Below are 57,671 nucleotides of genomic sequence, written 5' to 3'. Positions count from 1 at the left end.
AATGTCCAGCACGGGCTGCCCCTGGGGTCGTACCATCTGGAGACCCTCTGCCTGAGCGCCTTTCCCTGGATGATGCCAAGTGACCCGCTTGCAGCGCTGCAGTCGTGCTTCACGCACATTGCCAGCGCGGTGTACCACACCTGCCCAGACCCGAAGGGATTGGGTCCTGATCTGGACAGTCACCTGTCCTATGCGCAACGACAACGAATCTCGTCGCTGGCGCACAGCGCCGCACAGACACTGCAGCAGGCAGTGGGGGTTGCAGCCTGGAAGAGTCACCAGACGGCCAGCCGACACCTTCAGCAGGTCTTTGGCCCTTTCTTTCCCGTGTGCGACTGAGCGTGGTGCTAATGAATCATGATTCCCTTCCTGTGACCCGCGAGGAGCGGGAGCACGCCAGGCGCGAGGCGTTGTATCGCCAGGCGAAGTTCGAGTTCGGCGTGTCCCTGATCGCCAGAGCCGCGATCGTCCTGTTGATTCCATTTCTGCTCCAGAACACCACCTACACACCTGTGGCCCTGCTCGCGGGTCTGCTGGTGGCAGAGTTCTTCAGCTACCGCTCGGACAGCACCAAAGGGCTGGCGGAGCAGGTGGCACGGGCAATCGATTACCACGACAGCCTGGGATGGCCTCTGAAAGAAAAGCAGCGGTTGAACGCGGCGAGCGGGGTGTCTGAAAGGCTGCTGAACAAAGTCGTCTCGGAGCATCGGGCCAAGAACCGGAGGTACTTCGACACTCCCGTGGAGGTGGGGCCTAACCGGGCTGCAGAGAACGTCAAGCAATCGGCCTGGTACACCGGAGAGCAGGCGAGGGGAATGCAGGCACTGATGTGGTGGATGGTGCTGCTAACCCTGCTTGCGGCGGCCGGATACTTCGTGTACACGACGGCTCAAAGCGTCAGTGTGGGAGGGAACGAGGGACTACAGAACTACGCTGGCGCGCTTAAGACGACCATTGCCCTGATCACGGCCGCCAACTCCCTGGGTCTGGTCAAGCTGGCCATGGGGTACGGCAAGGCCGCGCAGGCGGCCCAACGGCATTACGATCTGGCCGAGGAATATGCCAAGCGCGGCTCCGCACTGTTGGAGAAGGATGCCGTCTTTCTGCTGGCCTCTTACCACACAGCCCGAGGCAGCATGCCATTGATCCCTCAATGGTGGTGGAACAGGCAGGAAAAGACCCTCAATCGGCGGTGGCGCCAGGAAGTGCTGGACAGAACCTGACTGCGCGCCCATGGATGGCCATGTGGTTCTCGTGCGGCTTACCCAGGCGGGCGGGTGGCGCGGGTGGCGCAGGTGGCGGTTCTCCCCTATATATTTTTTTTTCTAGAGTATTACGCGAAAGGACCTTGGGAAGGAATGCCACCACCGCCACCTGCGCCACCCAAAAGGGGGGGCCATAGGCCCCCTGGTCTGCCAAAGGGTCAGGCTCGTTCTCGTACGCCAACCCACTTTCGGGCACCTTTTGCGCCCTTCACGGCCGTGCAGCCCTGCTGCCGCAAGTACCCGTGCAGGTCGGCCAGCTTAACGTTGCGCTTCACCTCGTCTCCCTTTTCGGCCGCCCAGTCCTCGAACAGCGCCTTCAACCGACCGGAAGGAAGTTCGCTGCGTGGGTCAAGGTCCAGCTGTGTGGCCACGAACTGCTCATACGGGTTCTGGCCGTGCCAATAGGCGCCTGTGGCCTGGGTGATGACCTCGGACTCCCCCAGGTCGTACCCGCTGGTCAGCCAGGCGCGGCACCCTTCCAGCGCCCAGTTGAGGAGGGCCGAACGGGCTACCGGATCGGATTCCAGTGTCTTTTTGACCGTTGGGTCAGCGCGCTGAGGTCTCGCCTTAAAAGGCACCACACGCAGACGCCGTTGAAGGCCGCTGTCATCGTGGCTGGCCCCAATGGGGTAGTTCGTGTGGATCCAGAGCTTGAAGACCGGCTTGAAGGTCACCATGGTTGGACTGTGCATGTTACGCGCCGTAATAGGGTCATTGCCAGTCATGCCCTTCACACGGCCCGCGTTGAAGCTTGCCCCCTTCGGGGGTTCGCCGGCGATCACCAGTCGCCGTCCCCGCAAGGCCAGCAGTTCGGGTCTGGGTCCTGCTGCCGACTCGCCGCGTGGGTTGCTGAGGAGCAACTGCACTTCTATGGTGGTGGCGTAGTCACCCAGCATTGCGGTCACGCCCGCCACCAGCGTGCCCTTCCCCGTGCCGCCTTTGCCATCAAGCACGGTCAACACTTCGTTTGGGGCCTCCCCGTAAAGGGCGCTCCCTACGCTGCGCTGCAAGAACCCTTCGCGCCCGTCCGCCCGGAGCAGCGCCAGCAACTGGTCGACGTGGGGATGCCGGGCCTCGGGGTCGTAGTGAGCCCCGGCCCGCCAGGTCAGCAGGGTGTTGGGGTCATGGGGGCGCAGCGCGCCGGTGATCAAGTCAAGCGTCCCGTTGCGACAGTTGAGCAGGTGTGGCTGTGCGTCCCAGTCCTTAAAAGGGGTCAAGAAGGCCTCTTTGCCTGTGGCACCCTGAAGAGCAGATTGAACAGTTCTGTTGCTCCCGACGGAGGCGGCCCAGCGGGTGATGCGGCGCAACTCGACCTCGTCGGCACGCTTCTCAACAGCTTGGTCGTACACTTGCGAGACCACACGCCTCAGAACCTTTCCTGCCTCCTCTGCGGCATGGACGCGCTCGGCGTCAATGACCCAAACACCTCTGTGCTGCTGATAGACCAACCAGCCCAGGCCGATGGTGTAGCGCAGGCGCCCCCCCAGGTTGGCAGCCAGAATCAGCGCATTCGCCTCGTCGGTCGCCTGGTGGGTCCCTTTCGATAACCGGGGCATGATGTAGGCCTGTTCGGCTGCTTTCGGAGCATTCCCGGGCTGTCCAGTGGCAACTGGAGGTGGTGTGTCCTCCCCTCCTGCTTTGGCTCTGGTGCCAATCTCCGTCGCGTCGGCCGGCTTCGCCTTGCCATCGACAATGGCCTTGTTGAGTGTGGTGTCTATCTCACGACCTGCTTTGGCTCTGGTGCCAATCTCCCTCGTGTCGGCCGGCTTCGCCTTCCCAGCAACAATGCCGTTGTTGAAAGTGGTGTCTATCTCACGGCTCGCAAGGCCAGTCTGCTCAGCAGCCTGAGTCAGCCGGGTCCGTGCCTCGTCTTCGTCGAGCAGTCCTGCCCCAACCATCTGCCCAGCACGGTAGGCCACCCAGTTCAGGGTGACGTTCCTCTTTCCGGGTTGGGCAGACAGCATGTCGGCTTCCAGACGTTGCAGGGTCGCCAAGCCGTAATTTCCCCCCTGAGCCGGCTGATCACGCAGTGCCTTGGCCCGCTTCTGGCGGGCCTCTGTGGCACGCTTCTCTTGTTCTTGCGTCTGTTCTGCCGCCAATACGGCGTCTGCAAGTTGGGGCCACACTCGGACGACATCATCGCGCGTGTAATGGGCATTCGGGTTCAGTTCGCGCAGCGTGACCAGGTGCGGCTTCCCTTTGCTATGCCAGTAGCCAGGGAGCCGCATGACGCGGGGCAGGTCGCTGATCGATGGGTCGCCCCCATAAATGGCGGCGAGGGCTTTCTGAAGGGTCGTGAACTCGTTGAGCGGGATGCCATCCACAGCCCAGTACACGTGGAATCTTCCGGGACTGGACTCGACGATGGCTGTGGGCGGCACTGGGAACGTTGCTGGCAGGGGTGCGCCGTCCAGGTCCAGCAGCAGTGCCGCGACGCGGCTGATGTCAGGGGCATTGCGTCTTTTGGCGTCGGCCGGCAAGGCATTGACACAGAAAAACACGCCACAGCGGGCCATATTCTCCAGCAGGTAGGGTCGCTGACGCAGCTCATCGGGGGTCACCCAGCCGGTGCGCTCAGTTCCGCCCGTGGCATAACCGTGTATTCCTGTGCCAAGGGGCTTTGGAACGCCAGTGAGACGCCAGATCTTGCGAGGCTTGCGGCCCTTCACGGCTGCCTCCTCGTAGGCATAGGCGCTGTCTGGCCCATCTGCGAAGATCTGGAGCCACATGCGCTCACCAGGGTGCCGCAGGGCCTCCAGCAGGCGCAGGGCATCGGTGGGGTTGATCTGATCGGCACGGGTTTGGTCAAAGGTGAACTGACCCGGTTCCGGGGAGCAATCGATCCCGTCCTGAATGGGATCCATTTGACTGGCGGGTGTGTTCGCCGTTGCGGGGAGGGAGCCCTCAACGGGTATGATGGCGTCGGCCCGTGCGGGGCCGCGCGGTGGTTCGCGCATGGTTGAACTCCTGTGAGAGGGGGTTCCCAATCGGGGGTCGGAGTGTGGCGCTCCGGCCTTCCCTTTTTGCCTGGGGCGGGCGTATCAATTGGTTAAGTTCAGCCTATCGACCCAGTTGAGGAGTCGCTTGGGCCCCTGGGCCTGACCGCGCGCCCGGTCGATGGAATGCCCGTCGTCGCGCGCGGAGACCTCCGCGGGGGGAAGGGGGCCGGCGAGGGCGATCCGCCTTCACGTCCCCGCCGTGTTGTTGGGCCGCGAACACATCGAGGGCGCTGTGGGGCCGGCCATCGCTCAGCGGGTCGCAGGTCAGCGTTCTTCCGGCCCCCCCTTGAACGTCTGGTCCCCGATATAGGCGATCAGGTCCTGGTGCGCGATGCGCAGGATTTTGGTGCCGATCTGCAGGGCGATCAGGCGGCCGGCGCGGATCTCGCGGTACAGCATCGTCTTGTGGACCTTGAGATGTTCTGCGGCCTCTTCGACCGTGTAGTAGGTCGGCAGCGCGGGGGTGGTACTGGGGGTAGGGAGGTTCAACATGCAGTTCTCCTGTGGGCCGGGAATAGGCCATGAGGACCCGTCGTGCTGCCAGGACAGGCTGAGGCCCGTTCTGCTGTGCAGCAACGTGGGAGTGGCGATGGTGCTGGGGGCGGGTGAGCACGCTCAACGGCCTGGGGCGTGGCGGGCTGTGGACGGAACTTCCGTCTGGGAGGATTGTTCTGGTCTCTTCAAGGCACTTCAGGAGCAGACCGGCTCCGAAGTGACCGCAGCCTAGAGGAGAACAGGACGGTCTACCACCTACTCCCGCAGGGTTTTGCATCAAAGTCAGGCACCGCAAAATTGACAGGCAGAGCCGAGTATGGTAGTGACCACGCAGTAGAGCCAGATGGGGTTCACCGGTTCTGGTGAGGCCAACGGTCATGTGCTCCCTACTGTCGGCGTGAGGGCAGAGTGCGGGGAGGCACAGGACACCCTGGCCATGTGCCACGCTTTTAGCGTTGTCCCTTGATATCGTCCTAGGGTGGCGCTTCGGCGCCCCCCAAGACGGTGGGCGGGTTCGCAGCTGTGACAGCCCCGTGACGAACCCGCCCGTATTCATCTGTCACGTCCATTCTTCCAGGACACCTAAGGCACAGATCCCTAACATAATGGCGATGGAAATCTCCTCTCTAGGACGACGAAAAAGACTATCACATCTCCATAATTCATCTGAGCAACAGAGTCAGGAAGGCCCCCTCCTAAGGGGCAGGCCACTGGTTCGAATCCAGTCGAGTGCACCATGTTCAGAACACAGAAAACCCCCTCAGCTAGGAGGGGGTTTTTGCGAGGCCAGTGTGGTAGACGTTATTTGAGGAGTGCATGCGTGTACTGCGGAGGCGCAGGCAAGGTGCGAGGAAGATCCTCCACCGTCTCGCGCAACCCATCGTCCAGGACATACCAAGAGAACGTGAGGGTCATGGCCAGACTGCCGTGTCCTGATTTTTTTTGCACCTCTTCTGTCGGGGCGCGTCACTGCTGTCGCAGTCAGCGGACCGCGAAATCCTCGACGGCAATCCGAGCAGGCTTGCCGGCAGCTCCAGCGAACAGTCCGACCGCTGCCTCATCTGGCCTGAGCAGTTAGCGTTACTGGCGCAGCGCGTTTTCTCCCTTCCCGCAATTCGGCAGGAGGAAACGTCTTGAGTCTTTTATCTACAGCCGCGTCGGCCCATTGACGGGATCTGTCCGACTAACCTCTACAGGGCCCAGCAAGTTTTGTGCTGCCGTCCCGCGTCCAGGACAACCTTTCCACCGAAGGGGCAAGAGGTGGGGAGAACTGCGTAAGACCCTGAACCCTACTGTTCAGGACATGCAAGTCAAGACCAGGCACGGCGAACCTCACGTCTGCGTATCCTCGGGATTCAGATGACGCAGGCCACGGACCTGCTTGGCCTGCTTAACGCGATCAACGGTGTCGTGTGGCAGGCGGACCCCGTGAGGGAACACACCACGTTTGTTTCCGAGCGTGTGGAAGCCCTCTTTGGGTACACTTCAGCGACCTGGCTCGCCACCCCTGCCTTCTGGGAAGGCCACCTCCACCCAGAGGACCGCGAGCAGACACTTGCCGACTACGAGCGCCTGGTCCAGATGGGGCGGCCCTTCGAACTTGAGTACCGGGTGCGCGCTTTCGATGACCGCGTCGTGTGGGTGCGCGACTACATCACCCCAGTGATTGAAGGGGGCGTCGTGATACGGATGGCCGGACTTACGATCGACATCACGTCACAGAAACAGACGGAAGCCGCCCGCCTGGCGAATGAGGAGTGGTTCCGGGCGTTGGTTCAGCAGAGCAGCGATATTGTCACCGTAGTGAACCGCGGCGGGTACATCAAATATGCCAGTCCATCCCTGCACCGCATTCTCGGCCTGGAGCCGGAAGCCATCAAAGGCACAGACGTCCTCCAGGCCATGCATCCGGACGAGCACGCCGAGATTCGCCAGATGTTCGCCGCCGCCGTGTTCGGCGGAAGCGGCGCGACCAGCAGCCTGACCAGCCGCTTTCGGCACGCCGATGGCAGTTACCGCTGGCTGGAGTGGGTGGCCACGAACCGGCTGGATGATCCCCATGTCCGCGGCATGGTCATGAACTCGCGGGACGTCACCGACCGCCGGGAAGCTGACCTCGCACTCGATCAAAGCCGCCGGACGTTCCAGGTGTTGTTCGACCACTCCCCAGACGGCATCATGCTGGTCGATCTGGATGGGGATATGCCCATTGTGGCCTGCAACGAGGTCGCGGCCAGCATGAACGGCTATACGGTTGAGGAGCTGACAGGACAGAGCACCTACCTGATCACGTCTGGCGGCGAGGCCCTGCGCGCGCAGCCCGGAGCGAACGACGCTTTCAAACAGAGGATCCGTGATGAGGGGCGGGTGCGCATGGAGACCATGCACCGCCGCAAGGACGGCAGTGAATTCCCCGTGGAAATTCATCTGGCCTTCGTCTGGATTCACGGCCGGGAAATGTTGATGAGTCTGGAGCGGGACATCACCGAGCGCCAGGCAGCCACTGACGCGTTGCAGGCCAGTCAGTCACGGTTGTTGGCCAGTGAGAAGCTGGCCAGTCTGGGACGGCTGACCGCAGGTCTGGCCCATGAGATCAACTCTCCTCTGGCAGCAACGATGAATTCTCTGCACGAGGCAGCTCAGCTGGCCAAGGAATACCACGACTCGGTGGGCGCGCCGGGCGTCAACGAGAATGATCACCGTGAGATTGCCACAGAACTGCGCACCATCCTTGCAGAGGGCGTGAGCAGCGCAGGCCGCATTGGGGAGTTCATTCGCACCATCCGTAGCCACACGCGGGACACGGTCACTGGCGTCACCACTTTTAATGCAGTGAAGCTGGCCACCGATACCCTGACCATGATCGCGCATCAGGCCCGGAACGCGAATGTCTCCCTCCTGTTCGAGCAGCCCAAAGATCAGGTGCTGCTTCGTGGGGAGCCGGGGCGCTTTACGCAGATCCTGACGAATCTGGTTGTGAACGGGATTCACGCCTGTGAGTTGCCTGGAGAAAGGCGGGTATCCGTCCGGTTCGTGGAACGCGGTGGTGATCCGGTGCTGGAGGTGGAAGATACGGGCACAGGCATTGCGCCCGAAGTCCTGCCGCGCATTTTTGATCCAATGTTCACCACCAAAGATGTAGGAAAGGGCACCGGGCTGGGCCTGAGCATTCTCCACGACATTGTGACGGGCCATTTTAAGGGCGAGATCGAGGTCAGCACCTCCGTGGGAAAAGGCACCACCTTTGCCGTGCTCTTTCCATCTCAGGCGTAAGTCCAGACACAGCCCGTTGACGGAGCATGGCGTCAGAAACGGCAACAGCTGGGGCTAAGGCCTATAAGACAAGGGCGAGCATTCATACACCGGCAGACCTGGATTGGAAGTCTCCAGCATCTCGTCTGTAATAGTGCTTCCGCAATCGCTAGAACAAGGCATTTCTAAGCGTAGTCACGCCAAGGATGACCTGAGGAATCGCCTCCCCTGGCCTCCATCTGCTGAACGGCAAATTGAGGCCACACAACTCTGTGAATCCATTCAGTCTTTGACAATCGACCACACCCTCGTCCCACACTGCCCCACTCAACACCTCCCGAGCTTGAGCAACAAGCTGGGGTGGCTCAACAAGCCATGCGCAAAATCGACTCAAGTTAAGTCAGGTCTTTGTGAGGGGAGGCGCACTAGCCTGCTGGTCCAGGGAGACGCCTATGGCCAGATTACGCACCACAGCTCAACCTTCCGGGCACACCGTGCTGGTGGTTGACGACGACGACGACCTGCGCAGTACCCTCTGCCGCCTGCTTGAAATCGACGGGCACGAGGTTCTGTCAGCGGCGAGCGGTGAGCAGGCCATTGAGCTTTGCCGTGCGCGCAACGTCCACATCATGCTGCTTGATTACTTCATGCCAGGCATGACCGGAGAAGACGTCGTCAAGGCTGTGCGGACCTTTGACCCCAGGGTCCAGATCGTCTTACAGACCGGCTACGCTTCGGAAAAGCCGCCGCGGCAGATGTTGCGCGAGTTGGATATTCAGGGCTATCACGACAAATCTGAAGGTCCCGACAAGCTGCTGGTCTGGGTGGATGCTGCGTTAAAGACATACCGGCACGTCCGGGCTCTCCACGCCTCGCGCAGCGGCCTAGAATACATTCTGAAAGCCACCCCGGAGTTGCACCGCTTGCAACCCCTGGACGACCTGCTGCATGGCATCTTGCTGCAGATCCAGGGCTTACTCGGGTTTACCAGCGCCATGCTGGCCGTTCTTACGCCTGAACATGCGGCCGCTGCCCCCAGCGGAGCCGTCCTCACGGCAGAGCGGCAGGAGTTTACCCTCCGGATCGGGACCGGACGATTTGATCACACCGCTTGGGAGCTCCTGACGCTTGAGGAGCAGGCCCAGATCCGCAGTGCGGTCGAGAGCGGCCAGGCACACCTGGGTCCAGAGGTCATCTTACCCCTGAAAGCGGGAGAACGCACGCTGGGTGTGGTCATGGTGGACAATCCTGCGCAGAGCAGCGGCGACTTGCATCTGCTGGAACTCTTCGCGGCTCAGGCAGCGGTGGCCGTCGAAAACGCCCGCCTGTACAGTCTGGCGACAGTGGATGATCTGACGGGGTTGATGAACAAACGCGCGTGGTTGGCCCGGTTGCAGGAAACGGTGCAGCTTGCCGCCCGGCATGCGTTCTCGACCAGCGTTCTGCTGCTGGATCTCGATCACTTCAAGGCGATCAATGACACCTATGGTCATCTGGCAGGAGACCATGTCCTGGCGGCCCTGGGGACGTGCGTCCAGCAGCAGTTGCGACGTTCAGATGTGGCGGGACGTTACGGAGGCGAAGAAATGGTGGTCCTGCTGCCCCATACGCCAGCGGCCGGCGCCCTGATCATCGCGGAGAGGCTGAGAGGAGCGATTGAGCAGTTGCAGGTGCGCTGGAATGGCCAGGGGATCAGTGTGACGGTAAGCATCGGCGCGGCCACCTTGCCTCACCCGGTGGCAAAGACCCTAGAAGATCTAGGTGTTGACATTCTCACACGGGCAGACGAGGCCCTGTATGACGCTAAACGTCAGGGGCGCAACCGAGTGGTCCAGCATGTTGCAACGGACCTGGACAGCTCCGTCCAATTCAGTTATGAGGGAGCTGACTAACGCCGAAGGGTCATGAGGGGCTGGCTCAGGCGCTTTATAGGTAGAGGCACAGGCGAACAGGGCAACTGCACGCAAGCAGGTGCAGGAGAACATGGAGTTTCTGATAGCTTGGGTTTGCAAGAGCGGGTATCTTGAGGCCGCGCCGTTGATTCCGGCGGGCTGGCGCAAGGCTAACTGCCAGGGCCACGTGCAGGATGCTTGACCCGGAGCTGGGGAAGAGAAAATGAACGGAATACAACGATGAATGTCGCTACAGGCAAGTTCCTGATCGATCTCCTCACCTTTATGCTTGCGGCCATTCTAGCGTACGTGCTGCGGCTGGCCGATCCGCTGGGGACTGTGGAGACGTCAGTGCCAATCAGTTCGGTGCTGCTCTACATGTTGATCGGACTGCCGATCAAGGTGCTGGCGCTGCGGTACTTCAGGATTTCGCGACACATCTGGCGCTACGTCACCTTCGAGGACCTGACTCAACTGGCATACACGACGGGTGTTGTCACGCTGGTCCTGTTGCTGCTGACGCCGGTGTTGCGGCTATGGCTTTTCGTCCCATGGTCCATTCCCCTGATTGAAGGCGTGCTGGCCCTGGCCATGCTCTCGGGGCTGCGCCTACTGGTCCGCTGGCGACTGGGCCGCCGCCGCCGGCGCCTGTCCACCTCCGCACAGGCGCCCAACCGCGTGCTGATCGCCGGTGCCGGGGACGCAGGCCGACTGATGGCCGCCGAATTGCGACGCTCCCCGGAGAAAGGCATGGAACCGGTAGGGTTCATTGACGACTCGCCGGACAAGGCGGGCATGGTGCTGGTGGGCCTGCCGGTGCTGGGGCCACTGTCGTACCTGGGCCAGGCCGCGCAGGAAACCGGGGCCACCCTGCTGGTGATCGCCATGCCCGCGGCTGGAGGACAGGTGATCCGCGAGTATGTCAACGCGGCGCGGGCAGCAGGCTTGCAGGCACGCACCATTCCCGGACTGTACGAGTTGATGGGCGGGCAGGTCACCACCGAGCAGCTGCGCAAGGTCAGCGTCGAGGACCTGTTGCGGCGGGATCCGGTGGAGGTGGATCAGGGCAACATCTCCGATTACCTGACCGGCCAGACCGTGCTGGTCACGGGCGCGGGCGGCTCGATCGGCTCGGAGCTGGTGCGGCAGCTCGCGCGTTTTGCCCCCGCCCGGCTGGTGCTGGTTGGCCGCGGCGAGAACAGCATCTTCGCCATCGAGCAGGAGATGAAACGCGAGTGGCCCGGCATTCAGATCCATGCCCTGATTGCTGATGTGCGCCACGTCACACGCCTGGAGTTCATTTTCGAGACATACCGGCCTGGCGTGGTCTTTCATGCCGCCGCCCACAAGCACGTGCCATTGATGGAGGCCGCTCCCAGCGAGGCCGTCCACAACAATATCCTGGGCACCCGCAACGTGGCCGAGTTGTGCCTGCAATACGGCGTCACGCGGCTGGTCAACGTCTCCACCGACAAGGCCGTCAATCCGACTTCGGTGATGGGGGCCAGCAAGCGCGTGGCCGAGATGGTGATTGCCGACGCCGCCTTGCGGGCCGCACCGGGCCAGGCCTTCGTCTCGGTACGTTTCGGCAATGTTCTGGGCAGCCGGGGTAGCGTGGTGCCCACCTTCCTGCAACAGATTCGCCTGGGCGGCCCGCTTACCATCACCCATCCGGACATGACGCGCTACTTCATGACCATCCCCGAGGCCAGCCGACTGGTTCTGCAGGCGGGCGGTCTGGCCGACAACGGCAACGTGTATCTGCTGGACATGGGCGAGCCGGTCAAAATCGCCGATCTGGCGAAAGATGTGATCCGCCTGTCCGGAGCGCAAGACATCGAGATCGTATACAGCGGCATGCGCCCCGGTGAGAAGCTGTACGAGGAATTGCTGACCAGCGGCGAGGACGTCATTCCCACCCGCCACAGCGAGATTTTCTCGGCCCAACTGCAACAGGTGCCCGCCGATCAGCTCGCCCGACTGCTCACGGGCTTGAGAGACGCGGCCGGGCACGAGGACGGCCCCAGCATCCGCGCGCTGCTGCACGGCGCAATCCACGAGAGTCAGTTGCAGGTCTGACCCCTTCAAGGGGAACGCTCAGATGACCCTTCCTCGGTCTGCGCCGCTTCCCCCTGCGCGGCCTGGATGGCCGTCAGCGCAATGGTGTACACGATGTCGTCCACCAGCGCCCCGCGGGACAGGTCATTGACCGGCTTCCTCAATCCTTGCAGCATCGGCCCCACGGCCACCACACCTGCTGCGCGCTGCACGGCCTTGTAGGTGGTGTTCCCGGTGTTCAGATCGGGAAAGATAAAGACCGTGGCGCGGCCGGCCACCTGGCTGTTGGGGGCTTTCTGGCGGCCCACGCTCAGCACACTGGCGGCGTCGTATTGCATCGGGCCGTCCACCATCAGGTCCGGGCGGCGTTGCCGCACCAGCCCCGTGGCCACCCGCACCTTCTCCACGTCTTCGCCGCTGCCGCTCTCGCCGGTGCTGTAGGACAGCATGGCGACCCTTGGTGTGATGCCAAAGGCCAGGGCGCTGTCGGCACTCTGAATGGCGATATCGGCCAGCTCCTCAGCATTGGGATTGGGATTGATGGCCGCGTCGCCGTAGACCAGCACCTGCTCAGGCATAAGCATGAAGAACACCGAGGAGATCAGCGACGCACCGGGGGCGGTCTTGATCAGCTGCATCGCCGGACGCACGGTGTTGGCGGTGGTGTGCACAGCGCCCGACACCAGCCCATCCACCTCGCCCTGGGCCAGCATCATGGTGCCCAGCACCACGGCGTCTTCCAGTTGTGCCTCGGCCTGTGGGGCGGTCAGGCCCTTGCTCCTGCGCAGTTCCACCATCGGGCCCACGTACTGCGCGCGGATACTGTTGGGGTCAATGATTTCCAGCTCGGGCGGCAGCACCAGGGCCAGACCGTCGGCCACCTGCCGCACCCTGTCGGGCGAGGCCAGCAGCAACGGGCGGGCAATGCCCTTTTCGACGCAGCGAATGGCCGCGCGGATGGTCCGCGGCTCATCGCCCTCGGGCAGCACGATCCGTTTGTCGGCGGCGCGGGCGCGCTGGATCAGCTCGTAGCGGAAGGCGCTGGGCGGCAGCCTTCGCTCGCCCACCACGTCCGGCGTGCGGATGCGCGTCCGCAGCGCCGCCAGGTCCAGGCGATCGGCGATGAAGTCCAGTGTGCGGTCCATCCGCTCGGTGTCGTCGTGAGGCACGCGGGCGTCCATGCGCGACAGGCGCGAGGCGGTGTTGAAGGAATTGGTCTGCACGCGCATCACTGGCAGCGATGAGGTCAGCGACGCCCGGCACAGCTTCTCGATGCTGTCCTCCGGCGCACTGCCCGAGGTGTACATCAGCCCCGCCAGTGGCACGCCGCTCAGGTGCGCCAGCGCAGCGGCCATGATGACGTCTTCGCGGTCTCCAGGCGTGACTACCAGGGCGCCGGGCACGAACAGGTGGGCCATGCGCGGCACGGTACGGGCGGTGACGACTGTGCTGGTCACGCGCCGCAAGACGGCCTCCCCCTCGTTCAGTACCTCGGCCTCCAGGTAACGGGCCACGTCCAGCGTGCGCGGGGCGGCCAGCGCCGGGGACTGCGCCACCACGCCCAGCAGTGGCAGTTCCCCACCTGCTAGCAACGGACTGCGCGCCCGCAGCTCGGCCATCAGGCCGCCGAAATCCAGGGTAGGCGGCGCAAAATTCAGCACATAACCGGACAGACCGGTGCCATCGCTGCGGCGGTAATTCTGGGCGGCAATCTCCAGTTCGTCGGCCAGCGTGCCTGCCGTCACCCCGGCCAGGCTGGACACCAGCACGGTACTCGCCTCCAGGTTGCGGGCGAGCGCGGCATTCAAGGCGCCCGCGTACACGTTGCGCTCGGTCAGGGCCAGGCCCTCGGCAATCAGCACGTCCGCGCCGCCGCCGTCCGTCGCGGCGCGGGCCAGGGCAATCACGCTCTCCATCAGGTCCTCTTCCGCGCCGTGGCTGAGCTGCTCCTCGGCTTTTGCCAGCGCAATCGGATCGGGGGTCTTGAGGTGCGTCAGCGTGCGGGCGAAATGCACGCTGTCGTCGGTGGCGCTCTCGTGGGTCTGGGCGATGGGCTTGAGAAAGGCGACCTTCAGCCCCTGTCTTTCCAGCGCGCGGGTCAGGCCAAGGGCAGTGCTGGACAGGCCTACAGCGTTACGGGTGGGGGCGATAAAGAGGGTTTTCATGGGCAAGCTCCTTCGGGCGGTCTAGGAGAAAGAGGGGGCGCTCAGCGGGGCCTGAGGGCCAGGATGTCCGCCGTCTCGCGGGCGATCATCCATTCCTCATTGGTGCCCACCACCAGCGCGGAGAGACTGTCCGGGGCACTGATCGGACCGCCCTGACCGCGCACAGCTGCCGCGTTGGCATCCTCATCCAGCCGGAGGCCCAGGAAAGGCAGTCGGGCCAGCGCCCCAGCACGCACCCCAGGGCTGTTTTCGCCGATGCCGCCGGTGAAGACCAGACCGTCCACGCGGCCCAAGGCCACCGCCATGGCGGCCATTCCCTGAGCCAGACGGTAGACGAAGATCTCCACGGCCAGCCTCGCCCCCACATGGCCGCGCGCCGCTGCTTCCTCCAGCTCGCGCATGTCGTTGGTCAGGCCTGACAGGGCCAGAAGACCACTTTCACGGTTCAGGGCCGCCGTGATCTGGGTCAGGGTCAGACCCGAGACGCGCGCCAGGTAGTCGTGCAGTCCCGGATCCACGTTGCCGCTGCGGGTGCCCATCACCAGTCCCTCCAGCGGCGTCATCCCCATGCTGCTGTCCACGCTGCGCCCGCCCGCCACAGCGCTGACGCTGCAGCCGTTGCCCAGGTGGGCGGTGATCAGGTTCAGTTCGCTCAGCGGGCGGCCCAGTAAACGCGCCGCCTCACCGGCCACGAAGGCATGGCTGATGCCGTGGAAGCCGTAACGCCGGACGCCATGCTGCGTGAACCAGGCTTCCGGTACGGCGTAGCGATAGGCGATTTCCGGCAGGGTTTGGTGAAAGGCGGTGTCGAATACCGCCACCTGCGGCAGCCCCGGAAAGGCATTCATGGCCGCCTCGATGCCCGCGATATTTGCCGGATTGTGCAGCGGCGCCAGCGGCACGCACTCGCGGATGGCCTCCAGCACTTCGGGCGTGATGGGCGCGGGGGCGCTGAAGCGGCTGCCTCCATGAACGACGCGGTGGCCCACCGCCCGCACGTCCTGACGCAAGCCCAGCACGTCCAGCTCGGCGAGCAGCAGGGTCATGGCCTCGGCGTAGCTGCCGCCATTCAGGGAGTGGGTCTGCCGCGTTCCGTCCGAATCCAGCCGTATGGACGCGGCCTCCGCACCCAGCCGCTCGGCCAGTCCCGACAGCCGCGTTTCCCCGGAAGCCGGGTCAATCACGGCAAACTTGAGGCTGCTGCTGCCGCTGTTGAGAACCAGAGTCCACATATGGGGTCATTGTCTCAGAAGGGGAGCGAGACACACGGGAGCCGCTAGGTTTTCTTCAGATCGGGAGGAAAAGGCTTAAGGATTGAAGCGGCTCCCCTTCTCGTGGGAGGCCAGGAAGACGTTTCAGCCGCGTTTCCTTAGCCACTCCTCAAGCAACTCTGCCGTTCTGCGCCTGGCCGTTCTGCGCATTCGGCAGCGTCCCTGATCAAGGTGGGAATGTCGTCGCCACTGCGCTCCAGCAAAGCCAGGAAGTCTGGCACCAGCGTCGCATAGGCGGCCACCGCACCCAGCGAGGCATTGTCGGCCCCGCGCGTAAACCAGCCATCGTAACCGGCGTAGCCGCCCCAGCTGGCCTTGAGGACAGCGTAGCGGTCATTGAGGGTCTGAAGAATGGCGGCCTTGCGGGTCTGGACCTCGGCTGCGGGCAACTCCTGGGCGTACAAGGTTTCCAATTCACCCCGGGTCTGGAGCAACAGTTTCTCGAAGGCCGACGCACGTTCCTGGGCCAGCCGATCTGCGTCCGCCAGTTCGGGGGTGCCGTATTTCTTCAACCACCGCGCCATCCCCGCCTCCTCGATGGCGGTGGCAAAGGACTCGTTGAAGACGGTGTCGTCCTTCACGTACAGAGCCGGATGCGCCAGCTCATGGATCACGGTGCGGATCAGCCCCGCGTCGCTGGACGACAGCATGGTGGACAGCACCGGGTCTTTCAGGTAGCCCAGCGTGCTGTAGGCACTGACACCGCCCACGCTCACGTCGTCCCCCGCCGCACGGCGCGTCTCGGCGTAGGCGCGGGCATCGGCCTCATGAAAGTACCCCCGGTAGCTGACGCAGCCTGCGACGGGAAAGCAGGAGGTTCGCAACCTGACGCTGTCGGGCGGCGCGGAAAACACGTTCCAAACTACGGCGGGCCGTCCCACGTCCACATATTTCAGGAAGGAGCCGTGATCGGGCAGGCCCAGTTCGCGGATGGCGAAGGCGCGCACCCGCTCCACCAGTTCCAGCTTGCGGCGCACTTCCGCGTCGGTGGTGGGATCGGCCAGCACGTCTTCGATAGGCCGTGCCCGCCTCAGCAGGTCCAGTTGCCCGCCCGCAGCCTGCACCAGGTAACGCACCTCCGAGCACGCCGACAGCGTCACGGCCAGCGCCACGACACCGGCCAGCAGCGCGACTCTAGCGGGGCGCACCAATCACCACTCCACGGACGGAAATCATGCCGACATGTTAGCTGGGCAAGGGCAACGCACTCCGGTCTACCCTTGCTCCCTCAACTAGAGAGGGGCGGGCCTGTAGCCCAAGACACCCTGTGAAGACCGCCTGCAATTTCGCTTAAAGCCGGGCGAAGGTCAGTTCAAGGCGGCGCCCGGTTTCTTTAGCTGGTGGGGGGACAACCAGAGGGTGCACACGTCAGGCTATGCAGCAGAGGCGACGATACGGCGCCACTTCACTGCTTCACAGGAGAATGACATGTTGAAACTGACCCATGCCCCAGCCCTACTCGCCAGTCTCGTGCTGCTGCTGCCCACTGCCTCGGCGGGCGGCAATGATATGGGGGTCATGACGCCTGCGGTCTCCACCGCCCAGCTCAGCAACGATACCGATGTGCTGTTCATGGAAACAGCCACCATGAGCAACCTGACCGAGATCGCCACCTCGCGCCTGGCCCTCCAGAAGAGCAGCGACCCCAATGTGCGCGCCTTTGCCCAGATGATGATCGACGACCACACCAAGGCACAGAACGAGCTGAACGCCCTGGCCGCCCAGAAAGGCGTCAAACTGGCCGACAAGCCGGGGGCCGATCAGCGTCTGCAAGGCAACAAGCTGTCCACGCTTACCGGCGCAGCTTTCGATGCCGAATACAAGAAGGTGCAGGTGGCTGGACACGACATGACCCTCATGTTGATCAAGACCTACCGTACGATTGGCAAAGATGCCGCAGTGCTGGCCTACGCCGCAAAAATTGAACCGGTGGTGGCCGGACACTTGGAAATGGCGAAGGGACTGCCAGGCGGATAAGCGCATTAGAGCTGAACTGTTTGGTGATCTATCAGGGGCTCAGCTTTTATTCCACTCCGCTCATTTTCAGGGGAAGGGAGGCGAACCTTTACAGTTCGCCTCCCTTCAGTGGGCCCATACGGCTATGAGCTGGTAAGGCAACCACTCCCGATTCAGACACGCTCACGCGAGTACGGCCGGTAGCCCGGCGGTGTTCCGGTTTCGTCGCTGAACAGCGCGGTGGTCAGGTAACGTGCCCCGGTGTCGCAAGCGATGGTCACGACGCGCTTGCCGGCGCCCAGCTGGCGGGCCACCAGCAGGGAGGCCCAGGCATTGGCTCCGCTGCTCATGCCTACAAAGACGCCCTCCTCCTGCGCCAGACGGCGGGCCAGGGGGTAGGCATCCTCCTCCCAGACGGTGATCACGTCGTCGATAATGCTGCGGTCCAGGTTGTCGGGGATGAAGCCTGGTCCCATGCCTTGAAACCCGTGCTCGCCGCGCTCACCACCACTGAGGACATTGCTGCGCGCGGGTTCCACCGCAATCACTTGCAGGGCAGGATTATGGGCCTTGAGGAACCTCCCCACCCCGCTGATCGTGCCCCCCGTGCCAGTGCCGTACACGAAAGCGTCAATGCGTCCGTCCATCTGTTTCCACAGTTCCGGCCCGGTGGTCCGCTCATGGACGGCGGGATTGGCAGGGTTGGTGAACTGGCCCATGACCACAGCCCCGGTTTCCTCCGAGATGCGCCCCGCCTCCTCGATGGCGGCCAGCATGCGGCGCTCAGGATCGGTCAGGACCAGTTCCGCACCGTAGGCCCTGAGCGTGCGCTTGCGCTCCTCGCTCATTTGGGCGGGCATGCACAGGATCAGTTTGTACCCCTTGGCAGCCGCCACCTGTGCCAGACCCACCCCCGTGTTGCCGCTGGTGGGCTCCACGATGGTGCCGCCGGGCTTCAGCCGTCCGCTGCGTTCGGCGTCCTCGATCAGGCCAAGCGCCGTGCGGTCCTTGATGCTGCCGCCAGGATTCTGGCCCTCCAGTTTGATGAACACGTCGGCCATGCCAGGTTCGGTGACCCGCTCCAGTTGCACCAGCGGCGTGTTGCCAATCAGCGTCTCAACCATGTCGGCCAGCATAGGCCCACCAGCTGGGCGGCAGGGCGCCGGAACTCGCAAAGTCAGGCCGTGGCCCACCGAATAGACGCCGCCCCGTCGCAGGGACGGGGCGGCGCTGGGAAGGGTAGTGGACGACTCAGTTCGCCATCAATCAGCCCTGCGTTTTAGGATCGGTAGACAGACCAGTGAGCGGCGTGTTGTGCTCACCCACGTCTGGCTGACTGTCTAGAGCTGCCCGTCCATGCTCGTCGGGGCGGCTGGCCAATGGATCGATGTGCGGCGTTTCCTTGCTCACGCTGTCGAGCAGGATGTCGAGCACGTCACCCTGGGTGGCCAGTTGCACGGCCTTGTGGGTGACGATCTCGCCCAGGTTAAGGATGATGCTGTCGTCGGGGGCCAGAATTACACGGTTGACCGGACGACCCAGGGCGTCCTTGATGCGCTGCTCTTGGGCGGCCTTCTGGCGCTCATCCAGGGCAGTCTCGGCGTCCTCGCGGCGCTCACCGAGCCAGCCCTTGGCGCGGTCCAGCAGGTTGCTGGCTCCGCTGGACACGTTCTCCAGCCCACCAGCCAGGGCGGCGCGGGTGTCCGTACCGCTGGCCTGGGAGGGACGGCCCACCGTGGCCGCCAGCAGCTGATCCTCAACGCCCAGATGCTGGGCGCGTTCCACGATGGCCGCCGTGACGATCTGGCCCTGCGCCGCGACCAGGCTGCCGCCGGGACTGCGGACCTCCATTCTGGCGCGGCGCCCGATGGCGGCCTGCGGGCTGCTGGGGTCCACCCCGCTGCCTGCACGCGCAGTCTGCACACTGCCCGAGATCGCGGCAGCGGTCAGGGCACCCAGCTTCCCAGTCTGCTCGGCGCGTTCGGCCTGATACGCGGTGATCACGCCGTCTTTGTAGACAATCGTTTCGCCTGCGTCGGTGGTCACGTCGCTGCTGGCAGTCTTGCCCACCACGTAGGCCTTCTGACGCTCGGCGGTGGCGTCGCGCATGTCGTCGAGGCCGCCCTGCACGCGGCCACGGGCGTCCCCGTACGTGGCGACGATCACGCCGCCGGTGGCGTTGGTCGCCAGTGCCGTCAGCTTGCCATCGCGCTCGGCACGCTCGGCCTGTTCGGCGGTGATGATCTGGCCCTTGGTCACGATGGTGGAACCGTCGTCGGCGTGCAGGTCATTGCCCGCCGCCTTGCCGATCACATATTCCTTCTGACGCTCCCTGGATGCGTCGGAGATGTTGCCGTAGGCGTCCGAGATCGCCCCGCCTGTCGCGGTGGTGGCCAGCGCCCCCAGCTTGCCATGCTGCTCGGCCAGTTCGGCCTGCTCGCTGGTGATCGTGTCGCCCCTGGCGACGATCACGGTGCCATCGTCCAGGGTAATGTCGCCGCCCGCCGTCTTGCCGATGGCGTATTCCTTCTGGCGCTCCTTGGTGGCGTCGGCAATGTTCTCGTACGCGCCCTTAATCGAATCGCCCGCGCTGCTGAAGGCCCCCTTCAGACCGCCCGGTTCCTGCTCCTGCATGGCGGTGGCCACCGACAGCGGCACAATGGCGGTGTCGGCACCGATCTGCACATCGTCGGGCGCAGGCACAAACGTCCGTCCGTTACTCAGGTCAGAGAACAGTCCGCCAGTGGCCTCGTAGCCCTCGACCTTGCCAGTCTTCTCGTCGAAGTACACATCGGCGATCTTGCCCAGATCCTGCCCGTCGGTGGTCAGCAGGGTCATGCCGATCAGGCTGACCTTGCTGTCCAGCACGTCGGCCAGCCGGCCATCATCGCGCGTGGTGGTCACATGGTCCGCCGAGTCGATCATGATGGCGTCCTCGCCAATCGAGCGGACCATCTCGAAGGGCACGACCTTGGCGGCACGGAACCAGCCGCCCTCGTCGACCAGCAGGCCCAACACCTCATTGGCCTGATGATCGAAGATCAGGTCATGCACACTGTCGAGGCGCTGACCGGAATCGATGGCAACAATGTGCCGCCCCAGAATGTCTTTGCCTTTAATCATGGGTCACGCTCCAAGCGGGAGTGAATAGCGGAGAGGAAAAGGACGCGGGAAGCTTCAGATAAATCCAAGATCAAGGATGCCCTGCGGTTTCAAGTACAGGAAATACGCCAGCAGGAAAATGACAATGAGAATCAAGAGGATCAGCAACCAGATGTTGCCGCCGCCGCCGCGATTGCCTTTGAGTCGGGTCATGGTGCCTCCATACAGAAGTGTATTAATGAACGGCGGGGCAGTGATGGCTGAAGCACTCAGCCGCACTTGTTTTAACCTTGGTGTGGTCTTTACAAAATTTAAGATCACAGGCAGTGATTGATGCAAGACAACGGCCTTAATTTGCGACAAAGGAATCGGAGATTGGTATATGTCCGCGAAGAAGGTGGGCGGGGCTTGTGCCCTCACGGAATGCTGTTATTCACTTCACACTCCACCAGTCACTCGGTAGGGCCTGACTATGCCCTCTAGCACCGAGTTAGACAGGCACTGTCTCCGCGCCGCAAACAGGGTGTTCACATTCCCGTTCAGTTTGCGTACAATGAAAATCAAATTCACTGCACGGAAGTTAAGTGAATCTCAGAGCTGCAGTGCCACCGTGCCTCTTCAGACGCTTCGGGCCCCCTGCCTTCTCTTTCGCCCTTTTTCTTCAAGGAGCCCCCATGAGCCACGCCGCGCCCTCCGAAGGTTTGCAATTCCACGCCCCCATCAGCGAACAGCAGCGCGAGATCCTGACCCCCGAAGCGCTGAGCTTCGTAAGCGAATTGCACCGCCGCTTCGAGCCGCGCCGCCGCGAGCTGATGCAGCTGCGCCAGGACCGTCAGGCCCGTCTGGATGCCGGGGAAGTCCCCGACTTCCTGCCAGAGACCCGTGAGATCCGCGCGGGCGACTGGAAGATCGCGCCGCTGCCGGAAGACCTGCAGGACCGCCGGGTGGAGATCACCGGGCCAGTGGACCGCAAGATGATCATCAACGCCCTCAACAGCGGGGCGCGGGTGTTCATGGCCGACTTCGAGGACGCCAGCAGCCCCACCTGGGACAACATGGTGGACGGCCAGCTCAACCTGCGCGAGGCGGTGCGGCGGGAAATCACGCTGGAGCAGAACGGCAAGTCGTACAAGCTCAACGAGCAGACGGCGGTGCTACTGGTTCGCCCACGCGGCTGGCACCTGCCCGAGAAGCACGTCACCGTGGACGGCGAAACGCTGTTCGGCGCGTTTTTCGACTTCGGTCTGTACGCCTTCCACAATGCGGCGGAACTGCTCAGGCGTGGCAGCGGCCCATACTTCTACTTGCCCAAGCTAGAATCGCATCTGGAAGCCCGGTTGTGGAACGACGTCTTCAACTACACCGAGGAAACGCTGGGCCTCGCGCGCGGCAGCATCAAGGGCACGGTGCTGATCGAGACCATCCTGGCCACCTTCGAGATGGACGAGATCCTGTACGAACTGCGCGAGCATTCGGCGGGGCTGAACTGCGGACGCTGGGACTACATCTTTTCCTACATCAAGAAATTCCGCGAACAGCCGGGACGCGTGCTGCCAGACCGTGCCAAGGTCAGCATGGCCGTGCCGATGATGAGCAACTACAGCAAACTGGCCATCCAGACCTGCCACAGGCGCGGCGCACCCTCGATTGGCGGCATGAGCGCATTCATTCCGGTCAAGAACGACACCGAGGCCAACGAGAAAGCTTTCGCGCAGGTGCGCGCCGACAAGGAACGCGAGGCCACCAACGGCCACGACGGCACCTGGGTGGCACACCCCGGCATGGTGGGGCTGGCCACCGAGGTCTTTGACCGGATCATGCCCACACCCAACCAGATTGGCAGCGACAAGCAGATGGACCTCAAGGTGACGGCAGCCGATCTGCTGTCCCCGCCCGAGGGCACCGTTACCGAGGAAGGGGTCCGCATGAACATCAACGTGGGTATCCAGTACCTCGCCGCATGGCTGCGCGGCAGCGGTGCGGTACCCATTCATAACCTGATGGAGGACGCCGCCACCGCCGAGATCAGCCGTGCGCAGCTGTGGCAATGGCGCAAACAGGGCGTGGAGCTGGAAGACGGCCGGACCCTGAGCCCCGAACTGTTCGACGAACTGTACGCGGACGAGGCCGGAAAACTGGGCAGCGATTACGCGGACGCCACAGAACTGTTCAAGGACATGGCCACCCGCACGCCACTGGTCGACTTCCTGACCCTGCCCGGTTACGAGCAGCTGGCTTAAGCTATGGCCGACATGACCTCTTCCTCCAGCACCCGTCAGAAGACAGGCCGCGCCCGCACGGGTGACGCGGGCAGCGTCCGCACGCTGGAACGCGGGCTGACAGTGCTGACCTCGCTGGCCGAGCTGGGTCAGGCCTCGCTGACGCAGGTGGCCAAGGCCGCGGGACTGTCGGCCAGCACGACCTACCGCCTGCTGGAAACACTGCGCCAGAGTGGCTTCGTGGAATGGGAGGAGCGTAGCGGGCTGTTCAGCGTGGGCGTGCGGGCTTACCAGGTGGGCGCGGCCTTCGCCGGACGCAACACCCTGGTGGGCGCGGCCCAGACCGAGATGCAGGCCCTGGTCAACGATCTGGGCGAGACGGTCAATCTGGCGGTGTTGCGCGGCAGCGAGGCGGTGTACATCCATCAGGTAGAAGGCCGCCAGCTCGTGAGGATGTTCGCGCAACTGGGCGCGGGCACGCCGCTGAACTGCTCCGGCGTGGGTAAGGTGCTGCTGGCCTGGCAGAGCGACGCTGACGTGGAACAGCGGCTGGGTGAACAGCCCTACGCGGCCTTTACCCCCAATTCCATCACGGCGCTGGAACCGTATCTCCAGGAACTTCAGAACGTGCGGGCGCAGGGTTACGCGCTCGACGACGAGGAACGCGAGATTGGCGTGCGCTGCATGGCCACCCCGCTGCGCGACCACACCCGGCAGGTGGTGGCCTCACTGAGCGTCTCCGCACCGACCTCGCGCTTCGACAAGTCACAGGTTCCGGCCTTCTACACGCGGATGAACGCGGCCTCACAGGCCATCTCGGCTCGGCTGGGCTGGACGACGTAGTTCGGCAGACCGGAGGCTTCCACGCCCAGGTGGACGCCTCTTTTTGCGGTTCGATAGATAGATGTCTAAGTAAGCAATGGCTCAGTGGCTTCTGGAGGTTCGCCCATGACTGCACCCCCGCTCAAAATCAGGCCCGCCGCGCAGGAACTGGTGGCCGCCCTGCACCGCCAGCTCAGATCGCGCTGGGAAGCGCTGGACGCGGCGGGTCAGCCTGCGCCCGCCGCGCCCCCGCCGTATCAGGCCGCCGCGCTGCCCGGCGATCTGGCGAACAGGCGCGTGGAACTGATCGTGGAGGCCTCCGATCTGGCGGCCCTGAACACCGCGCTGAACTCGGACGCCGACGCGCTGGTGCTGGATTTCGACGACACCTTCGCACCCACGTCAAAGAACGTGCAGGCGGCATATGACGCGCTGGAGACGGCCGCTAGGAGCGACAAGCCTCTGCTGGCCCGACCCCGCGCGCTGTATGCGGTGGAAGAACACCTCGCTCCCGAAACGCTGCATGACGGAGGTCCCGCCATCGCCGCCCTCTGCGATCTGGGCGTCATCCTGGCCGCGCGGCCCGAAAGGCCCATCCACATCTACGTGCCCAAATTGGAAACCGTGCAGGAAGCGCAGCTGTGGGACGACGCGCTGGCGCTGGCCGAGCAGCACCTAGGGCTGGAGAGGAATGCCGTGAAGGTGTGCGTGCAGATCGAGACCTACGCCGCCTGCCTGCACGCCGACGCCCTGCTGTTCGCGCTACACGGGCGGGCCTTCGGGTTGAATGCCGGGCGCTGGGACTACGTGTTCAGCCTGACCAAGCGCGTGGGCCTGCAGCGTGGCGCCATGCCGCCGCGCCATGACCTGACGATGGAGCTGGACGCCATGCGCGCCTACGCCGAGGCGCTGGTGCGCGTCTGCCAGGCCCGCGGCGCGCAGGCCATCGGGGGCAGCGCTGCCGTCGCGCCGGACGCACAGAACCCGCAGGTCACGCTGGACGCCGTACGCGCCGACAAGACGCGGGAAGCCGCCCAGGGCTTCGTGGCGGCCTGGGCCGGACTGCCGGAGCTGCTGGACGCCGTGCGTGAAGCTTTCGGCGGAAGCACGCCGCACCGGCTGCCGGCCGAATCCGCCGAGCGCACCCACGAGCGCCTGCTCGCTCTGCCCGCGCCGCGCCCACTGCCCCTGAACGTCGTGCAAGACACCATCGGCCTGGCACTGGCCGTGTTCGAGGCGTGGTACGACGGACGCGGCGTGGTGGTTCGGGACGGACGCATCGAGGACACCGCCACCGCCGAACTCGCCCGCGCGCAGTTGTGGCAATGGCTGAACTGCGGGGCGGACCTGGAAGGCGGCGATAAATTGACGGCTGACCGCTACCTCACGGAGCGTCGCGCTCTGGCTGGCGACCACACCGCACAGGCCCGGCTCCTCGACTCTCTGGTTCTCGCCCCCATCTGTCCCGAGTATTTTCCACGTGCCGCGCAACTCTTGCAGAAATCCCCTCTCCAGCCCCAGGAGGCCACCCTATGACCGCCGATTCGCGCCCCGCTTCCCTGTCCGATGAGACGATTCAGGCCCTGAGCCACAAGATCATGGACGCCTGCGCCGCGCTGGCCTGCCACACCGAGGTAGAGGGTGAGATCAACCGCCCCTTCCTGTGCGCCACCACACGGCAGGTGCACGCGTACCTGACGAGGTGGGCCGACGCGCTGGGCATGACCACCTCTATAGACGCCGTCGGAAACCTGCGCTCGCGCCTGGCCGGCCCGACACCGGACGCCCCGACGCTGTATCTCGGCTCCCATCTGGACACGGTGCCGAATGCGGGCGCCTACGACGGCATTCTGGGCGTGGTGATGGGTTACGCCATGCTGGAAGCCGTCCGTTCTCTTCAGGAAGAAGGCGGCCAGCCGCTGCCCTACGCGGTGGAAGTGGTGGGTTTCTCGGAGGAGGAGGGGGTCCGTTACGGCGTTCCCTTTATCGGCAGCCGGGCGCTGGTGGGAACGGTGGACGCCATGCTGGAACTGCGCGACGCGGCAGGCCAGAGCGTGCGCGACGCCATCCGCGACTACGGCCTGAATGTGGACGAGATTGGCGAGGCGCAGTTCAGGGGACGGGCGCTGGGCTACTTTGAGATTCACGCCGAACAGGGGCCGGTCTTGCAGGACGCGGGCGTGTCGCTGGGCGTGGTGGAGGGCATCGCCGGTCAGAACCGCGTGATCCTGGAGTTTATGGGCCAGGCCTCGCACGCCGGGACCACCCCTATGAACCTGCGCCGCGACGCGCTGGCCGCCGCCGCCCGCTTCGCCGTGGCCGCCGAGGACCTGGCGCGCGCCACCCCCGGCCTGGTGGCCACCGTGGGCGTGATGCAGGCCCGGCCCGGCGCGATCAACGTGATCCCCGGCGAGGCGTATTGCACGCTGGATATCCGCCACGCACGGGACGAGGTGCGATTGAAGGCCTTCGAGCAGCTGCTGAACACCGCAAACGCAGCGGCGGTGGAGCGCGGCGTGACCGTGACCATCACCCACAAGATGGAGGAGCAGGCCACCCCGATGTCCGACGCCTTCAAGGCCCTGCTGCACCGCGCCGCCACAGCGGAGGGCCTGCCGCACCCCGAACTGGTCAGCGGCGCGGGGCACGACGCCATGGTCATGGCCGCGCACATGAGGGCGGCCATGCTGTTCGTGCGCTCGCCCAATGCGCTGAGCCATCACCCCGACGAACTGGTCCTGGAAGAGGATGTGGCCGATGCCCTGCGCCTGGGTGTGCGGTTCCTGCATCTGCTGGCCGCAGAGAACGCATGAGCTTTGACCTGATCGTGCGCGGCGGCACCCTCGTCACGCCCCAAGAGCTACGCCGCGCTGACCTGGGCATCAGCGGCGGCCAGATCGTGGAAGTCTCCCAGGAGATCACGACAGGTGGCCAGGCCCTCGACGCCTCCGGCCTGCACGTCTTCCCCGGCGTGGTGGACGCACACGTCCACTTCAACGAGCCGGGCCGTACCCACTGGGAAGGCTTCGAGACCGGTTCACGGGCGCTGGCGGCAGGCGGGGGCACGTCATTTCTGGACATGCCTCTCAACTCCTCACCCCCGGTGCTGGGGCGCGCTGAATTCGACGCCAAACGCCAGATCGGCGAGCAGAAGTCGCTGGTGGATTTCGGGCTGTGGGGCGGATTGACGCCGGCCAACCTGGATCGCCTGGACGAACTGGCCGAGGCCGGCGTGGTTGCCTTCAAGGCGTTCATGAGTCACAGCGGTCTGGATGAGTTTCCGGCGGCCGATGACCTGACGCTGCTGGAGGGCATGCGAACAGCCAGACGTCACGGCCTGCCCGTCGGCACCCATGCCGAGAGCAACGAGCTGACGCGCGGCCTGACCGAACAGGTGCGCGCCGGCGGCCACAGGGGGGTGCGCGACTACCTGAACAGCCGCCCCGTGCTGGCCGAGCTGGAGGCCGTGACCCGCGCCCTGCTGTTCGCCGAGGAAACCGGGGCGGCGCTGCATCTCGTCCACATGAGCAGCGGGCGGGCCGTGGCCCTGGCCTTTGAAGCGAAACAGCGCGGCGTGGACGTGACCATCGAGACCTGCCCCCACTACCTGCACTTCACCGACGAGGACGTGGAGCGCGTGGGCGCGGCCCTGAAATGCGCGCCGCCGCTGCGTTCGGGGGCCGTGCAGGACGACCTGTGGGCCGAATTGCTGAGCGGACACATCGACATCGTGGGTTCGGATCATTCTCCTGCGCCGCCGAACATGAAGATCAGCGACGATTTCTTCGCCCTGTGGGGCGGGATCAGCGGGGTCCAGAGCACGCTGAACGTGCTGCTTACCGACGGTTACGGCCAGCGCAACCTGCCGCTGGAAGCCGTCGCCGCCCTGAGCGCCCTGAACCCCGCCCGACGTTTCAACCTGCCGAACAAGGGCCGACTGACTGCAGGAGCCGACGCCGATCTCGCGCTGGTGCGCCTGGACGAGACTTTCACCCTGACCGATCTGCATGACCGCTGGAAGCAGAATCCCTTCGGGGGCCAGAACTACCGGGGGCGAGTGACCCAGACGCTGTCGCGGGGACAGACGGTCTACCACAACGGCAGGTTTGAGGACACCGCGCGTGGGCGGTTGCTGCGGCCCGGGAAGTAGCGCTGTTCTCCCCCACTTTGATCCCCAGCCCCGACCCAGAAGGAGTTACATGAAACATCTCGGAGCCACGCGCAGCGCGCTGGAAAATGCCCACGCGGTCATCACCCCCGAAACCTTCGTCCGCACCGCACTGGCCGAGTGGCCGGGCAGCGCGGTCGTGCTGCACATCGCGCCCGTGATCGGCACCCGCGCCCGCTTCGTGCAGTTCACGGCCCAGATGCCTGCCGGAGCAACGGCGAGGGAGTCCGCGCACGGCTATCAACGCTTCGCCTTTGTCCTGAGCGGTGAGGTAGAGGCCCAGATTGAAGGTACCGGGGACGGCGAAAAGCGCACGCTGACAGACTACGATTACGTCTACCTCCCGGCGGGCGTGGCCCATACCCTGACCGCCAGATCGGACGCCCGCGTGGCCGTGTTCGAGAAGCCCTACGAGGCGGTGGAGGGTGTTGTGCCTCCCGGCGTGTACTGGGGCAACGAGCGCGAGAACCCCGGCTACGCGTTCGAGGGCGATGACCACCTGATCGCCCGCAAGCTGCTGCCCGACGAGGTGCCCTTCGACTTCATGGTCAGCACCATGAGCTTCGCGCCGGGGGCCACCCTGCCGTACACGGAAGTGCATTACATGGAACACGGCCTTTTAATGTTGGAAGGCGAGGGGCTGTACAAGCTCCAGCAGACGTATTACCCGGTGACGACCGGCGACGTGATCTGGATGGGCGCGCACTGTCCGCAGTGGTACGGCGCGCTGGGCCGCGACTGGAGCAAGTACCTGCTGTACAAGGACATGAACCGCCACCCGCTGGCGATGCTCGGCTGCGGCCTCTGAATCCATCTCCCCATCTCCCTTCGCCTTCCCCGCTTCAGAGGAGAACCCCATGACCCGGAACACCCAGCCCCTGACCGATCACTACGACGTGCGGCGCGACTCGGACGGCCACCGCTACCTGCACCCGCTGGTGACCGGCTTCAACCTGACCCGTATTCCGCTGCTGAACAAGGGCACCGCCTTCACGGAGGACGAGCGCCAGAAGCTCAATCTGGACGGCCTGCTGGCCCCGCAGGTGGACACGCTGGACGTGCTGGCCGAGCGCCTGTATGCCGACTACCTCAAGGTCAAGGAGCCGCTGGAGCGCCACGTCTTCCTCCGCAACCTGCAAGACCGCAACGAGGTGCTGTTCTACGCACTGCTGGCCGCGCACGTCGAGGAAATGCTGCCCATCGTCTACACCCCCACGGTGGGGCTGGCGGTACAGAAATTCAGCCAGATCTACCGCTACGCGCGCGGCCTGACCCTCAGCACCAGCAACATCGAGCGGGCCGGGCAGGCCCTGGCGAACGTGCCGCTCAACGACGTGCGGATCATCGTGGCCACCGACAGCAGTGCGATCCTGGGCATCGGGGATCAGGGCTTCGGCGGCATGGCGATCTCGATCGGCAAACTGTCGCTGTATACCGTTGCGGGCGGCGTCGGTCCCGACAAGACGCTGCCCGTCGAACTGGACGTGGGCACGGGCCGCGCCGATCTGCGTGAAGATCCCTCCTACCTGGGCGTCAAGCATGAGCGCCTCAAAGGAGAGGAGTACCTGCGCTTCGTGGACCGTTTCGTGGAGGCCACGCTGGAGCGTTTCCCCAAGGCGATCATCCAGTGGGAGGATTTCTCCAAGGACACGGCGTTCATGGTGCTGGACCGTTACCGCAAGGTGGTCCCCAGCTTCAACGACGACATTCAGGGGACGGGCGCAGTGGTGCTGGCGGGCGTGCTGAATGCCTGCCGTCTCAAGGGCGAGACCCTGGCCGAGCAGCGCGTCGTGATCAGCGGCGCCGGTGCGGGCGGGGCCGGCGTCGCCGCCGCCATCCGCGAGGGCATGCGCCGCGAGGGCCTGAGCCCCGAGCAGATCGCAGAGCGCGTCTTCGTGCTGGACTCCCGGGGCCTGCTGACCGATGACCGCCCCATGGAAGACTACAAGAAGTCCCTGGCAACGCCCCAGGCCCTCACCCAGGATTGGGCCGGAACCTCGCTGCTGGACGTGATCCGTGAGGCCAAGGCCACCGTGCTGCTGGGCCTGTCCGGCGTGCCGAGCACCTTTGACGAGGAGGTCGTGAAGGCGGCGATGGCCAACACCCCGCGCCCGCTGGTGTTCCCGCTGTCCAATCCCACCGCCAACTGCGAGGCGCTGCCTGAAGACGTGCTGCGCTGGAGCGATGGCGCAGCCTTGGTGGCCACCGGTAGCCCGTTTGATCCGGTGACGTTGAACGGCGAAACCTACCCCATCGGGCAGGGCAACAATGCCTTTATCTTCCCCGGCCTGGGCTTCGGCGCAATCCTGGCGCGCGTCCGCGAGATCACCGACGAGATGGTGACCGAATCCGCCTACGCGCTGGCCGCCTACACCCAGCGTCACCACCCGGGCCGCACCTTCCCGCCCGTCTCCGAGCTGGGAGCCGCCAGCCTGGAGGTCGCCGTGGCCGTGATCAAGCAGGCCCTGAAGGACGGCGTCGCCACCGAATTCAGCATTCGTGGCCTGAATGACGACGGATTGCTGGAACTGGTGCGCCGCAAGTTCTGGCAGCCCACCTACCTACCCTTCAAGGTGGAATAAACGGGAGGAAAAGGCAAAGGGCGCGTGCCAGGAAGACTGGACGCGCCCTTTTTTATGGCTGGGCAATTGAACCGCGACAGGTCAGGCGAAGCGGGCCAAGCCCTTTCCCCTACCCCCGCGCCAATTCCTCCTTCTCGTGATGCACTTCCTCGGAGACCAGCGGCGAGGAGATCAGGGGTTTGAAGTCCTGGTCGGCCACCAGTTCCCAGCGCCGCCTGCCCAGCAGGCCCGCCCCGACACTCAGCACGGCGATGCTCAGCAGGATCAGCATGAAGGTGACGTAGCTGCCCTGGAATGCACCGCTCATGGCATGGCGGAAAGCGTTGACGCTCTGTGTGACCGGCACGAAGTTGTGGATGGCCCCGAAGAAGGACGGCGCGAGTTCCACCGGGTAGCTGCCGCCCGACGCGGCCAGCTGAAGGACCAGCAGGACCAGCGCGATCAGGCGGCCCGCCGCGCCGAACAGGAAGATCAGCGCCAGCACCAGCGTCAGAAAGGTCAGGCTGGAGGCCAGAGCAGTGACGACCACCTGCGCCGGGTGCAGGAAATCCACCCCAAGGGCATGCACGCCCCAGACCACCAGCAGCGCCTGAAGGCAAACCAGCGCCGCGGGAACGGCGGCCTTGCGCAACATCCGTGCGAACTGCGAGGTGCCGCGCCCGCTGCGGGGCAACTGGCTGTACGGGAAGATAAAGGTGGTCAGCGTGACCCCCACCCACAGGCTCAAGGCCATGAAATACGGCGCAAACCCGGCCCCGTTGTTCTTGACCGGCGCGAACTTCTCGGTCACCGGGAGTACGCTGGCGCTGAGGCCGGCCGGATCGCCGCCGAGCCCCTGGGTATCGGCAGGGATCTTGCTGTAGAGGGTATCGAGCCCGTCGCGCAGCTTGGTGGCCCCGCTGTCCAGATCGTTTGCGCCAGTCTGAAGTCTGGCCGCGCCACTGCTCAGGGTTTTCAGGCCGCTGCTCAGTTCCCCGGACTTCTGCGCCAGGGTGGAGGCTCCGGTCTCGAGGCTATCCAGATCGCCTTGTGCGGGCAACCCGCTGGTGATCTGGCCCAGCGCGTCTTTGATTTTGAGGTTACCCTCGACCAGCGTGTTCACGCCGCCCTGCAGGGCAGTGACTCCCGCGCTCAGATCCGCCGCTCCCCGCGCCGCCTCGCCGGATTTCTGGGCCAGTGTCGCCGCCCCACTCTGCAGTTGCCCGGTGCCTGCCGTCAATTGCGCGGCCCCGGCACTGAGCTGCTGGGCGCCCATGACGGCGGTGGACGAGGCAGCGGAGGCGTCCTTCAACCCTGCGGCAAGGCTGGTCGCGGCGGTCTGCACCTTTGCGGTGCCTGCCGCCAGATCGCTTGCCCCGCCGGAGAGTTGCCTGGCACTGGTCGCCGCTTTTGCTGCCCCATCAGCCAGTCTGGGCAGTGCGTTGCTCAGGCTGTTGCTGCCCGCGTGAACCCCCGTGGCCCCGCTGTTGACCTGTGCCACGCCGGCCTTGAGTTCGCCCGGCAGGAGTGCCTGGTCCTTCACGGATTCATTCAGGGTCTTGGTTCCGGTGGCGAGTTCGGCGGCTCCCTCGTTCAGGGTGTTGGCCCCTGCGGTGGCCTGTTGCAAACCGCCCGACAGGTCTTTCAATCCAGCGGCAAGCTGCCTGTTTCCGGCGGCCACCTTCCCGGCCCCGGTGTTGGTCGCCCTGGCCCCGGCCAGGAGCTGACCCGCACCGTCCGAGAGCTGGTCCAGTCCACTTTGAAGCTGAGGGAGTTTGGAGGCCAATTCACGGGAGCCGCCTGCAAGCTGCGCCGCACCGGTCCTGGCTTTCTTTGCACCATCCGAGAGGGCCGAAGCTCCGTCCGAGAGCTGATTCAGGCCGCCAGACAATTTGGCCGCCCCACCCTGAAGTTGCGCAACGCCGCTTTGTAGGGGCGCAAGCTGGGCCTGACCGGGGGCCGCCGCCTCCAGCTGACGCAGTCCGGTGGAAAGCCTGGCACTGCCCGTCGTCAGTCTGCCAACACCAGCGAAGAGCGCTTTCGCGCCGTCCGTCAGCTGCGCGCTGCCGTCGGCTGCCGTCCTCGTCCCATCTGCCAGATCAGCCGCGCCACCCTTCAGGGCCTCTGTGCCGTCCTGCAACGTGATCGCGCCGTCGCGCAGCTTCCCGGTGGCCGCTCGGATATCGGCAAATCCCTTCTGAACCTGTTTCAGTGAGTCGCCCACGACCTCCCAGCGGTTCTCGCCCAGGGTGCGGTTGAGTTCCTCGCTCATGGTGGTGGCAAAGGTGGAGGCCACACGGCTGGCAAAGTAGCTGCCGCCCTCAGAAACGTAGAACTTCAGCAGACCGTGGCTTGAACTGTCCCCCGCCACCGCTTTCGCGCTGAAATCGGCAGGCAGGGTCAGCGAGAAATACGCTTCGCCGCGCCGCACGGCCTCCTTGGCCGCCGCCTCGCTGGGGTAACTCAGGTAGTTGAATTTGGGATCGCCGCGCAGGTCCTCCACGACGTCGGCGCCCAGCCTGACGTCCTCACCCCGGCTCCGCGTTCCCTGATCCAGATTCACCAGCGCAACGGGCAAGTTGCTCAGATTGCCGTAAGGGTCAATCGCGCTGCCCAGGTAGATGCCGGCGTACAGCAGTGGCACCACCGCGATGGCGCCGGCGGACAGCCACATCATGGGATGCCGCCACAGGCTGCGCTCGGCAGGGGTCAGGGTGTTGAAATCTTTGGCCAGAGTAGAGATGGGGGACATGCAGGCTCCTTGAAACGCGAGGACACAACCCTCCTCGGTGACCCCACTATCTCTCTTTACTGACAAATCGTCAAGTGACACTTTGTCATAAATCTGTTAGACTTGATCCATGACTGCCCCTTCTGCACCGTCTCCCACCCGACGCCTGAGCGCGGAAAACCGCCGTCAGCAGATTCTGGAGACGGCGGCGGCGCTCTTTATCGAACGCGGGTTTGAGGCGGTGGGGATGAACGACATTGCCCGCGAACTGCAGACTTCACGCCCCACGGTCTACGCCTATTTCACGTCCACCCAGGACATGCTGCGCGCCCTGCTCGATGAGCGCCTGCCCGCCATGTGGGAACGGCTGCGGCCCATCCTGCCCACATCCGGCGAGTTTCGGGCCGAAACCTTCAGTGCGCTATTCCTGGCCCTGCTGCACGAGCACGAGCTGCTGCTTCTGCTACACAGCGGCGGCGGCCCGATTTTCCGCGAACAACGCGGCCATTTTTTGCAGCAACTGGGCGAGTGGATCGAACCGTATCGCCGAGCGGAGGCCAGACAGCCCCATATCCTTCACCTGATCACCCTCCTGCTGGAGGCGGCGGCGGTGGAGCAGGTGCGGGCAGACCGTGGCGCCGCAGATTCACAGGCACGGGCACGAGCGATAGGGCAGTTCATCGCCGGAGGCGTGGCGAACACAAAAAAGGCAACCTGAGCAACGCAACATGCCCGGCCCCGCCCTAACGGGTTTGCACTCAGGCATTGTTTAACCTATCAGCAAACGCAGTCTTGTCGGACAGGGTACTGTGGCCAGCGTCACGCCCGCCAGTTCGCCCCAGTCCCGGCGCACCCGTGCCCCATCGGCGCGGCGCTCCAGCAGGTATTCCTGCAACCGCGCCATGCTCAGCGTACCTTCTGGCACGCGGGCGGCCAGTTCGCCGGCCTCTGCCTTCGTCCAGTCCGGCCAGAAACGGCGCAACATTCCGGCCACCTGGCCCTGCGTGCCGTTGCCGATCAGCACATGGCGATCCGCGCGCCCGGGACGGATCAGCGCGGAGTCCAGTCCGGCCAGATCGTTGGTGGTCATGAAGGTCACGCGGCCCCCCTCACCTGCAGCCACACCGTCCAGAGCATTCAGCAGGCCATTGAAGGACAGTTTCACGCCTGGGGTGCGCGGTTCGCGGCCCAGGAACACGGCGTCGATGTCCTCCAGCAGCAACAGGGCGCGGCGTGGCAGTTCGCTCAGCAGGGCAGTCAGACGGTCATCGCTCAGGTCAGGCGTGGCGAGGTTCAGCACGCACACATTCAGCCCGAAGGCCCCGGCCAGTGCCGACACCAGACTGCTCTTGCCGTTGCCAGGGGGGCCGTGCAGCAGGTAGCCCCGGCGGTAGGGAATGCCCATCTGCGCGTACCACTCACGGTCCCCAAAGAAGCTGTCCAGATCGGTGTGCAGGTTGTCCAGCAGGCCATCAGCGTAGATCAGGCTGTCCAGCGGGCGGGCGGCGCGGCGCTCCACCAGTTTCCAGTTCTGGTACTCGGGCACGTAGATCTCGACGCGCCCGTCGCTGCGGCCCGCCGTGAAGTCATAGGCCTCGCGGAGCAGCTCGGCAATAATCGGGCGTGCCCCCGCCAGCATCCGGAAGGTCAGGCTATGGGTAAAGCCCAGAGCCTTGTGGTTGACGCCCTGCCGCTCGGTGCGCTGCGGGTAGGCCAGCATCCAGTGCCCTCGGAAGCGCAGCAGCGCCGCGCCGCTCAGCGGAACGAGACGGGCGGTGATCTCGTCGCCGTCGCGGTCCGTGCCGATGGCGACATTGTGGCCGCCCATGTGCTCGTTGAAGCGCGTCACCACGCCCAGATGGCGCAGGTGCCGTCCCACCGGTTGCGCCGCCAGCCAGGCGGCCAGCCACGGAAAGGCCGGATCATCGCCCTGAATGTCCAGCGTGACCGTGAAGCGTCGGTCCAGCCGCGAGAGCAGCTGTCCCGGCAGCGCGCGGGCGGACATGGCTGCCGCACTCAGCAGGCCGATCAGCAGACCACCCTGCGCCAGTTCATTTGTTGCCAGCGTGTGCCGCACCGTTTCGATCAACTCGGTCCAGACAGTGTGCAGAAGGTTGGAAAGGTCAGTGATGTTCATGGCTAGGTCCAAGGGAGGCGCAAAAGTATGCTTGTGCCTTCACAGTTAGCCTAGCGATGACCCTGCCGCCCCCGCCTGTGCCGAATGGCTCAGGCTAGAATGCGCGTGTGAGCTTAGCTGCCGCCTCGCCTGCTGGCTGGGGCGGCGCAAGGAGTGGCAGAAAAAAGCCCTCTCCACAGCTAGGAGAGCCGGGAGGCAGTCTGTCAGTTGCTCTGTTCGATGTACGCCTTCAGCGCATCCATGCGGACGATGATCGGAGTCCGGGCACGCACGATGGCCCCGTCCTGCTTGAGTTTGCCCAGCGAGTGGCTGACCGTCTCGCGGGTGGCCCCCACCATCCGGGCAATGTCTTCCTGGTTCAGTTTCAAGTTCAGCTCGACACCCTGGTTGTGCGGCCTGCCAAATTCGCGGGCCAGACGATAGAGCAGGCTGGCAACCCGCTCGGGGGCGCTGTAGGCGCTGACGGTGGCACTCCATGACTGGGCCTCGAACAGCCGGGCGGCCATCAGGCGGATCAGCTTCATGGCCAGATCAGGCTTGCTGTTCAGCAGAGACTGCAGTTCACTGCGGGGTAGCACGATCAGGGTGGTGCGTTCCAACGCCTCGGCCTGGGTGGGGCGACGTTCCTCGGGTTGCAGCAGCAGTTCGCCGAAGGTGTCATGTTGTCCGATCACGCCCAGGATCGCTTCCTTGCCATTGGGAAACAGCTTGCTGATTTTAACCAGCCCGCTCTTGACGAAATACAGCGCGTCGGCTGGATCGTCCATGCGGTAGACCACCTCGCCCGGACCGTACTGGCGATACGGGGTCGTGGCGGCCACCTTCTCCAATTCGGCAAGTTCAAGGTCGGCAAACAGCTCGGTGCGTTTGAGGTGCCAGACCAGGCTTGGATAGTTCATGATCTTCAGCAGGATACTCGAATTCAGCGACGTACGGGGCGGATGTACCGTCGCTAGGCAGAATGTCAAAGATGAAATGAAGGTAAACCCAGGGTCAGCCAGTGTAGGGGCACTGGGCTGAGCTATGAGCGTGGTGACATCGGGTCCGATTCACCCTCTGTTGATCACCCTAGAGAGTCATCGATGAAGACCCGGCCCGCGAGATTCGCGTGACTTTCGCCGTAAAAAGTTTTATACTCAGTCCAATCTACAGTGTCGGGTATCGTACCAACAGGGGCATGGGTCCCGCACCATAAGGAGTCTGCATGCCCACCTATAAAGCACCGTTGCGCGACATCAAGTTTCTGATGAATGAACTCTTGGACGCTCCCGCCGAGCTGGCGAAGATGCCCTATTACGGCGAGAATGACACCGCCGACGGCGCGCTGATCGAACAGGTGCTGGACGAGGCGGCCCGCTTCGTGGAAAGCGAACTGGTACCCCTGAACGTGGTGGGCGATCAGCAGGGCTGCGTGCGTCACGAGGATGGCGAGGTGACAACTCCAGATGGTTTCAAGGCTGCTTACGACAAGTACCGCAAGGCCGGCTGGACTGCGCTGGATGCCGATCCCAACTACGGCGGTCAGGGCATGCCACACTTGGTGTCCAACGTGTTGGTGGAGTTGCTGAACAGCGCCAACGTGGCCTGGAGTATGTATCCGGGCCTCAGCCACGGCGCATACAGCGCCCTGCATGCGGTGGGCAGCGACGAACTCAAGAACCTGTACCTCCCCAAGATCGTCTCCGGCGAGTGGACCGGGACCATGTGCCTGACCGAACCGCACGCGGGCACGGACCTGGGCATCATCCGCACCAAGGCCAAGGACAACGGCGACGGCACCTACGCGATCAGTGGCACCAAGATCTTCATCAGTGCGGGCGAGCACGACATGGCTGAGAACATCGTGCATCTGGTGCTGGCGCGTCTGGAAGGCAGCCCCGAAGGGACCAAGGGCATCAGCCTGTTCCTAGTGCCCAAGTACCTGCCCACCGCGGACGGCAAGATCGGCGAGCGCAACGGCGTGGTCTGCGGCAGTCTTGAGCACAAAATGGGCATCAACGGCAACGCCACCGCCCTGCTGAACTTTGACGAGGCCACCGGCTTTCTGGTGGGCGAGATCAACAAGGGCATGAACCACATGTTCATCATGATGAATGCCGCCCGTCTGGGCACCGGTTTGCAGGGGCTCGGACTGGGCGAGGTGGCCTACCAGAATGCGCTGGCCTATGCCAAGGACCGGCTGCAAATGCGCCACGCCCCCCGCGTAAATCCGTCGGAGAACGCTGACCCCATCATCGTGCATCCCGACGTACGCCGCATGCTGCTGACTGGCAAAGCGTACACCGAAGCGGGCCGCGCAATGGCGATGTGGCTAGCCTTGAGCATCGACACCGAGCACCACCACCCCAGTGAAACGGCCCGCCAGGAGGCCAGTGATCTGGTGGCGCTGCTGACGCCGATTGCCAAGGCCTTCATGACCGACAACGGCTTCAACATCGCCGTTCTGAGCCAGCAGGTCTTTGGCGGTCACGGGTACATCCGCGAGTGGGGGATGGAACAGTTCGTGCGCGACGCCCGCATCGGCCAGATCTACGAGGGCACCAACGGCATCCAGGCCTTGGACCTGCTGGGCCGCAAAGTGCTGATGGACGGTGGCAAGAAGCTGCAGAAGCTGGCCGGGGTGTTGCAGGAATTCGTGGACGCCAACGAGGACGATGAGCACATCGGCGAGTACGTCACGGCACTGGGCAAGGCCGCGCAGCAACTGGGCAGCATCACCATGGTGGTGGGCCAGAAAGCCATGAGCGGAGAGGGCGCTGCCGACGAAGTGAACGCTGCCGCCGTGGACTATCTGCGCTTCTTCGGTCACGTAGTGTACGGCTACCTGTGGGCACGCATGGCGAAGGTCGCTCAGGCCAGGATTGACGCCGGACAGGACCAGGACGGCTTCTATCTGGGCAAGGTGCAGACGGCGAAGTTCTACTTCACCAAGCTGTTTCCCGAGATCAAGACACTGGCCGCGACCATCAAGGCTGGCAACGAGCCGCTTGCTGTCGATGACCGCGTGTTCGGTCTGGAGCGCGAACTCGTCACCGCCTGAGCATTCATAACGCATGGAGCGGCGCTTACCCCGTTAGGGCAAGCGCTGTTTCTATTGCATCCTAGAGGAGGGGTGAAGACGCAAATTCCGACTGCATAGGAAGATCATGGACTGTCCACGCTGGAGCCTGTGACTCAGAGACTAACGTGCCAGACAGGCCTATCTTGACGCCCTGTCCTGCTGTGCTTGCGAGAAGCACTGGGGACTAGGTGGGGCTCTCTGTGCCGAGTTGCTCAATAGTCTTGACACGCCCTGTTGCAATGCGCCGCTGGCATAGCCGCTTCTGCTATCAATCCCTTCTTCAAGACGCCAATTACGCCTCTCACGCTGAGTGCCACGTCAACATGCGCTCCAAGCGTTGTCAGGCTATGACGACATTGGTTCCATTAGCGCCCAATCCAAACTTCGGATTGAGTTGGTGAGTCGGACAAGACTGACGAATTCAGTGGCTTCGCCGTCTGTGGGCCTGGTTATTACAGCGTCTACGGCACCCATCTGATGTTGTGCACCAATGTAGTGGTTCTCGAACCTGGCTTAACAGCCCTCTACACCCTCCAGTGAGCATGTTTTGCCCTATTGGATGCAAAAGCAGAGTTAAGCCAAACGCGCTGGCTCTTCCGGGAGAATTAACCGTTACCGTGTTTGACGGTCCGACTGGCCTGCCAATAGTGCAGCACCTTTTCAAGCTGTTCCAGAAAACCGGCAAAACTCGATGACTTGACCAGATAGGAGCTGGCGTGCAGGGTGTAAGCCTCACTCACGTCTTGCTGCGCGCTGGACGTGGATAGGATGACCACCGGAATATGCACCAGATGCGGAGCCTGCTTCATCTCGCGGAGCAATTCAAAGCCACTCATACCGGGCATATTGAGGTCTAGCAGCACCACATCAGGTTGAAATTCAGGGCGATGTAGCAGTTCCAGCGCTTCCCGCCCACCTCCGACGCAAGTTAGCACGCAGTCCGGGCACAGATGTTCAAACGCCTCCTGGGCGAGCAGTTGATCCTGCAAACTGTCATCCACGAGTAGGTAATGGAAGGGGAGCGACATTCCCCCAATCATAAAGCCTATGGGGCGCCCGTCGGATGTGCTCTGATACAGAAAATCCAGCCAAGGACGCTCAAAAACGGGAAAATCTGTTAATTCAGAACGTGCCTTTTGAGCGTGTAAACGGCTTAGGCGACTCGGGACATCTTCTGGCCAACGGGTGCAATCCCAGAATGGGCACGGGTAGATGTATCAAACGGGGTACAAACTTGAAGCTGCGCCACTGGAATAAGCCGCCTTATGGGCCGTGGAGCCAACAGCAGCCCGATGGCTACAATGCCGAGCAACACGATCAGAAGGAGACTCACCATGCCCAGCAGTATGTCAGTGCAATTCCCTCTTGCCCATTACGAATGGCTTCATTAGTGGCTGATCTCCTGCTCATTTCGGTACCACTAGGCAAAGCATGGCACTTGAGACTGAAAGATGCAGAACAGGAAACCTCAGCTCGAAAGCGACTTCTGTGTGACGTATCCAGGCAGATCTGAACCGCTAACCCCTGCAGCATCACTCTGGTTGAACAAGGCCAATCAGGCGTAAATGAGGCAAATTGGAACTGTCATTGTGCATCCATCGCTCTCCAGTCTTTCCCTGGATGTAATAGCGGTAAAGAGCAAGCCCTGCTAAATTTTCCTTCTCTACTGTCCTTGGCCGAGCTCAGCTGGTCAAGCACGTTAGCGGCGCACTTAACCTGACTTGTGCCGCGGTGTATGACCGATAAATATCGCGGAGTCTGGTCTTGAGGTCACAACGTTACTCTGCGCCCACCTGATCTTCCGCTGGTATTTAAACCTAATCGAATCTCATCCCAATCTGCCAAATTCACCGTGCAGGAGCGGAATACGGACGGCCGCCTCGACGTCATGGGCCATCCGGTGCATGGTATTGGAACAGATCAGGAGAAAATCTGCACCCCCACGCTCCAGCCGGCGTGCGCTGTCGATGAGTACCGCCGCCGCTTGATCCCAATCACCCAGGCGCTGGAACCGCTCAATCTCTTCGAAATTGACCGTGTGCATGAGGCTCACGGCGGACCACAACCCACCCAGCCGATCACGAACAGTTTCGTTGATGAGACGGTAATACTGCGCGCTGGATTCCCAGAACAGGCCGCCAATCAGACCGATGGTCTTCATAGCTTCCCCCGCAGGTGACTTGAACCGGAGTGGCGAGAATGGAAAGGGGATGGCGTAAAGATTTGAACTGGTTGGATGTCCATAGGTCTCCCTGTCAGAGTTACCACGAACAGGCAAGGAGTGAACATCTACCGGAGCAGGCTTTGAAAGGGCCGTTCAGCTCTAGCAAATCCGCGAGACCTTAACACGGGCGCTGTGTATTGAGGTCTTTTCGAATCCCACCTCATGCTGTACCAGTTGAGATTGTCTCTCTAGCTCTGGTGTATGGTCTTGGAAAGATATTGGAGCAAAATCTAATTGCAAGCTTGGAATGGACTTCCCCTTCAGAATGAGCGGGCAGGCAAAGCAACGAGGCAGGTAGCCGGTGGGTCAGGCGCTCTTCTCATATTCCCTTTAGACGGCATTGAGCATTCACTTAAGGGTAGAATTGTGACGGGGACGAAACTAGGGTCTGACTAGCCTGACTAAATGTCGAGATATACTGTCCAAAGCTTTTCCTGTCGAGGACACAAGATTGAAGTGGTAAGGGAGCGCAGAAACTTACCATACATCTCAAAGTTCGAGCTCCGGCCCGGTGTTCAGGTGCGCTACGGCCTGAAATTCGACGGTCAGATCACGGATTGGTCTGGTTTTGTTGAAGCCACGGATGATCAGCTGTCCGCGAGAAAGATGGTGGGGCTGGGTTTACGGCGGGCGCTTGATCTTGAGCACAACCAGGAGCCCCCGGGAGCATTTTCCGCCGCCTGAGCAACCTTCCCTATGTGGGAGCAACGCGAGACTCGAACTCACCTGTCAGATTCAAAGCTGGACAGGGAGCTGATCACCAACAGGCAAGACATGCGGCAGTCGCCGGGTGCACCCGACGGCATAGAACAAGCTCATTCCAAAGGGCTGTCCAGGCTTTGAAATTCGCTACAGCTCGAGATTCGATGGCCAGATGACGAACTGATGTGCTCTATCCGAGCCACCCAGGACGGTCAGCCATGAAATTCATGCGCCTTGGGCCAGCGACGCGCGCACCGGCAGGGTACAGAGAGGAGCCGGGTTTAGTCTCCCCCGCCGCCTACATCCCATGGGGCCAACGACAGCGTTCACCACCACCCAACTATGACCGTCAGCCATAAAAAAGCCCCACGTAGTGTGGGGCGGTCTTCCTGCCTTCACTTGGGCAGGTCGTCGTTGTTGGGATGGTGCAAGCTTAGCCCGCCTGCTGTCACAGAGGTATGACGTTCGTCCCTGACACGAAAAAAACGCTCTGCAGGACACTTACAGTTTGACTTTTCTGAGGCCCCAACAACTACACTCCGACATCCCCCTATATCTGCAAGTGGCATGGCATTCGGGGTCCATCGCATCACGGCCCTGACGTAGCGCCAAGCTTCCTCCGCCTGATCGTCACCCATTGACTACAGCCAGCGTCGGCACAACTAATCTGCGTGATTACACGCGCAGCGCAGACGAGTCTTAGCTACAGCTCTCGCACAGCCGACTGCCAGGAAGGCCAAGTGACGTTGAGGCGTCTGGTAGGGATTCGCCCAGGCTCAAGCGGTCGAAGCCACCATCGGGACTATAGTGAGCGTTTATACCATCGATACCGTCATATCTCAGGCTCTGAGTGCCTATTTGATGTGGTTGAGTTCGGCTCCACATTGGTGCAAAATACACTTCATTAGCCCAGGCACACCGAAGGAAGAATGAGGAGCACACTCTCCGAAAGTGATCTTCCGAAAATTTAGGCAAGCCCGCACAGCGTGCGCTGGCCCAGAGGGGCTATACCCATCTTAAACAACTCACGTCAGTGACCGAAGCTGAGCTCCTGAGCTTGCACAGTATAGGTCCAAAAGCTGCTGAGCGCTTGCGTGAGGCACTGGAGGGCAAAGGTCTGGCCTTCGCATCACCTGACAACAAGTAGACCTTCTTCTGTGTGTTTATCGGTACTGAACCTTCCAGAGTGCTTCTGGAGTGGGATGTTTAGTCACAGCTCCGTTTTCAGCACCTCGGCACCAGCGCTTCACGGCATGACCTCTCGGCCGGCCGCGCGGCGCTCCAGCCACTGCTGTCGAGCAACACGCGGCTGCTCCCTCACGTCGTATAAGTCATAAACGTGTCGTCGACATACTTGCCAGCGTAGGCTTCCCGTTTGTAGCTCTACCACCGACTGGGCTGAAGCGCACCCGTGGTCAGCCCTCATGCAGCGGACGCGGGGCCCGCTCGATACGCCTTGGCCTCTTTGCAGACCTTGCCGGGCACCAAGTTGTCATGATCAAGAGACAGCAACGTTGAGCCTGACCCAGCCGCTGACCCGCGATCCAATCAATAGAGCCCCACTGGTCCGCTGAAAAAGCAGGTTGCTGTTCCCTTTCAATTAAAACCACCTTAAAGGCACAAAAGAAAAAACCCGCTCTAGGAGCGGATTTGTCTGGTAGACCCGAGCAGATTTGAACTGCTGACCCCTACAGTGTCAATGTAGTGCTCTACCCCTGAGCTACGGATCTGAAAAAGGGCACAAATGTTGGAGGCGCTGACCGGATTCGAACCGGTGGTGGAGGTTTTGCAAACCTCTGCCTTACCACTTGGCTACAGCGCCGAACTGCAAGCCGCCTTCTGGCAGGGCTTTCCTCTCCAGCGCAAAGAATGTTAGCACGCCCCCGCAGGACTGTAAACCGGTGGGCGGCCCGCTAAACTACCCACATGAAAAAGCGGGGTTGGGCAGGGGCGGGCGTGCTGGCACTGGGGCTGCTGGGAGCGCTGGGTGGGTGCGGCAACCCCACACAGACTGATGCGAACCCGGCTAATCCGCTGATCACCGGGCGTGTCTGGAATGTGGCGCACCAGGGGGGCGAATTGCTGTGGCCCAGCAACACCATGCTGGCCTTCCGAAACGCGGCAGCGCTGGGCGTGGACATGCTCGACACGGACATGCATGCCACGAAGGACGGCGTGCTGGTGCTGTCACATGACGACACGCTCAACCGCCTGACCGACAGGCAGGGCAGGATTGAAGATCTATCCCTTGCCGAAGTACAGGCGGCAGATGCGGGCTACACCCTCTCGCCCGACGGTGGCCAGACCTTTCCCTTCCGGGGTCAGGGGATTCGCGTCGCCATGCTGTCGGAACTTCTGACCACGTTCCCCAATCTTCCGATGTCCATCGAGATCAAGCAGGTGACGCCGAGCCTGGGGGCTCCCTTTTGCAAGGCACTGAGGGACGCGGGAGCCACCTCACGCGTGGTTGTCTCCAGCTTCAGCGACGTGGCAATGGGGGATTTCCGCGCGGCGTGTCCCGAAGTGCTGACCAGCATGACCGAGAAGGAGTTGCGTCCGCTGGTGCTCCTGAGCAAGGTGGGGTTGAGTGGGCTGGCCCCCGTGCCAGGCAGGTCGGCACAGGTGCCCCTGACGGGCGGCGGCCTCACGGTGGTCACGCCGGCTTTCGTGAAGGCCATGCACCGCCGGGGCGTGTCCGTCCAGGTCTGGACCATCAACGATGAGGCCACCATGCGCCGCCTTATCCAGATGGGCGTGGACGGCATCCTGACCGATGATCCGGCCCTGCTCAAAAGAGTGCTGGAAGAGGTTGGGCAGGCGAAGAACTAGCCGCCCAGCCACCCTTTCAGTTCCAGCTCACCGCACCGTAGGTCTGTTCGCGGGCCGGACCGCACGAGAAAATTACCACTGGGCAATTCACGGTTTCCTCGATCAGGTCCAGGTACGCCTGGGCCTCCCTGGGCAGGGTATCGCGGCTATCGGCGCCATCGGTGGTGGCCCAGCCGGGCATGTTCTTGTAGACCGGTTGGCCGTCCGCGTCGTAGGCCACGCACACTGGAATGCGGTCCAGACCTGCCAGAATATCCATCTTATTGATGACCAGACCGTCCAGGCCATTCACGTCCACCGCATACTTCAGCAGGGCCAGGTCCAGCCAGCCCACACGGCGAGGACGCCCGGTGGTGGTGCCGTACTCGTCCCAGGGCTTGCTCCCGTCACCACGCAGGCGCAGGATTTCCTCGTCCCCCAGCACTTCCGTGACGAAGGGGCCGTGGCCGACGCGGGTGTTGAAGGCTTTGGCCACGCCGTAGACCCGGTGGAGCGCCTTGTGATTGACACCCGCACCCACCAGAATGCCGCCCACGGTGGGGTGCGAGCTGGTCACGAAGGGGTAGGTGCCGTAATTCAGGTCCAGCAGCGTGGCCTGCGCGCCCTCGAACAGCACGTTGCGGCCCTCGCTGATGGCCTGCCGGAGTTGTGTCCCGGTATCCTGCACGAAGGGCAGCAACGCCTCGCGGGTGGGCGCCAGGGCATCCAGCGCCACCTCCACACTGGTCCATCCCGCGTCACGGGTGCTGTTGGGTTTGGCCTCTAGCAGCCGTTCCAGACGCTCACGCAGTACCCCATCATCGGCCAGATCTCCGAAGCGCAGGCCCACACGGCGGGCGCGGTCCGCGTAGGCCGGGCCGATCCCACGCCCGGTGGTCCCCACGAAATCCTTGCGCCCATCCACGTACTTGTGGTGTGGCAAAACCAGGTGCGCGCGGTCGCTGATCCGCAGTTCCGGGTCAATGCCCGCGCTCAAGAGGTTCTGGCGTTCTTCCATGAACTTGGCCGCGTCGATGACCATGCCGTCACCCAGGATGCTGACCGCGCCGGGATGCAGCACGCCGCTGGGCAGCAGGTTGAGCTTGAAGGTCTGCCCTTTGGCCGTCACCGTATGCCCGGCGTTCGCGCCGCCCTGAAAACGCACCACGAATTCCGCCTGCGGGGCCAGGAAATCCGTGATCTTCCCCTTGCCCTCGTCGCCCCACTGCGCCCCTAAAATTGCAATTCCAGGCATCTCAGCCCTCCGGCCGTGCACGCAGACTTGCTTCCCTCTGCCCCGGCCCTCTCGGCACGACGCAAAAAAAAACACGGCGCACGGCACCGTGCCTCAGCCTAACGGATGGCGACGGAAACGGGGTGAGGTTGTGTAGGAGGAGTGAGGTCAACGCGCGCGGGGAGAGAACAAACAGCCCATGCAGGCGGTCACACCGCAGCCCCCCTCAGGACACTACCTCTTCACCTCCCTTCTCCCATCAACGTCAGGAGCAGCCGCCGCGACCCGCCGTGATCGCGATGCTCGCACAGGTAGATGCCCTGCCATGTCCCCAGGGCCAACCGACCATCCCGCACAGGCAGACTCAAGCTGGCACCCAGCACACTCGCCTTGATGTGCGCGGCCATGTCGTCATCACCCTCCAGGGTGTGTTCAAACCCAGTCCAGCCGTCGGGGACGGCGTGGTTGAAATAGCGCTCGAAATCGCGCCGCACGTCGGGGCTGGCATTCTCGCTGACCGTCAGACTGGCGGAGGTGTGCTGGATGAACACCTGGAGCAGCCCCACCCGCATCCCGGCAATTTCGGGCAGCGCCGTCATCACCTCCAGCGTGATCAGGTGAAAGCCGCGCGGATGAGGCTTGAGGGTCAGGTCACGCTGCAGCCACATGGCCCCAGCGTACGGCGTCTGGGCGGCTGTGTGGTCAAGTCCTGTGTGCCGAAGGGCGGCTCAGCGGGCCAGGCCCACCGTCAGGTTGGCGGTGTAGCCGGCCCTTGCGCTGCCGCTCATGGTCGGCATCTGGCTGCCGACACCATCGCTGAATACGTTGTCGCTGCTCAGGGTGATGCGCGACAGGTTGCCCCCGCTGGCGGCATATGGGGCGGTGGCGTAGACCGCGGCACAGGCGGCCTGCGGCAGCGCCAGCTGCGAGGTCTGAATCCGGTTGGCGGCGCTGGTGGCCGAGGCCAGGGTGGGATAGACCTCGAAATGAATGTGTGGCCAGCGGCCCGGATAACAGCCTGGAAAGACGGTCTGGAAGGTCACCGTGCCATCTGCCCGCGCCGTCTGGACGCCGCGCAGATAGTCCTCAGCCACGATGTTGCGCGAGTACATCGAGTACTCACCGTCGTCCGTACAGTGCCACACGTACACCGCGTAGCCCGGCAGCGCGGCGCAGCTGGCATTGACGTTCACCAGCTTCAGGTTCAGCGTCAGCGGGACGCCCGTGGCCACATGACCCGTGCCCAGGCTGGTCCGCAGGTCACGCCGGACGATGCCTGAACGGGTCAGCACGTTCAGCGACTGGCCCGAGGCAGCCGAGCCGTCGGCCGGATAGGGTCCGGCGGTTTCGCCCGGAATGGCGGCGGGGCAGGCACCGCTCCCTTTGCTGCCCGCAACCGCGATACCCGTCCCACGGGCCACCGCGCCGCCGCCCATCAGCAGGCCGATCCCGCCCAGCAGGCCCAGGCCCAGCACCCTGCGACGGTCCAGTGGGGGCCGCAGCAACATGCCGGCGTCGGCCTGCAGTCCCAGATTGTTCAGGTCATCGTGGTGGTCATGATCGTCGGCGGGATAGGCGGTCAGGTGGCGCTGTGTCATGGTGGTTCTCCTTTGGGCGCGGTCCGGGCACTGGGAGATGCGCCGCGATGCCACCGGTTCTAATGGCTTTTTGTTCAGGGACCGTGCAGCCCCGTCGTGGCTTCTTCGTATGGTGACAGCGCGCGTCAACCAGTTGCTACAGTCGGCTTCATCGGGAGGAACACCATGAACGACGAGCGGGAAAGGATTTTTACCGTCGAAGCCACGCCGGTCAAGTTCGGGCCGGGCGCGGCGCTGGAAACGGGCTGGGAGCTGCGGCGGCTGGGCGCACGGCGGGTCTTTTTTGTGGTGGACCCCGAAGTGCTGAGGCTGGGGCTGGCCGAGGCTGTGCTGAACAGTGCCCGGGATGAGGGGATCGAGACCACGGTGTATTCGGACGTGGAGACCGAGCCGACGCTGGCCTGCTTCGAGCGGGCGGTGGCAGCGGCGCGCGAGGCGGGGGCCGACGCTTTCGCTGCACTTGGAGGCGGCAGCGCCATCGACCTTGCCAAGGTGGCAAATCTGGTGGTCTCTGACGGCGGCGGGATCATGGAGTACGTGAATGTGCCGGTGGGCGGGGGGCGTCAGCCTGGCGCAGCGCTGCGCCCCCTTCTTGCCATCCCCACCACGCCCGGCAGCGGCTCCGAGGCCACCACCGTCGCGATCCTCGATCTGCCGGAGTTGCGAATCAAGACGGGCATCAGCCACCGTCGCCTGCGCCCCACACAAGCTGTGGTTGACCCGGAGCTGACCCGCAGCGCGCCCCCCGCCGTGATCGCCTCGGCAGGACTGGACGTCGTGTGCCACGCTGCCGAGAGCTTCCTGAGCCGCCCCTACACCAGCCGCACGCGTCCCACCACGCCAGGCGAACGTCCGCCGTACCAGGGCAGCAACCCGGTGGCCGATCTATGGTCCGCGCAGGCCATCCGCAACGGTGGGCAGTTTCTGCGCCGCGCCGTCAAGGATGCGGACGACCCTGAGGCCAGAGGAGCCATGATGCTCTCGGCGACCATGGCGGGTGTGGGCTTCGGCTCGGCGGGCGTGCACATTCCCCACGCCTGCGCCTATCCGATTGCGGGCCTGAAGCACGACTACCGTCACCCCGGTTATCCCGGCCAGAAACATTTCGTCCCGCATGGCTTCAGCGTGATCGTCACCGCGCCCGCCGCCTTCCGCTTTACCTTCGACAGCGATCCAGCGCGGCACATTCAGGCGGCCTCCATGCTGACCGGGCAACACTACGCCACAGATGACCGGAACGCCCTGCCAGACGCACTCCTGACCCTGATGCGCGATGTGGGCTCCCCGCTCAGCGTACGTGAATTCGGCTACGACGACTCTGACATTCCCGCACTGGTGGACGGGGCCATAAAGCAACAGCGCCTGCTGAACGTCGCCCCGCGCACGCCCACAGCGGACGATCTGGCGCAGATCTTCACGGAGTCCATGGCTTAAGGCAGCGGTTACCCCTCCACGTTCAGCAGCCGGATCTCCCCTGTGGCCGCCGCACCGTCGATGGTCAGCACCTCCAGACGGCAGGGCAGATCGTCGCGGCCCAGCTCGCGGGTCAGATATTCCAGCGCGGCCCGCTCCATCAGTGCCAGTTTGCGCGGCGTGACGCTCTCGGCGGCGCTGCCGTAGCGGGTCTGGCGACGCTGGCGAACCTCGGTGAAGACCAGCGTGCCGCCCGTTCCAGCGGCAGCCTCACGCGAAACGATGTCGATCTCGCCCCCCGGAATACGGTAATTGCGCGCCAGCACCTCGCGGCCCAGCCCCAGCAGGTGGGCGGCGGCGCGGTCCTCGGCGTCCGCCCCTTTCACGGGAAGACCCTGCGGTTTGCTAACTCAGCCACGTGGCCCAGCCCGTGAAGTCCGGCACCGCCAACTTAGCCCCAGCCGCCAGCAACGCCCCTTCGGAGGCGGTGGTGGTCAGGGCCACGACACGGCAACCCGCCCCGGCAGCGCTCCTGACCCCATTCACAGCGTCCTCGTGGGCCAGGCAATCGGCGGCCTTCAGCCCCAGCCGCTGTGCGCCCAGCAGGAAGGGTTCCGGGTGAGGTTTGCCGCGCGTGACATCCTCGCCCAGCACACGCTGACCGAAGCGTTCGCCCAGGCCCAGCGCCGCCATCCCGAACTCCACGTTCACGCGGTCAGCACTGGTGACCAGGCTGTAGGGAATGCCACGGCCTTCCAGCACGTCCAGGTAGGTACTGAGGCCCGCGACCTCGCGCAACTGGCCCAGGGCCAGATCGCGGTAACGGCCCTCCTTGGCCTCATGAAAGCGGGAGATCAGCTCGGCGTCCGGGGCCTGGCCGGTCAGGCGCTCGATGATTTCCGGGTTGCGCCCGCCGTCCACCTTGGTGTCCAGATCATGCTCGGTCAGACTCAGGCCCAGCACCTCGGCGGCCACCTCCTGCCAGGCCTGGCGGTGAAAGGCGTTGTTGGCAGTCAGCACGCCGTCCATATCGAACAGCACGCCCGCCGGACGCCACGGCCAGCTCACTGTGCCCTCTTTCATTGGCCGTCTTCCGGACCATGGCCCAGTTCACCCAGCAGGTCGCGGTACAGCCGGGCAGCGTCGGCCCGCACCTCGTCCAGGGTGGCGTCCTCGGGCGCGAGGTCTAGGGCCGCTTCCAGCGCGGCTTCCAGCACGCCGGAGTAGATCGGCCAGCGGAGAGGGACGCCCACCTGGTCTTCCGGCAGCTCCGCGTTGCTGACGCCGTCCAGCGCACGCAGGGCCGCCTCGGCCGCCAGCCGCTCGGCGTCTTTCTTGCTGCGCCCCTCGCCGCCCACCCCCAGCACCTGCCCGCTGGCGATCACCTGCACGCGGAAGGTGCGCTCGTGCGGGGGACCGTGCGACTCGGTCTCGAAGATCGGTGTCCCCTGCCCCTGATTGAGCAGGCGCGCGATCAGTTCACCCTTGGCATTCATGGCCCCAGACTAGGGCATCGGGACGCGTTAACCTGCCCCATGCGCCCGCTCCTGACCCTGCTGCTCGTTCTCTGCACTGCCTGGACAGGGGGGCTGGCCCAGAGCCCAGGGCAAGTGCCGGCACAGCCGCCCGCCCCGCCATTCACCCACCCTATCGAGCCGGGTCAGGTATGGACCCTGAACGCGGTCACGGCAGAAGGTGAGACCTTCCAGACCACGCTGCACCTCGGCCCCCAGCCGCCGCAGGGGACGCCCGCCACCTACCGCGCCGATCGGGGTGTGTTGCTGCTGGACCAGCAGCACGGCTCGCTGATTGCCCTTGATCTGGCCGACGCCCAGGACGGCGGACTGGCACTGGCCTGCGCCTATGTCGGCCCGCTGGACGCCCGGGTATTCGAGGGCGTGCTGGCCGCCGCCCCACTCAAAGACCTGCCTCCGCTGCTGGAAGCGGCCCTGGCCGTCTTCGAGGTCGCCAGCACCCCCGAAACCCGCGCCGAGGCCAGCGCTGAATTGCGGCTCGGGCATTGCAGGCTGACACTCCAGCCCCAGGTGCGCTGACTTTAGATGGAGGAAAAACCTCCACCGAAAGGCTGTTTCGCACTATTCACGGACGGCGCAGACTGCGCCTATGGAAAAGAAGCTGATTCGTGACATGGACAGGAAAGTTCTCGGCGGCGTGGTGGCGGGCCTGCAGCGCACCTATGCCCCACAGATGGACCTCTCGCTGCTGCGGGTGCTGGTGGCGGTGGGCAGCATCCTGCTCCTCCCAATTACCCCCGCCGTGATCGTGGCCTACGGCGTGCTGTGGATCGTCGCGCCACGCTCGGACCGGAGGTCGCTGCAATCCCTGGCCTAAACGCTGAGCGGAGGCCACCGGAGAGAGTTCCTCCGGTGGCCTCCTGCTGTCATAGGGTCTTCCCTCCTCCATCCCACCAACTGGATTAAAAGGGCAGATCGGACAGGGTCATCCTGGTCAGTGGGATGGTTTTGGCAGGAGGGAGACGGTTCCATGCTTCGACCAAACCAAGTTGCCTCTCCAGGCCGGTTTGAGGCCTCACGTCGAGGCTACGGCCTCTGCCCGCTGCTGGCCACGCGGGTGGAGGTCAGCGGTCACGGCCTCCGTCCTCCCATTCGGCAACTGGCACGAACTCCACCCCGTCCCCCGTGGTGGAGAGCACCTGATAGCGGTTGTTGAACTGCACCACCAGTTCGCCCCGGTCCAGATGCTGCGGCGAGACCACCGGCTTGCGGAACACATAATTGCCGTCGTCGTCAATGCCGATATGGGCGCCCTTGGTGAAACGGAACTCGACGATCTCGCCGTGACGAACCGTGCGAACCCGCACACGAAAGGTCTGGGCGTCGTCCTGCTTGACGTTGGGATTGGCGGGCGGTTTGCGGAACAGGTTGAACATAGGGCCTCCTGGCGGGGATAGGGACGGGACGGCTCAGACCTCCTTGAGCAGGCGGGTCAGCAGGCGCACATGGTCTGGCCAGCGGTCCAGACGGATATGTTCGTGACTGGCATGTGCGCCGTCGCCTGGGGCGCCCAGACCGTCCAGGGTGGGCGAGAGCGGCGCGGTGAAATTGCCGTCGCTGCCACCGCCCACGACTTCGTGGCCTAGCGTGAAGCCCAGCTCCTGCGCAATAGCCTGTGCCTGCTCGAACAGACGCATGGTCGCCTCGCCCTGCTCGAAGGGAGGCCGGTTCAGGCCGCCCCCGACGGTCAACTTGACGCGCGGATCGTCCGGGGTCAGGGTCTGCACGGCGGCGGTGACGCGCTCGGCCTCGGCCAGGGTGGACACGCGCAGGTCAATATCCAGCACACACTCGGCAGGCACCACATTGACGGCGCTGCCTCCCCGGATCAGCCCCACACTGACGGTGGTACCGATCTCTGGCCGGGCCAGCGCCTGCACGTCCAGCACGGCCTTTGCCGCTGCCGTGATCGCGCTGGCTCCTTCCTGCGGCTTGTTCCCAGCGTGGCTGGCAACGCCCTGAAAGTGCAGGGAAAAATGCCCGGTGCCCTTGCGCCCGGTCTTGAGGTGGTGATTGTCGGCCACGGGGGGCTCCACCACCAGCACGGCGCGGGCCTGCCGTGCGGCGGCCTCAATGTGCGCGCGGCTGCTGGCGCTGCCCGTTTCCTCATCTGGTGAGAGCAGCACCTGAATGCCACCCGCAGGCCAGTTACGGTTCAGGCTCCGCAGGGCATGGAACAGGCCCACGATGCCCCCTTTCATATCGTAGGTGCCAGGGCCGTACAGCCGGTCCTCCTCCTCGCGCCAGGGCATCGTCTGCAGGGTGCCGTGCGGCCATACGGTATCGGCGTGCGTCAGCACCAGAACCGGCTTCTCGCCGTGCCCGGTCCCGAAATTGAACAGCCGGGTGCCGCCCGGCAGCGCGTGGGTTTCTGCGCCCAGATCGCGCGCCCAGCCCTCTACCACGTCCATGACGCGCGAGATGGCCGCCAGATCGGTGGACGGCGATTCAATCGTGACCAGGGTCCGCAGATCGGTCAGCATGGCTTTCAGTTCCGGGTGATCGGCTGGAGATGACATGGCCGCATGCTACTGCGGCTCAGGCCAGCGCCAAAAAGACCTCAGCACGGCACCCTGCATGAAAAAAACCTCCAACAGCGCGTTGGAGGTCTGGGCACCTGACCTGATGGGCCAGGGGGCGCGGGTCAGGTGAGCAGGGCAATCTGCTGAGCCGTGACCTTGAGCTTTGCGCGGCCCTTGAGGTACAGGTCATGGACAGCTTCCTTGCCGAAAATGCGGCCCAGATGGGTGCTGGTCACTTCCAGCATGCGTTCGCCGCCGCGCTCAGCGCTGATCTTGAGGCGGACAATGTTGGTGGTGCCGGGGACCCAGCTGCAGAGCATGTCATGCAGGGCCGCCGACGTCTGCACAGCTCTGGGCAGGCTGCGGGAAGACAGGGGGGTCATCGTGGCGGTGGACTGCTGGGGGCGGGGAGATGAAGGGAGTGGGGCAGTCATAATGGGCCTCCAGATCAAACGAAAATCAATGCGCAGTGCTTCGAGTTGCCGACATCGGTCCCGGCTCCAAAACGCCAGGCCAGACCTCTCAACAGGAGCGCTGAAGAATGAACGCCGCGCCGCGAAACGGGGCTATGCCTGAAGATTGGACACGGTGGTACCGATATGTCTAGCCTAACTGACTGCTTTCTGATGATCAGGAGTTTGGACCCAATTGGTCTTGACCATTTCGTCATGAATTTCTGCGTGCCCTCAGGCAAAACATGCTTTGTGCGGCCCTGGCAAGGGCTATTCTGCGGGCCATGTCCAATTCACTGCCCGGCCCCGACAGTCTGCTCGCCCTGGCCTTTCCCTCCGATCCACAGGTCAGCCCTGACGGTCAGAGCGTTGCGTTCGTGCTGGCCCGGGTGGACGAGGAAGACCCGCAGAAGCCTGACAAAGACTTCGCCAGGCCGCGTTACAAGGCCCATCTGTGGTTCAGTAATGGTGGCCAGCCACGACAGCTCACGCATGGTGAGGGCCGTGACAGCTCGCCGCGCTGGTCGCCCGACGGCGGGACGCTGGCCTTCGTGCGGGGCAGCCATGGGCGGGCAGGACAGCTCCACCTTCTGCCCATGGCTGGGGGCGGGGGCGAGGCCCGGCGCGTGACTGAGTTTAAGGGCGCCGTGCAGGACGTGCAGTTCAGCCCCGATGGGCGCTACCTGTCCTTCTTCAGTGGGGGCGCCGACGAGGACAAGCGCGACGAGCGCGGCGAGGCCCGCGTGATCACCCGCCCGCGTTACCGTTTCAACGGGCGTGACTGGCTGCCCGAACGCCCGGCCAGGTTGTGGCGCTACGACCTGCAAACCGAGGAGCTGACCGAATGGCTCGCCCCCACAACCGAGATTGGCGGCTACGCCTGGCAGCCGGATTCAGGCGGTGTGCTGTTCATGTCCAGCACGGACGAACTGAAAGCCACCCAGGGCCAGCAGGAGGTCTTCCGCCTGTCGTTGGGCGGTCAGCCCGAGCAGCTCACGCAATGGAATTCAGCCATCAGCACATTGATTCCGCATCCGGATGGGCAGCGCTTTGTTCTGGTGGGGCGACCGGAAGGAAAGGGAAGTCCGGAAAACAGTCATCTGTTTCTGGTGGAGACCGACGGTTCCTGGCGGCAACTGGACAAGGGTCACGATCACGGCGTCGGCAATATGGTGGGTGGCGACTGCCACGTGGGAGCGCTCCCCGAAAAGCCGGTTTGGCTGGATGACCAGACCCTGCTGTTTTCCAGCACCGTGCGCGGCAGTTGCGGCCTGTTCCGCGTGACCCTGGACGGCGAGGTCACGCCCAACGATCACCACCCGCAGACGGTGATCCCCTCCTTCACGGCGCGGGGCGGCGGCGTGGCGCTGATCCGCGAGCAGGCTGACCGTTTCCCTGAGGTGGAGCTCAACGGCACCCAGGTGACGAAGCTGCATGACCGTCTGACCTTCCCCGTCCGGACCCCCGAGCGTGTGACCTTCCAGAATGAATTGGGCGAGGGCGAGGGCTGGGCGCTGCTGCCAGAGGGTGAGGAGAAGGTTCCAGCCCTGCTCAGCATCCACGGCGGCCCGCACACCGATTACGGCCACGCCTTCATGCACGAGTTCCAGCTGTTCGCGGCGCGCGGCTACGGGGTGTGCTACAGCAATCCACGTGGCAGTGCCGGCTACGGGCAGGCCTGGGTGGACGACATCCACGGGCGCTGGGGCGGCCCCGACATGGACGATCTGTTGAATTTCTTTGACCGCTGCCTGGAGACGCATTCGCGGCTCGACGGGAAGCGGAGCGCCGTGATGGGCGGCAGCTACGGCGGCTTCATGACCAACTGGATCACGGGCCACACCACCCGTTTCCAGGCAGCCATCACGGACCGCAGCATCTGCAATCTGCTCAGTTTTGGCGGCACCTCTGATATCGGGCTGCGCTTCTGGGACGATGAACTGGGCCTGAACTTCCACCGCCGCGCCGACGCCATGAAGCTGTGGGACATGAGCCCACTGCAGTACGTCGAGGACGTGAAAACGCCCACGCTGATCGTGCACAGTGTGCTGGATCACCGCTGCCCCATCGAACAGGCCGAGCAGTGGTATGCCGCCCTGACTTTGCACGGTGTTCCGGTGCGGTTCGTGCGCTTCCCCGAGGAAAACCACGAACTGTCACGCGCGGGCCGCCCGGATCGTCGTATCAAGCGGCTGGAGGAGTACCTGGGCTGGTTGGAGGAGTGGCTCTGAGCGTAAGGACCCTCAGTCTTCTCTGCCTAGCCCTGGGTGGGGGAGCGCTGGCAGGCGGCGCAGAGCCATCTCAGCCTTTGACGCGCACGAACGTTTTGCGACAGATTCCGGGAGTCAGTGACGTGCGTGGCTTTGCGCCGCCGTTCTTCAAGGGGGCCACCCACCAGATAAGCATGCGTGTCGGCTCCAGCACCACCGAGATACTAGGCTCACTGGGCATCACAGACGGCAGCAGGCAGATCAACTCGCTGCTGCTGTGGATCGAGAAGCCACAGGCAACCGCCTTGCAGAAACAGGCGATGGCAGCGGTCGCACGTGGACTTCTGCTCCGCTGCATGGTAGGGGTCAGCAACGCGCAGCTTGGAGGGGTGAGTGCGATTGTCAGGCGCCCCTGGATGATCAGGGGCTTTCAGGAGAAAGTCCTGGGGCAACTCCACATAGGCTGGGGGGAGGGGGAATCCTTGCAGGTGGGTCCCCAGTACGTGAGCGGCCTGAGCCTGCTGTGGCCTGGCAATCTCAGCCGCTGCGAGTTGTAAATTCTGTCCTCGCGTCCTGGTTTAAACTCCTCCCTATGACCCAAACCCGCAAGGAATCCGACACGATGGGCACGCTGGACGTGGCCGCAGACCGCTACTGGGGCGCACAGACCGAGCGCAGCATTCACAATTTCCCGATTGGCCGCGACACCTTCGTCTGGGGACGCCCGATCATCCGGGCGCTAGGCATCCTCAAGAAGGGGGCGGCGCAGGCCAACGCCGAACTGGGCGAATTGCCCCAGGATATCGCTGACCTGATCGTGCAGGCCGCCGATGAGGTGATCGCCGGGAAACTGGACGATCACTTTCCGCTGGTGGTTTTTCAGACTGGATCGGGCACCCAGAGCAACATGAATTCCAATGAGGTCATCTCCAACCGGGCCATCGAGATTGCAGGCGGCGAGATGGGCACCAAACAGCCGGTGCATCCCAACGATCACGTCAACCGGGGCCAGAGCAGCAACGACACTTTCCCCACCGCCATGCACATCGCTGTGGTGCTGGAGTTGAACGAGCGCCTTTACGGCGACGTGGGCAAGCTACGCGACACGCTGCACGCCAAGGCCCAGGAATTTGCAGACATCGTGAAGGTGGGCCGCACGCACCTGCAGGACGCCACCCCCATCACGCTGGGCCAGGAAATCGGCGGCTGGGTGGCGCAACTGGACTACGCGCTGGCCGAGGTGCGGCACGCCGGGGAAGGCCTGCTAGATCTGGCCATCGGTGGTACGGCAGTGGGGACGGGCCTGAATGCACACCCTGATTTTGGTGATCTGGCCGCAAAGAAGTACGAAGCCGAAACGGGCTTTGCCTTCCGCAGCGCAGAGAACAAGTTCGCCGCCCTGAGCGCCCACGACGCCCTGGTGCAGACCTCCGCCGCGCTGCGAACGCTGGCAGGCGCACTGATGAAGATGGCGAACGACGTCCGCTGGCTGGCGTCCGGACCGCGGAACGGCATCGGCGAGATCACCATTCCCGAGAATGAACCAGGGTCCAGCATCATGCCGGGCAAGGTCAACCCCACCCAGTCTGAAGCACTGACAATGGTGGCGACGCGCGTGTTCGGTAACGATGCCACTGTGGCCTTCGCCGGATCACAGGGCAATTTTCAGCTCAACGTTTTCAAGCCGGTTATGGTTCACGCCGTGCTAGAGAGCATCCGCCTGATCAGCGATGCTTGCCTGGCCTTCAATGACCACTGTGCAGCAGGCATCCAGCCGAACCTGGACAGGATCAGGCAAAACCTGGACATCAACCTGATGCAGGTCACCGCCCTGAACAAGCACATCGGCTATGACAAGGCAGCGGCCATTGCCAAAAAAGCGCACAAGGATGGAAGCAGCCTCAAGCAAGCAGCATTGGACCTGGGCTACGTGACGGCTTCGGAATTCGACGAATGGGTGGTGCCGATGGAGATGACCCGGAACTGAAACACGCACCACAGGGTCTCTGACCACACTGAAGCAGTTAGAAATCAGAGTGAAGCGAACAAAGAGAGGATCTGCCATAAAGGCAGATCCTCTCTTATTGCTCGTCAGGGAGCAGATACTTTCTAAATGTTAACTCCTACTTGGGACCGACACTGAGGCCAGCGGCGCGGAACTTGCTCTGCCACAGGCTGTACTCCTGCTTCTCGGTGTCCAGCGTGACCGCACCGGACCAGGACTTGTTGTTGTAGCAGGTGCTGGTGCAGTCGGCGAACCAGGTGTTGTTCAGCCAGGTGGTGTTGTTGGTGTTGACCCGCGTCCAGCCGATCACGTTGTTGTACACCGTGTTGTTGAACCACGTGCCCTTGCTCTTGCCCTTCAGGACATCCCAGACATAGATGCCGACGTTCTGGGACTTGTTGATGTGACCGGTGGGCAGGCGTCCGCTCGACAGGACGCGGTTGTTGAACACCTTGTGGTCATGCCCGCCCGCGATCCCGATGCCCTGGTTGGAGGTGCTGACGATCTGGTTGTTGTACACGTCGACGTAGCCGCCCGCCTTGCTCAGATTGTCCACCGGACCGTCGCCCAGCATGATCCCGCCGCCGGAGTACGCTGCAGCCGAACTCGGGTCCACCGCGAAGGCCCCCTGAATGTAGTTGTCGTGGATCTGCAGGCGGCTGCTCGAGGTGCCGCTGGTCGAATACAGGTTGATGTTCTCTTCCAGCGAGCTCTTGCCAGGCTCGTTGATCACCTCGTTCCAGGCGATCTCCATACCGGCCACGCCTTGAACCTTGGCCAGTTGCGCGAACTGGACGCGGTAGCGGTCCCCGTT

General features: G+C 63.7%; 45 protein-coding genes, 2 tRNA genes and 1 pseudogene (1 of these 48 running past the window's edge). 23 read left to right on the top strand and 25 right to left on the bottom strand.

Annotated features, from left to right (window positions below):
- Both HNQ08_RS19135 and HNQ08_RS19130 read left to right on the top strand, forming a co-directional pair.
- Positions 1-339: the end of a hypothetical protein gene (locus tag HNQ08_RS19135; RefSeq protein ID WP_184135789.1), read on the top strand. The gene continues 693 nt to the left of window position 1, outside the view; 339 of the gene's 1,032 nt are visible here — the last part of the coding sequence; its start codon lies beyond the left edge, outside the window; the stop codon is at positions 337-339.
- Positions 340-350: 11 nt separating this feature from the next.
- Positions 351-1,223, top strand: a complete 873-nt coding sequence (locus HNQ08_RS19130) for a hypothetical protein (RefSeq protein ID WP_184135787.1) — start codon at positions 351-353, stop codon at positions 1,221-1,223.
- A 200-nt stretch (positions 1,224-1,423) separates the two neighbouring features.
- Here HNQ08_RS19130 and HNQ08_RS19125 read toward each other — a convergent pair whose 3' ends face one another.
- Together HNQ08_RS19125 and HNQ08_RS19120 are read right to left on the bottom strand one after the other, a co-directional pair.
- Positions 1,424-4,222: a phage/plasmid primase, P4 family gene (locus HNQ08_RS19125; protein ID WP_184135784.1), complete on the bottom strand. Its 2,799-nt coding sequence runs from the start codon at positions 4,220-4,222 to the stop codon at positions 1,424-1,426.
- Between the two features lie 306 nt (positions 4,223-4,528).
- Entirely contained in the window at positions 4,529-4,756 is a 228-nt protein-coding gene (locus HNQ08_RS19120) for a helix-turn-helix domain-containing protein (protein WP_184135781.1), read from the bottom strand.
- Between the two features lie 1,362 nt (positions 4,757-6,118).
- Between HNQ08_RS19120 and HNQ08_RS19115 the strand changes: the two genes are divergently transcribed.
- The 3 genes from HNQ08_RS19115 to HNQ08_RS19105 all read left to right on the top strand — a co-directional run bounded on the left by HNQ08_RS19115 (position 6,119) and on the right by HNQ08_RS19105 (position 11,982).
- Positions 6,119-8,032, top strand: a complete 1,914-nt coding sequence (locus tag HNQ08_RS19115; RefSeq protein WP_184135778.1) for a PAS domain-containing sensor histidine kinase — start codon at positions 6,119-6,121, stop codon at positions 8,030-8,032.
- A gap of 431 nt (positions 8,033-8,463) precedes the next feature.
- The gene (locus HNQ08_RS19110) at positions 8,464-9,903 is read left to right on the top strand and encodes a GGDEF domain-containing response regulator (protein ID WP_184135776.1); all 1,440 of its coding nucleotides are present in this window, start codon (positions 8,464-8,466) and stop codon (positions 9,901-9,903) included.
- A gap of 240 nt (positions 9,904-10,143) precedes the next feature.
- Complete coding sequence (locus HNQ08_RS19105; RefSeq protein ID WP_184135773.1) at positions 10,144-11,982, top strand: polysaccharide biosynthesis protein; 1,839 nt, start codon at positions 10,144-10,146, stop codon at positions 11,980-11,982.
- Positions 11,983-11,987: 5 nt separating this feature from the next.
- Here HNQ08_RS19105 and pta read toward each other — a convergent pair whose 3' ends face one another.
- The 3 genes from pta to HNQ08_RS19090 form a co-directional block, all read right to left on the bottom strand.
- Positions 11,988-14,126, bottom strand: coding sequence for a phosphate acetyltransferase (gene pta, locus HNQ08_RS19100; RefSeq protein ID WP_184135771.1), 2,139 nt, complete (start codon positions 14,124-14,126; stop codon positions 11,988-11,990).
- Positions 14,127-14,167: 41 nt separating this feature from the next.
- The gene (locus HNQ08_RS19095; protein ID WP_184135768.1) at positions 14,168-15,358 is read right to left on the bottom strand and encodes an acetate kinase; all 1,191 of its coding nucleotides are present in this window, start codon (positions 15,356-15,358) and stop codon (positions 14,168-14,170) included.
- 137 nt (positions 15,359-15,495) lie between these two features.
- Positions 15,496-16,545 carry an aminopeptidase gene (locus HNQ08_RS19090; RefSeq protein WP_184135766.1) on the bottom strand — a complete coding sequence of 350 codons (1,050 nt, stop codon included), beginning with the start codon at positions 16,543-16,545 and terminating at the stop codon, positions 15,496-15,498.
- A 280-nt stretch (positions 16,546-16,825) separates the two neighbouring features.
- On the opposite strand from HNQ08_RS19090, the gene HNQ08_RS19085 reads away from it, so the two are divergent.
- On the top strand, positions 16,826-17,374 hold the full coding sequence (locus HNQ08_RS19085) for a DUF4142 domain-containing protein (protein ID WP_184135763.1): 549 nt from the start codon (positions 16,826-16,828) through the stop codon (positions 17,372-17,374).
- A gap of 152 nt (positions 17,375-17,526) precedes the next feature.
- Here HNQ08_RS19085 and cysK read toward each other — a convergent pair whose 3' ends face one another.
- The 3 genes from cysK to HNQ08_RS19070 all read right to left on the bottom strand — a co-directional run bounded on the left by cysK (position 17,527) and on the right by HNQ08_RS19070 (position 20,668).
- Positions 17,527-18,477, bottom strand: a complete 951-nt coding sequence (cysK, locus tag HNQ08_RS19080; protein ID WP_184135761.1) for a cysteine synthase A — start codon at positions 18,475-18,477, stop codon at positions 17,527-17,529.
- 142 nt (positions 18,478-18,619) lie between these two features.
- Positions 18,620-20,476 (bottom strand): PRC-barrel domain-containing protein, encoded by a 1,857-nt coding sequence (locus HNQ08_RS19075; RefSeq protein ID WP_184135758.1) that lies wholly within the window; start codon positions 20,474-20,476, stop codon positions 18,620-18,622.
- Between the two features lie 54 nt (positions 20,477-20,530).
- A complete protein-coding gene (locus HNQ08_RS19070; RefSeq protein ID WP_184135756.1) occupies positions 20,531-20,668 on the bottom strand; it encodes a hypothetical protein in 138 nt (45 codons plus the stop codon).
- Between the two features lie 461 nt (positions 20,669-21,129).
- Here HNQ08_RS19070 and aceB point away from each other — a divergent pair, with 461 nt between their 5' ends.
- The 7 genes from aceB (at position 21,130) to HNQ08_RS19035 (ending at position 30,246) form a co-directional block, all read left to right on the top strand.
- Positions 21,130-22,695, top strand: a complete 1,566-nt coding sequence (aceB, locus tag HNQ08_RS19065; protein ID WP_184135753.1) for a malate synthase A — start codon at positions 21,130-21,132, stop codon at positions 22,693-22,695.
- 12 nt (positions 22,696-22,707) lie between these two features.
- A complete protein-coding gene (locus HNQ08_RS19060; protein WP_184135750.1) occupies positions 22,708-23,517 on the top strand; it encodes an IclR family transcriptional regulator in 810 nt (269 codons plus the stop codon).
- A gap of 105 nt (positions 23,518-23,622) precedes the next feature.
- Positions 23,623-25,032, top strand: a complete 1,410-nt coding sequence (locus tag HNQ08_RS19055; RefSeq protein ID WP_184135748.1) for an aldolase/citrate lyase/malate synthase family protein — start codon at positions 23,623-23,625, stop codon at positions 25,030-25,032.
- Positions 25,029-26,309 carry an allantoate amidohydrolase gene (locus HNQ08_RS19050; RefSeq protein ID WP_184135746.1) on the top strand — a complete coding sequence of 427 codons (1,281 nt, stop codon included), beginning with the start codon at positions 25,029-25,031 and terminating at the stop codon, positions 26,307-26,309. Before HNQ08_RS19055 ends, HNQ08_RS19050 begins: the two co-directional genes overlap by 4 nt.
- Positions 26,306-27,646, top strand: a complete 1,341-nt coding sequence (locus tag HNQ08_RS19045; protein ID WP_184135744.1) for an allantoinase — start codon at positions 26,306-26,308, stop codon at positions 27,644-27,646. The genes HNQ08_RS19050 and HNQ08_RS19045 overlap by 4 nt, the downstream gene beginning before the upstream one ends.
- 49 nt (positions 27,647-27,695) lie before the next feature.
- Entirely contained in the window at positions 27,696-28,472 is a 777-nt protein-coding gene (gene allE, locus HNQ08_RS19040; protein ID WP_184135741.1) for a (S)-ureidoglycine aminohydrolase, read from the top strand.
- A 49-nt stretch (positions 28,473-28,521) separates the two neighbouring features.
- Positions 28,522-30,246 carry an NAD-dependent malic enzyme gene (locus tag HNQ08_RS19035; RefSeq protein WP_184135739.1) on the top strand — a complete coding sequence of 575 codons (1,725 nt, stop codon included), beginning with the start codon at positions 28,522-28,524 and terminating at the stop codon, positions 30,244-30,246.
- 109 nt (positions 30,247-30,355) lie between these two features.
- Here the strand turns inward: HNQ08_RS19035 and HNQ08_RS19030 are convergent, their stop codons facing one another.
- Positions 30,356-32,977, bottom strand: coding sequence for a YhgE/Pip domain-containing protein (locus tag HNQ08_RS19030; RefSeq protein ID WP_184135737.1), 2,622 nt, complete (start codon positions 32,975-32,977; stop codon positions 30,356-30,358).
- Between the two features lie 109 nt (positions 32,978-33,086).
- Between HNQ08_RS19030 and HNQ08_RS19025 the strand changes: the two genes are divergently transcribed.
- Positions 33,087-33,674 carry a TetR/AcrR family transcriptional regulator gene (locus tag HNQ08_RS19025; protein ID WP_184135735.1) on the top strand — a complete coding sequence of 196 codons (588 nt, stop codon included), beginning with the start codon at positions 33,087-33,089 and terminating at the stop codon, positions 33,672-33,674.
- A gap of 51 nt (positions 33,675-33,725) precedes the next feature.
- On the opposite strand, the gene HNQ08_RS19020 is transcribed toward HNQ08_RS19025, so the two are convergent.
- Positions 33,726-35,093, bottom strand: a complete 1,368-nt coding sequence (locus HNQ08_RS19020) for a BCS1 and AAA domain-containing protein (protein ID WP_184135733.1) — start codon at positions 35,091-35,093, stop codon at positions 33,726-33,728.
- A gap of 203 nt (positions 35,094-35,296) precedes the next feature.
- Positions 35,297-35,992, bottom strand: coding sequence for a Crp/Fnr family transcriptional regulator (locus tag HNQ08_RS19015; RefSeq protein ID WP_184135730.1), 696 nt, complete (start codon positions 35,990-35,992; stop codon positions 35,297-35,299).
- 305 nt (positions 35,993-36,297) lie between these two features.
- Between HNQ08_RS19015 and HNQ08_RS19010 the strand changes: the two genes are divergently transcribed.
- Positions 36,298-38,133: an acyl-CoA dehydrogenase C-terminal domain-containing protein gene (locus HNQ08_RS19010; protein WP_184135728.1), complete on the top strand. Its 1,836-nt coding sequence runs from the start codon at positions 36,298-36,300 to the stop codon at positions 38,131-38,133.
- 626 nt (positions 38,134-38,759) lie between these two features.
- Here HNQ08_RS19010 and HNQ08_RS19005 read toward each other — a convergent pair.
- Both HNQ08_RS19005 and HNQ08_RS19000 read right to left on the bottom strand, forming a co-directional pair.
- Complete coding sequence (locus tag HNQ08_RS19005; protein ID WP_184135725.1) at positions 38,760-39,182, bottom strand: response regulator; 423 nt, start codon at positions 39,180-39,182, stop codon at positions 38,760-38,762.
- A gap of 800 nt (positions 39,183-39,982) precedes the next feature.
- Complete coding sequence (locus HNQ08_RS19000; protein ID WP_184135723.1) at positions 39,983-40,315, bottom strand: aspartate/glutamate racemase family protein; 333 nt, start codon at positions 40,313-40,315, stop codon at positions 39,983-39,985.
- A gap of 468 nt (positions 40,316-40,783) precedes the next feature.
- Here HNQ08_RS19000 and HNQ08_RS18995 point away from each other — a divergent pair, with 468 nt between their 5' ends.
- On the top strand, positions 40,784-41,062 hold the full coding sequence (locus HNQ08_RS18995) for a hypothetical protein (RefSeq protein WP_184135721.1): 279 nt from the start codon (positions 40,784-40,786) through the stop codon (positions 41,060-41,062).
- A 1,673-nt stretch (positions 41,063-42,735) separates the two neighbouring features.
- Here the strand turns inward: HNQ08_RS18995 and HNQ08_RS18990 are convergent.
- Together HNQ08_RS18990 and HNQ08_RS18985 are read right to left on the bottom strand one after the other, a co-directional pair.
- Positions 42,736-42,810, bottom strand: a tRNA-Val gene (locus HNQ08_RS18990).
- Between the two features lie 18 nt (positions 42,811-42,828).
- Positions 42,829-42,902 (bottom strand) — tRNA-Cys (locus tag HNQ08_RS18985).
- A gap of 104 nt (positions 42,903-43,006) precedes the next feature.
- Here HNQ08_RS18985 and HNQ08_RS18980 point away from each other — a divergent pair.
- The gene (locus tag HNQ08_RS18980; RefSeq protein ID WP_184135718.1) at positions 43,007-43,909 is read left to right on the top strand and encodes a glycerophosphodiester phosphodiesterase family protein; all 903 of its coding nucleotides are present in this window, start codon (positions 43,007-43,009) and stop codon (positions 43,907-43,909) included.
- Positions 43,910-43,925: 16 nt separating this feature from the next.
- Here HNQ08_RS18980 and HNQ08_RS18975 read toward each other — a convergent pair whose 3' ends face one another.
- From HNQ08_RS18975 to HNQ08_RS18965, 3 genes are all read right to left on the bottom strand, one after another.
- Entirely contained in the window at positions 43,926-45,143 is a 1,218-nt protein-coding gene (locus HNQ08_RS18975; RefSeq protein WP_184135715.1) for an adenylosuccinate synthase, read from the bottom strand.
- A gap of 221 nt (positions 45,144-45,364) precedes the next feature.
- Complete coding sequence (locus HNQ08_RS18970; RefSeq protein ID WP_184135708.1) at positions 45,365-45,790, bottom strand: secondary thiamine-phosphate synthase enzyme YjbQ; 426 nt, start codon at positions 45,788-45,790, stop codon at positions 45,365-45,367.
- A 60-nt stretch (positions 45,791-45,850) separates the two neighbouring features.
- A complete protein-coding gene (locus tag HNQ08_RS18965) occupies positions 45,851-46,720 on the bottom strand; it encodes a peptidase associated/transthyretin-like domain-containing protein (RefSeq protein ID WP_184135706.1) in 870 nt (289 codons plus the stop codon).
- Positions 46,721-46,885: 165 nt separating this feature from the next.
- On the opposite strand from HNQ08_RS18965, the gene HNQ08_RS18960 reads away from it, so the two are divergent.
- Positions 46,886-48,154: a hydroxyacid-oxoacid transhydrogenase gene (locus HNQ08_RS18960; RefSeq protein ID WP_184135704.1), complete on the top strand. Its 1,269-nt coding sequence runs from the start codon at positions 46,886-46,888 to the stop codon at positions 48,152-48,154.
- An 8-nt stretch (positions 48,155-48,162) separates the two neighbouring features.
- Here HNQ08_RS18960 and HNQ08_RS18955 read toward each other — a convergent pair whose 3' ends face one another.
- Genes HNQ08_RS18955 through HNQ08_RS18945 form a run of 3 tightly spaced genes read right to left on the bottom strand, consistent with a single transcriptional unit; the run spans position 48,163 to position 49,629 of the window.
- Complete coding sequence (locus HNQ08_RS18955; protein WP_184135701.1) at positions 48,163-48,519, bottom strand: YraN family protein; 357 nt, start codon at positions 48,517-48,519, stop codon at positions 48,163-48,165.
- Positions 48,520-48,538: 19 nt separating this feature from the next.
- Positions 48,539-49,216, bottom strand: a complete 678-nt coding sequence (locus HNQ08_RS18950; protein ID WP_184135699.1) for an HAD family hydrolase — start codon at positions 49,214-49,216, stop codon at positions 48,539-48,541.
- Positions 49,213-49,629, bottom strand: coding sequence for a putative dsRNA-binding protein (locus tag HNQ08_RS18945; RefSeq protein WP_184135697.1), 417 nt, complete (start codon positions 49,627-49,629; stop codon positions 49,213-49,215). The genes HNQ08_RS18950 and HNQ08_RS18945 overlap by 4 nt, the downstream gene beginning before the upstream one ends.
- A 39-nt stretch (positions 49,630-49,668) precedes the next feature.
- Here HNQ08_RS18945 and HNQ08_RS18940 point away from each other — a divergent pair, with 39 nt between their 5' ends.
- Entirely contained in the window at positions 49,669-50,187 is a 519-nt protein-coding gene (locus tag HNQ08_RS18940; protein WP_184135694.1) for a hypothetical protein, read from the top strand.
- A gap of 70 nt (positions 50,188-50,257) precedes the next feature.
- Complete coding sequence (locus tag HNQ08_RS18935; protein ID WP_184135692.1) at positions 50,258-50,485, top strand: PspC domain-containing protein; 228 nt, start codon at positions 50,258-50,260, stop codon at positions 50,483-50,485.
- A 247-nt stretch (positions 50,486-50,732) separates the two neighbouring features.
- Here the strand turns inward: HNQ08_RS18935 and HNQ08_RS18930 are convergent, their stop codons facing one another.
- From HNQ08_RS18930 to HNQ08_RS18920, 3 genes are all read right to left on the bottom strand, one after another.
- Complete coding sequence (locus tag HNQ08_RS18930; RefSeq protein WP_184135690.1) at positions 50,733-51,044, bottom strand: hypothetical protein; 312 nt, start codon at positions 51,042-51,044, stop codon at positions 50,733-50,735.
- 33 nt (positions 51,045-51,077) lie between these two features.
- Entirely contained in the window at positions 51,078-52,187 is a 1,110-nt protein-coding gene (locus HNQ08_RS18925) for a M20 family metallopeptidase (protein ID WP_184135688.1), read from the bottom strand.
- A gap of 125 nt (positions 52,188-52,312) precedes the next feature.
- Complete coding sequence (locus HNQ08_RS18920; protein WP_229790107.1) at positions 52,313-52,624, bottom strand: hypothetical protein; 312 nt, start codon at positions 52,622-52,624, stop codon at positions 52,313-52,315.
- 302 nt (positions 52,625-52,926) lie between these two features.
- Here HNQ08_RS18920 and HNQ08_RS18915 point away from each other — a divergent pair, with 302 nt between their 5' ends.
- From HNQ08_RS18915 to fumC, 3 genes are all read left to right on the top strand, one after another.
- Positions 52,927-54,873: a S9 family peptidase gene (locus tag HNQ08_RS18915; protein ID WP_184135685.1), complete on the top strand. Its 1,947-nt coding sequence runs from the start codon at positions 52,927-52,929 to the stop codon at positions 54,871-54,873.
- A gap of 77 nt (positions 54,874-54,950) precedes the next feature.
- Positions 54,951-55,409: a hypothetical protein gene (locus HNQ08_RS18910; RefSeq protein ID WP_194499977.1), complete on the top strand. Its 459-nt coding sequence runs from the start codon at positions 54,951-54,953 to the stop codon at positions 55,407-55,409.
- A 35-nt stretch (positions 55,410-55,444) separates the two neighbouring features.
- Positions 55,445-56,839 carry a class II fumarate hydratase gene (fumC, locus tag HNQ08_RS18905; protein WP_184135681.1) on the top strand — a complete coding sequence of 465 codons (1,395 nt, stop codon included), beginning with the start codon at positions 55,445-55,447 and terminating at the stop codon, positions 56,837-56,839.
- A 136-nt stretch (positions 56,840-56,975) separates the two neighbouring features.
- Here fumC and HNQ08_RS18900 read toward each other — a convergent pair.
- Positions 56,976-57,671: pseudogene (locus HNQ08_RS18900) on the bottom strand (hypothetical protein); the annotation flags it as partial.

Source organism: Deinococcus humi (genome assembly GCF_014201875.1).
In the GTDB taxonomy this organism is placed as follows: domain Bacteria; phylum Deinococcota; class Deinococci; order Deinococcales; family Deinococcaceae; genus Deinococcus; species Deinococcus humi.
The sequence above is the reverse complement of the archived record's forward strand: the minus strand, read 5'-3'. Positions and strand labels throughout refer to the sequence as shown.

Excerpts from the sequence above, each read along its gene's own strand:
- HNQ08_RS18975 (WP_184135715.1), bottom strand. The coding sequence starts at position 45,143 with ATGCCTGGAATTGCAATTTTAGGGGCGCAGTGGGGCGACGAGGGCAAG.
- HNQ08_RS18965 (WP_184135706.1), bottom strand. The coding sequence starts at position 46,720 with ATGACACAGCGCCACCTGACCGCCTATCCCGCCGACGATCATGACCAC.
- HNQ08_RS19070 (WP_184135756.1), bottom strand. The coding sequence starts at position 20,668 with ATGACCCGACTCAAAGGCAATCGCGGCGGCGGCGGCAACATCTGGTTG.
- HNQ08_RS18940 (WP_184135694.1), top strand. The coding sequence starts at position 49,669 with ATGCGCCCGCTCCTGACCCTGCTGCTCGTTCTCTGCACTGCCTGGACA.
- HNQ08_RS19045 (WP_184135744.1), top strand. The coding sequence starts at position 26,306 with ATGAGCTTTGACCTGATCGTGCGCGGCGGCACCCTCGTCACGCCCCAA.
- HNQ08_RS19110 (WP_184135776.1), top strand. The coding sequence starts at position 8,464 with ATGGCCAGATTACGCACCACAGCTCAACCTTCCGGGCACACCGTGCTG.
- HNQ08_RS19010 (WP_184135728.1), top strand. The coding sequence starts at position 36,298 with ATGCCCACCTATAAAGCACCGTTGCGCGACATCAAGTTTCTGATGAAT.
- HNQ08_RS19030 (WP_184135737.1), bottom strand. The coding sequence starts at position 32,977 with ATGTCCCCCATCTCTACTCTGGCCAAAGATTTCAACACCCTGACCCCT.
- HNQ08_RS18925 (WP_184135688.1), bottom strand. The coding sequence starts at position 52,187 with ATGTCATCTCCAGCCGATCACCCGGAACTGAAAGCCATGCTGACCGAT.
- HNQ08_RS19130 (WP_184135787.1), top strand. The coding sequence starts at position 351 with ATGAATCATGATTCCCTTCCTGTGACCCGCGAGGAGCGGGAGCACGCC.
- cysK (WP_184135761.1), bottom strand. The coding sequence starts at position 18,477 with ATGGTTGAGACGCTGATTGGCAACACGCCGCTGGTGCAACTGGAGCGG.
- HNQ08_RS19055 (WP_184135748.1), top strand. The coding sequence starts at position 23,623 with ATGACTGCACCCCCGCTCAAAATCAGGCCCGCCGCGCAGGAACTGGTG.
- HNQ08_RS18995 (WP_184135721.1), top strand. The coding sequence starts at position 40,784 with ATGTCGAGATATACTGTCCAAAGCTTTTCCTGTCGAGGACACAAGATT.
- HNQ08_RS18980 (WP_184135718.1), top strand. The coding sequence starts at position 43,007 with ATGAAAAAGCGGGGTTGGGCAGGGGCGGGCGTGCTGGCACTGGGGCTG.
- HNQ08_RS18935 (WP_184135692.1), top strand. The coding sequence starts at position 50,258 with ATGGAAAAGAAGCTGATTCGTGACATGGACAGGAAAGTTCTCGGCGGC.
- HNQ08_RS18970 (WP_184135708.1), bottom strand. The coding sequence starts at position 45,790 with ATGTGGCTGCAGCGTGACCTGACCCTCAAGCCTCATCCGCGCGGCTTT.
- HNQ08_RS19035 (WP_184135739.1), top strand. The coding sequence starts at position 28,522 with ATGACCCGGAACACCCAGCCCCTGACCGATCACTACGACGTGCGGCGC.
- HNQ08_RS18920 (WP_229790107.1), bottom strand. The coding sequence starts at position 52,624 with ATGACTGCCCCACTCCCTTCATCTCCCCGCCCCCAGCAGTCCACCGCC.
- HNQ08_RS19050 (WP_184135746.1), top strand. The coding sequence starts at position 25,029 with ATGACCGCCGATTCGCGCCCCGCTTCCCTGTCCGATGAGACGATTCAG.
- HNQ08_RS19000 (WP_184135723.1), bottom strand. The coding sequence starts at position 40,315 with ATGAAGACCATCGGTCTGATTGGCGGCCTGTTCTGGGAATCCAGCGCG.
- fumC (WP_184135681.1), top strand. The coding sequence starts at position 55,445 with ATGACCCAAACCCGCAAGGAATCCGACACGATGGGCACGCTGGACGTG.
- HNQ08_RS19120 (WP_184135781.1), bottom strand. The coding sequence starts at position 4,756 with ATGTTGAACCTCCCTACCCCCAGTACCACCCCCGCGCTGCCGACCTAC.
- HNQ08_RS19005 (WP_184135725.1), bottom strand. The coding sequence starts at position 39,182 with ATGTCGCTCCCCTTCCATTACCTACTCGTGGATGACAGTTTGCAGGAT.
- HNQ08_RS18930 (WP_184135690.1), bottom strand. The coding sequence starts at position 51,044 with ATGTTCAACCTGTTCCGCAAACCGCCCGCCAATCCCAACGTCAAGCAG.
- allE (WP_184135741.1), top strand. The coding sequence starts at position 27,696 with ATGAAACATCTCGGAGCCACGCGCAGCGCGCTGGAAAATGCCCACGCG.
- HNQ08_RS19085 (WP_184135763.1), top strand. The coding sequence starts at position 16,826 with ATGTTGAAACTGACCCATGCCCCAGCCCTACTCGCCAGTCTCGTGCTG.
- aceB (WP_184135753.1), top strand. The coding sequence starts at position 21,130 with ATGAGCCACGCCGCGCCCTCCGAAGGTTTGCAATTCCACGCCCCCATC.
- HNQ08_RS18945 (WP_184135697.1), bottom strand. The coding sequence starts at position 49,629 with ATGAATGCCAAGGGTGAACTGATCGCGCGCCTGCTCAATCAGGGGCAG.
- HNQ08_RS19015 (WP_184135730.1), bottom strand. The coding sequence starts at position 35,992 with ATGAACTATCCAAGCCTGGTCTGGCACCTCAAACGCACCGAGCTGTTT.
- HNQ08_RS18915 (WP_184135685.1), top strand. The coding sequence starts at position 52,927 with ATGTCCAATTCACTGCCCGGCCCCGACAGTCTGCTCGCCCTGGCCTTT.
- HNQ08_RS19060 (WP_184135750.1), top strand. The coding sequence starts at position 22,708 with ATGACCTCTTCCTCCAGCACCCGTCAGAAGACAGGCCGCGCCCGCACG.
- HNQ08_RS19115 (WP_184135778.1), top strand. The coding sequence starts at position 6,119 with ATGACGCAGGCCACGGACCTGCTTGGCCTGCTTAACGCGATCAACGGT.
- HNQ08_RS19075 (WP_184135758.1), bottom strand. The coding sequence starts at position 20,476 with ATGATTAAAGGCAAAGACATTCTGGGGCGGCACATTGTTGCCATCGAT.
- HNQ08_RS18950 (WP_184135699.1), bottom strand. The coding sequence starts at position 49,216 with ATGAAAGAGGGCACAGTGAGCTGGCCGTGGCGTCCGGCGGGCGTGCTG.
- HNQ08_RS19025 (WP_184135735.1), top strand. The coding sequence starts at position 33,087 with ATGACTGCCCCTTCTGCACCGTCTCCCACCCGACGCCTGAGCGCGGAA.
- HNQ08_RS19125 (WP_184135784.1), bottom strand. The coding sequence starts at position 4,222 with ATGCGCGAACCACCGCGCGGCCCCGCACGGGCCGACGCCATCATACCC.
- HNQ08_RS19095 (WP_184135768.1), bottom strand. The coding sequence starts at position 15,358 with ATGTGGACTCTGGTTCTCAACAGCGGCAGCAGCAGCCTCAAGTTTGCC.
- pta (WP_184135771.1), bottom strand. The coding sequence starts at position 14,126 with ATGAAAACCCTCTTTATCGCCCCCACCCGTAACGCTGTAGGCCTGTCC.
- HNQ08_RS19020 (WP_184135733.1), bottom strand. The coding sequence starts at position 35,093 with ATGAACATCACTGACCTTTCCAACCTTCTGCACACTGTCTGGACCGAG.
- HNQ08_RS18960 (WP_184135704.1), top strand. The coding sequence starts at position 46,886 with ATGAACGACGAGCGGGAAAGGATTTTTACCGTCGAAGCCACGCCGGTC.
- HNQ08_RS19105 (WP_184135773.1), top strand. The coding sequence starts at position 10,144 with ATGAATGTCGCTACAGGCAAGTTCCTGATCGATCTCCTCACCTTTATG.